Below are 54,517 nucleotides of genomic sequence, written 5' to 3' on the forward strand. Positions count from 1 at the left end.
CTGACCGGCGACGAGGACACGGTCGTCGCGGTGGTGGCCCTCGCAGGTGACGTCCCGGTCAGCGCGGCGCGCATGGAGCTCCTGCCCAGGGCGCGGTTCGCCGGGCTGTGGGGCGGCGGCACCGTCGAGGCCTGGCGCGGACGCGGGATCTACCGCGCCCTGGTCGCCCACCGAGCCCGTGTCGCCGCCGACCGCGGCTACCGCTACGTCCAGGTCGACGCCTCCAGCCAGAGCCGCCCCGTCCTCGCCCGCCTCGGCTTCCAGCCGCTGACCACGACGACGCCGTACCTCTACGAACTGGAGGGGACCGGGGTCGCGTAGGGCCGCTGTCCGGCCTGTGCGGCGGCGACCGCGTCGGGGCGTGCCCGGTGTACCTCGGAGTGGACGCGGAACGCGGTGTTGTTGACCGGGCGCTTGCCTTCCAGCAGCGTTCCGTCGTGGTCGACGAGGATGAGGTCCGAAACCCGTATCTGGCTGAACGACATCCCGAAGGGGTTGACCCAGGAGGCCCAGGGGGTCTCCGGGGCGCGGGCCGTGATGTGGCCGGCCACGCCCTCGGAGAAGCCGAAGCGGCCGAACAGCCGGAAAGCCGCCGCGAGTTCCTGCTTGCGGACCTGACGCTCCTCCTCGATGCTCAGGGCACTGTCCCCGGCATCGGGCATCGGGCATCGGTCCGGGACAGTGCCTACATCGCCGTGCATTTGCACCAAGGCGCGCCCTGTCAGGGGTACTTCACGGCGGCGGAGCGGATCTTCACCCCGCACGACCGGCGCCCGCACTGGGGCAAGCTGCACACCCGCGGTGCCGAGTACTTCGCCGAGGCGACCCACGCTTCGCCGAGTTCACCGCCCTGCGCGACCGCCTGGACCCGGACCGGCGCTTCGGCAACGACTGTCTGCGGCGAGTGCTGGGGGACTGACACCTACGCGGGGGCGGGCCGCGTCGAGGCGCGTGCGCCGCAGGCCGTGCCGCCGAACTCGCCCGACAGCGGCGGTCGTCCGCCGGACGCCGGTCACAGCGTGAGCTGGTACTCCACCGCCTTGTGCGTCGGCAGATAGCCGAGCGCGTCGTTGATGCGGAGCATGGGCGCGTTGCTGTCGGCGGTGTCGGTGAGCAGGCCGCCGAGTTCGGGGTGCCGCATGCGGGCCTGACGGATCGACTCCGCCTTCATCCACAGCCCGAGACCGTGCCCGCGATGCTCGGGCAGCACGCCGGTGCCGTAGTGCTGACCGTCACCGCGCCCGTCGCCCGGCACGACCAGCTCGGAGAACCCGGCGATCGAGCCGTCAGTGAGGTCCACCGCGGCGACCGTGTGGAGCAACTCCCCGCGCTTTGCGACGGCTTCGGCCGCCGACAGGACCCGCTCCACGTCCCACACGACCGTCCCGTAGTCGGTCTCCTCCATCGGCATGTCGTCCATGGCCCGCCGCGAGTCGGCGAAGGTCCGCGCCAGCGCGGGCGCCACGGCGCCGTCCCAGTGCGTCAACTCGTAGCCAGGGTGCGGGTGTTGGACGATTCCGTCGATCAGGGCGAGGTCCACGTCGGAGAGCGGCAGCCTCGCGTACGTCAGCGCCAGTACCTGGCGGAAGCCGCGCGCGGCGAGGAAACGGTCGCAGGGGGAGCCGTCCCCGGCCTGCGCGACGAGCGACCGCCGCCCCTCGCTCCGCGCCGCGGCGACGGCTGCGTCCAGCAGAAGACCGCCCACACCCTGCCGTCGCTCACTCGGATGTACGGCGATCTCGATCTCCGCGAGATGTTCCTGCCCCGCCTTCGTGAACAGCCGCAGGAAGGCGGAGCCCAGCGGGACACCGTCGGCGTCGGACGCCAGCCACGCCAGACGTCGGCTCGACGGGGTGATCTCGGGATCGGTCAGCGGCGTGATACGCGGGGGCAAGTGCTCTCCGTGGCGGCAGGGTGGGGGGCAGGGTCGGGAAACCCGCAGAACCCAGCTGCCACGGCGCGTGACCCGCAAGAGAAATACTGCGCGGTACGACCCGCAGGAGTAACACTGCGCGGTGCGCGACCCGCAGGAGAAGTACCGCACGACGCGCCACGCGAAAGAGAAGCACCGCACGACGCGCCACGCGAAAGAGAAGCACCGCACGACGCGCAACGCGAAAGAGAAGCACCGCACGACGCGCTACGCGAAAGAGAAGAACTCCACGGCCCGTGACCCGCAAGGGAATTACGCCTCGGCGCGCGCCCCGCAGCACAACTGGCGACGGCACGACGAGCCGGGGCCGCCGCCAACCTCAGCGGCGAACCCTTCGCCCGACCCGCGCCCGCCCGGCCTCAGCGGCGAACCCGTCCCCTGCTACGCCCGCTGGACCGGTCGAGTGCCGCCACGCCCAGCGCGGCCAGACCGATCTGGATGAGCCACTCGATCCAGTCGATGCCGTTGGTGTCGGACACATCGAGCGCGTTCGCGATCGCGGCGCCGACCAACGCGGCGATGATGCCGACGACGATCGTCAGCAGGATGCCGATGCGCTGGCGCCCCGGAACGACCAGCCGGCCCAGTATGCCGATGATGATGCCGATGATGATGGCACTGATAATTCCTGAGATCTCCATCTCCGCCCCTCTTTGTCGTTGCCCTCGTAGTTATGCGTGTGCCCGCTGGATGCGCAGGCAGTCCGCCTGGCTTTCGAACGGCTTTCGACAGGCCTAAGTCGGGCTCTCGTCCGGGTCTAGTCCGGCTCAGGACCGGCTCAGGGCCGGCTGAGGACCAGCTGAGGACCGGCTCAGGTCCGGCTCAAGTCCGGGCTCTCGCCCCGCTTTCGATCGTCCCTCGTCCGGCTTTCGCGTGACCGAGGCGCGTGTTCCGGAGGCCTCCTGTTCGGCCCCTTGTTCGTCATGTACCGTTCAATAATCTGTCGCCCGGAGGACGGCCAAGTCCCGTTCTACGCGCGCAGACTTGGCGCCCGCACCGCCTCTCCCACCCCCCCCACGGAGGTTTGCCGCGATGCTCGGATTCAGAAGATCCCGCCACACACTCACCACGGCGCTGGCCGCGTTCGGGCTGCTCCTGACGGGCGCCGCCGTCCAGACGGCCACCGCGGGCCCGGCCGCCGCGGCGACCCCGCACCGCATCCTGTTCGACAACACCAAGTCCGAGACCGCCGGCAACGCCGACTGGATCATCGGCACCAGCCAGCCGGACCCGCTGGGCCAGGACTCCACACCGTCGGCCGAGACCGACTGGACCGGAGCGATCTCCGCGTGGGGCGTCGCCCTGCAGAAGACCGGCAACTACTCGCTGAAGACGCTGCCTTCGGGCAGCACCATCACGTACGGCACCACGGCCGCGAACGACCTGCAGAACTTCGACACGTTCGTCCTGCCGGAGCCGAACGTCCTGCTGAGCACCGCCGAGAAGACCGCGGTCATGAACTTCGTGCAGAACGGCGGCGGTCTCTTCCTCATCTCCGACCACACCGGATCCGACCGCAACAACGACGGTGAGGACTCGGTCGAGATCATCAACGACCTCATGTCCAACAACAGCGTCGACAGCACCAATCCGTTCGGCTTCACCGTCGACACGCTCAACGTCGGCACCGAGAACCCGAGGGCGATCTCCAGCACGACCGACCCGGTCCTGAACGGTTCCTTCGGCAAGGTCACCGGCAGCATCATCCGCAACGGCACGACGGTCACCCTGAGCCCCACCGCCAACTCCGGGGTCAAGGGCCTCCTCTACCGCTCCGGTTACTCCGGAAACACCGGTGCCTTCTTCGCGACCAGCACCTTCGGCAGCGGCCGGGTCGCGTTCTGGGGTGACAGCTCGCCCATCGACGACGGCACCGGCCAGTCGGGCAACACGCTGTACGACGGGTGGAACGACACCGCCGGCACGAACGCCGCACTCGCTCTGAACGCCACCGAGTGGCTCGCGGGAACCAGCGACAGTGGCGGCGGAGGCGGCACCTGCACCGCCGCGCAGCTCCTCGCCAACCCCGGTTTCGAGTCCGGCAGTTCGTCCTGGACCGCCAGCACCGGAGTGATCACCGCCGCCACCGGCCAGGCCGCCCGCACCGGCTCCTACAAGGCCTGGCTGAACGGCAGCGGCGCGGCCAACACCGAAACCCTCGCCCAGTCGGTGACCATCCCCGCCGGCTGCGCGGCCACCCTGAGCTTCTACCTCCACGTGGACACGGCGGAGACGACCACCAGCACGGCGTACGACACCCTCAAGGCCCAGGTTCTCAACAGCAGCGGCACGGTCCTGGCGACGCTGGCCACGTACTCGAACCTGAACGCCGCGACGGGGTACACCCAGCGCACGTTCAACCTAGGCAGCTATGCCGGTCAGACGGTCACCGTCAAGTTCACCGGCGTCGAAGGCTCCATTCTCCAGACGTCGTTCGTCATCGACGACACGGCCCTGAACGTGAGCTGACCGACGAGCGAAGGGGCGCGGCCGGCCCCGGGCCCGGCTCCGGGCCCGCCCGTATCACCCGGTGTGCACCCACCCGGTGGCGGCCACGACCTCACGCGCGATGTCCACCACCGTGCGGTCGTCGGTCGCCACCCGCACGGTGTCCGCGGGCACCCGCTCGTCCAGCAACCGTGCCTTGTGGGCGCTGTTCGCCAGCTCGCGCTCCAGCTCGGAGCCGATCTCCCGACCCTTGAGCCGTCGTGCCGTGGTGTCGTCGGTGGCGGTCAGCAGCACGCGGATGATCCGTACGTCTCGCCCCATGGCCTGCTCGAACAGGCTCGCCGACTCGGCAAGCACGCTCACGGTGTTGGTGTAGACGAGGCGCCGGTAGCCGAGCTCGGCGAAGTTCCCCCATACCGCCCGGAGATTGCGCTCGGTGATCCCGGCGCGGTGCGGATCGCCGTCCGGCGCCGGATGCACGTACCCCATGAAGTCGCCCTCGATCACCGCGTGAGCGACCTCCGCAAACTTCAGCCGCGCCGAGACCTCCCAGCCCACGGTGGACTTGCCGACTCCCGCGCGCCCGCCGATGAGCAGTACCTCCGGTTGATCCATGCCAGAAGCGTGCCAGCCCGGGGTGTGCCGGGCGATCGGAATACGCCCGGTCGCGCTCGCCCGCCGATGGGCACTGCTTGACATGCAGGTAATTGCCTGCATAACTTTGAGTGTGCAATCAGAGGGTGAGCCCGGGATGGACCAGGTCTTCAAGGCGCTGGCCGACGAGACGCGGAGACGGCTGCTGGACCGGCTGCACGCGCACAGCGGCCAGACGCTGGGCGAGCTGTGCGAGCACATCGACATGACACGTCAGTCGGTGACGCAGCATCTGGCGGTTCTGGAGGCCGCCAACCTGGTCAGCACGGTGCGGCGGGGGCGGGAGAAGCTGCACTACCTCAATCCGGTGCCGCTCCACGAGATCCAGGAGCGATGGATCGACAAGTTCGAGCGCCCGCGTCTGCGCGCGCTCGGTGCACTCAAACGACGAGCCGAGGAAGCCATGACCGACAAGCCGACCTACGTGTACGTCATCTACATCCGGAGCACACCCGAGAAGGTCTGGGATGCCCTCACCGACGCGGACCTGACCGCCGTGTACTGGGGCCACAGCAATGTCTCGGACTGGCAGCCCGGCTCCCGCTGGGAACACCGCCGTACGGACGGATCGGGCATCGCCGACGTGGTGGGCACCGTCGTGGAGAGTGAGCGACCGACCCGGCTCGTGGCCACCTGGGCCGCACCCGAGGACGAGGGGAAGGCCGACAGGTACTCGCGGGTCACCTACGACATCCGGCCGCACGCCGACATCGTCCGGCTCACCGTGACCCACGAGGACCTGGTCGACGAGGGCGCGCTGAGCGATGTGAGCTCCGGTTGGCCGGCGGTGCTGTCCAACCTGAAGTCCCTGCTGGAGACCGGCAGCCCGCTGCCGCAGGAGCCGTGGCTGGTGCCGGGCAACTGAGGCCTCGACGCGGCATCGCAGAGGCCGGCCCGCTCAGAGCGGGCCGGCCTCTGGTCGGCTTCCCTTCCGTGCTTGCTGCCGCTTCCTGTCGGCTACGCCCGAGGTGTGCTGCCCCTGGCCGTGACCGCGCAGAGCGCCCCCAGCACCACGGCCAGTGCGCCGATGATGATGTTGTTGAGGACGACCCCGGTGTCCGGACTGCTGCCGACGACCCACGGCGAGATGATCATCCACGCGCCCATCGCGCAGATCGCCCAGCTCAGGCCGTACATCCTCTCCGGCGTGATGGTGAATCCGAGGGCCAGCAGGCCTATCGCGATGCCCATGATGAGGTTGTGCGTCACGAGGGCGGGCTGGCTTGTCGTGTAGTGGAGTATCCACGGGGACACTGCGCAGTACAGGCCGAGCAGGAACACCGGCCCGTCCACGAGCGCCACATCGCGGGCGCCGACCACGCGGGCATACCGGTCCCGCATTTCGTCGGCGTCGGGGTGGCTGCTGATGTCGCTCCTGGGGTGCGAGACGTTGGCCATGACTCGTCTCCTTCGAGCTCTCTCGATTTCCGGGGCCCTACCGCCTTTGGTCCGGTACGCGGTAAGTGCCAGGCTCATCCCATTGTGCTCTTATTTCTTCCTTATGTGTAGCCGGGGCTCAGGTGCCGGAGATGAGCAGGTAGTCGAGGTTGAAGCCACCGGTTTCGCAGTAGACGGTGACCGTCTGTTCTCCGGCCCGCAGGTCGACGGGCACGTGAACCGACTGGTAGGTCCCCCAGCCGCCCGTGGCGGGCACCGAGGCCGTTGCCAGCGTGGTGCCGTTGTCGTCGCGGAGCGACACGGCGTTCGCCGCGGTGGTGTCCGTGCCGTTGGCGACACGCAGCTCAAGATCGTAGGAGCCTGCCTGTGGCACATCGACCGCGTACGTGAGCCAGTTGCCGGCGGCTGTCCAGCCCACGTTCTTGCCGCCACTGGCCGCGGGGTTGTTCTCGATGAGGTTGCTGCCGTCGGCGGGCCAGCCCTGCTGACCGGTGTAGGACTCGGCCTCGATCTTCTGGCCCACCGGGGCCGCGTGCGGCCGCACGGTGAGATGGACGGTCACCTCGTCGTGCGCCCTGCCGTCGGTGGCGTAGAAGGTCAGGTCCTGCTCGCCGGCGACGGTCGGACGGATCGTGACCACGCCGGTGGCCGCGTCGAGAGTGACGCCGCCCGGCAGTTCGGTGGCGTAGTAGGACAGCCGGTCACGGTCACGGTCGGCCGCCTTCAACTGCACGCTCGTGGTGCCGTACTGGTCGGCGACGACATCGGCGGCAGGCTCGAACACCGGGGCGTGGTTGCGGGAGCCCGTCGGCACCTTGCCCTTCCAGCGGTAGGTGGCGAAGGAGCCCGCAGGGACGGTCACGACGAAGGTCTGGTCGGCGACGACGACGCGGACCTTGCTGTCGGTGCCGGCGCTGTTGCCGAGGACGGCGGTGAACGTGCCGTTCCCGGAGCGGTAGACCACGTTGCTCACGCCGTGCTCCGCGGCGCTGGACTCCAGGCGCACGTCACCCGGGGAGAGATACTTGGAGAACTGGCCGAGCGCGTACAGCTCGTCGCGGACGATGAAGTCCTTCGTGAGCGTGTTCACCTTCACCAGCCGGTCCGGCCACTTGGTGGTGGCAGCGACCTCGTCCCAGTCGATGTTGTTGTCGCGGGACGGCGTCCAGTGCAGCGTCCCGCCGTCCTGGTCGGTGGCCTGGGCCCACAGGATGTAGGAACCGGCGTCGAGGCGGAAGTCGTTGAGGACGGTCGAGGGTGCCAGATCGCTCGTCTCCGTGAGATGGACCGGCTTGCCCGTCTCCTCATAGGCGTCACGCATGACGCTCGGGTCCCCCCAATAGGGGTGGAAGGCGATGGCGTCCGACGCGTCGCGGACCTCCTCACCGGTCACCGAGCCGTCCGGGGCGTCCTCGAAGATGCGGTAGTAGTTCTTGGTCGCCGTGCTGTTGGGGTCGCGCCAGTCCCAGAAGTTGAAGTCGTGCACATACAGCTCGGTGCTCAGCCGGGCCTTCTTGAACTCACGCTTGATGGCCAGGGTCAGCTTCTGCTGCTGCTCGACACTGATGTCCATGGCCGGGTAGACGACGTCCATGCCCGGCTCGTTCAGCAGAGTGAGCGCGTCGACAGGGATGCCCTTCTTGGCGTACGCCTGCACGAACTTGACGTAGTACCGCGCGAAGACGTCGATGCAGTCGTCACGCAACTTGCCGGCCTGGTAGTAGTCCGTGGTGCTCCCGGGCTTGAGCGCGACCTCGCCGGTGAACTGGTTGTTCGTCTTCATCCACGCCGGCGCGCTCCACGCCGACGCGAAGAACGTAGCCTTGGGGTTGTAGCGCTGAATGAGCTTGATGGTGTCGATGATGTGCAGGTCGATGTCCCGCTGGATGGAGAAGTACTTCAGCCCGAAGTCCTCGGTGACACCGGCGGGCAGGTCGTCCTCCGACCAGAACGGGAGGTGCTCGATGAGGTCGGGGCTGCCGATGGTCAGCCGGAACCGGTCAAGTCCCGCGCCGGTCTTGGGATCGACAAGGAGCCGGACGGCTTCCTCGCGCTTCGCCGGGGTGAGCTTCCACAGGTTGGACACGCTGGTCTCGTCCAGGGAGAAGCCGATACCCGAGTATTCCTGCCGTGCGGCGCTGGGGTCGACGACCACGGTGGCATCGACGGCGCCGCCGGAACCAGTGCCCGTCCGGACACTCGGCAGCGGCTGCCAGGCCTGCTCACCGCCGGTCGAGTAGGTGCCGGTCACGACCTGGCCGTTCCCGGCCGACCCGTCGGCGGCCCGTTCCGCATGCGCGGCCGGACCCGTGCCGGCCAGCGTGGACAGTGTCGTGACAGCGATGGCCGCGATCGCGGTGAGAGTACGTCTCACAGCTGCTCCTGGGCTCGGTGGATGAGGGGGGTGGCGCTGCGCCGAACGAGAGACGTGCGCCCGTTACGCCGCCAACGGCGCGAGCTGAACGGGCGGTTGAAGAGTGAACGCCGCGACGTCGGACATGTCCCGGCGACCCGGTTCGCCTCCACGGCGTATCCGGAGCCGGTGGGCCCGCCGGTGCCGTCGGGCAGTCGGCAGAGGGGGTACGGATGCGTCCTGACGCGGCGACAGCCACCACAGCAACTCCCTCCCGCCCCACCGATGCGGCAGATCCAAGCAATATCCTTGGTGTTAAGTCAAGGCTTGAAAAAAGTCTTCCTGGTAAACCGGGCACCGGTGCGACGGACTTAAGACATGCGGAGGCGGACTTGCGGGAGCCGAGTGAGGACGAGCTGCTGGCGCGGTTGCCCGCAGGGATCTGGGAGACGACGCACGTCGGCAGGCGCTTTCCCGGCTCCCGGGCGGTCGCCGGGAAACCGGGCCTCGCCGAGGGCGCCAACTGCCAGCTCTTCGCCTACGAGGTACTCCGGCACTGCTCCCTGACCGTCCCCGACTGGCGGTCGAGCGACCTGTGGGACGACACCGGACTCACCGAACGCGTCGCGCTCGCCCGGCCGTTGGACCTGGCGCTCTTCAACGCCACCGACGAGGCCTGGGGCGCGCATGTCGGCGTGGTCGTGGGGGAGGACCGGGTCCTGCACCTCTGCGCCGAGGTGGGGCGTCCCGTCGTATGGGACCTGGCGGACTTCGCCGCACGGGACCGGTACCGCACGCTCATCGGTTTCAAGCGGGTCCTGCGGCGGGAGTGAGCCGCCCGCCCAGCTCCCGGGCCCTGCGGACGAACGCCTCGTGCAGGTCGTCGGCCGCGCGGGGCACGGACTCCGCCCTGCGGCGCTGCAGCATCAGCACCACCTGCGTGGAGTCGTCCTCCAGCGGCCGGTAGGTGATCGCGCCGCGCCGCTCCAGCGGATCGTCGATCACGCTGAAGTCGGGCAGGACCGTGGCGCCCAGGCCTTCGGCGACCATCAGCTTGCCCATCTCGGCGCCGTCCGTGGAGTACGAGAAGGACGGGGCGTGACCCTCCAGGAGCCGGTGCAGATAGCGGTGCATGACGTATCCGGTACGCATGGCGATCAGCGGCTCGTGCCCGTCGAGGAGGTCGGCCGCCGAGACCGTGTCCCGTGCGGCGAGCGGGCTGTCCGGGCGTACGCACAGCACCGGTCGTCCACGCAGCAGTTCGGTGGTCTCGAAGTCGGCGGGCAGGTCGTCGCCGTCGAGGTGGTTCACCAGGCCCAGGTCGAAGCCGCCCTCCGAGAGGGCTCGGTGGATGTCCGACTGCTGGGCGCCGACCACCTCCACCTGCGTCAGCGGATGCGTCGCACGGAACTCCCGGACGGTGGGGATGAGCAACGGCACGGTCGCCGCGTTCACCGTGCCGACGCGGACCATACGGCTGATGCGGTGCTGTTCGCCGGCTGCACCTCGCAGCCGGTCGACCGCGTCCAGCACGTTGATGATGTGCGGCAGCAGGTCCCGCCCCTCGGCGCTCATCTTCGCGCCGGTCCGCTTGCGTTCCAGCAGGTCGACGCCGAGTTCGCGTTCCAGGTTCCGTACGGTCTCGCTGAGCGCGGGCTGGGAGAGGTGGAGTTCCTCGGCGGCCCGGCGCAAGGATCCGAGCCGGGTGACCGCCGCGATGTATTCCAGCTGCTCTATTCGCACCCCAGCAGAATGTGGTCGCAGGACTGCCACGTTCAAGGGTTTCCCTGTCACACCTTCGTGAAATTCACCGGTCCGGGATGCGAGACCGGTCGGCTATTCCTTGACGGTCCGGACGGGGGGCTGCGACCATCGACGACATGAAGATGCGACCGGACCTCACGCGGCGACGCCACGTCGACCTCGCGCGTGTCTCCAGTTCCTTCTGTTGTAGCGAAGCCTGACGATCCCGACGGTAGGGTCCCCTTCGCACAGACCAGCCCGCCCACGGTGAATTTTCCCGCACGGCACCTCTCTGTGTTCTCCGGCACCCGCCGCCCCCCTTTCACCGCCCGCATTCCCACGGAAAAGCCGGGCCCGTAATTCGTCATGCCCTCGTATCGAACACCGGGAGTTCTCCGTGCCCGAAACGGATTCCGCAACCGACACCCCCACAGACACCGCCACCGAACCCGTCCGCTTCGCCTACTGGGTCCCCAACGTCAGCGGCGGCCTGGTCACCAGCAAGATCGAGCAGCGCACCGACTGGGGTTACGACTACAACCGCGAACTCGCCGTGCTCGCCGAGAACAACGGCTTCGACTACGCGCTCAGCCAGGTCCGCTACATGGCCAGCTACGGCGCCGAGTTCCAGCACGAGTCGACCAGCTTCAGTCTCGCCCTCCTCCTGGCCACCGAACGCCTGAAGGTCATCGCCGCCGTCCACCCGGGCCTGTGGCACCCGGGCGTCCTCGCCAAACTCGGCGCCACCGCCGACCACCTCTCCAAGGGCCGCTTCGCGGTCAACGTCGTCAGCGGCTGGTTCAAGGGCGAGTTCACCGCCCTCGGCGAGCCGTGGCTGGAGCACGACGAGCGCTACCGCCGCTCCGAGGAGTTCATCCGCGCCCTGCGGCAGATCTGGACCGAGGACCACACCGAACTCGCCGGTGACTTCTACCGGCTGAGGGACTTCTCGCTGAAGCCCAAGCCGCTCAACACCCCCGAACGCCCGCACCCGGAGATCTTCCAGGGCGGCAACTCCACCGCCGCCCGCGCCATGGCGGGGCGGGTCTCCGACTGGTACTTCTCCAACGGCAAGGACTTCGACGGCGTCACCGAGCAGATCGCGGACGTCCAGAAGGCCGCGTCCGAAGTCGGCCGCAAGGCACCGAAGTTCGGCCTAAACGCCTTCCTGATCGCCCGCGACACCGAGGCCGAGGCCCGCGACACCCTCCGCGAGATCGTCGCGCAGGCCGACAGCGAGGCCGTCGAGGGCTTCGGCGCCGCCGTGAAGCAGGCCGGCCAGTCCACCGCCGACGGCAAGGGCATGTGGCAGGACTCCAGCTTCGAGGACCTCGTCCAGTACAACGACGGCTTCCGTACGGGACTGATCGGCACCCCGGAGCAGATCGCCGAGCGGATCGTCGCCTATAAGCGCCTCGGCGTCGACCTCCTTCTCCTCGGCTTCCTGCACTACCACGAGGAGGTCGAGTACTTCGGCCGCCGGGTGCTGCCCCTCGTGCGCGAACTGGAAGCCCAACTGCCGCAGTCCGAGGCCGAGTCCGTGTCCGTCCGCGCGTGACCATCTCTGTCCGCTCCCCCCGCTCCTTCCGCACCGCTCTGCGAAAGAGGTCGACAAGCATGAGTACCGTCACCCCCACCGACTGGCAGACCCGCCCCGCCCCGGAGACCGCTCAGGACTGGATCGCCCGCGCCGCCGCGGTCGCCGCAGTCCTCGCCACCGACGCCGCCGAGCGCGACCGGGCCGGCGCGACCCCGCACGCGGAGATCCAGCTCCTCAAGGACTCCGGCCTCGTCACCCTGCTCGGACCCACCGAGCACGGCGGCGCGGGCCAGGACTGGCCCACCGCCTACCGCGTCATCCGCGAGGTCGCCAAGGCCGACGGCTCCATCGGCCAGCTCCTCGGCTACCACTACCTGTGGAACTGGGCTGCCCGTCTGGTCGGCACCCGCGAGCAGTGGGAGCACGTCGAGGCCGAAGCCGCCAAGGGCCGCTGGTTCTTCGGCGGCGCCGTCAACCCGCGGGACAAGGACGTCGTGGTCACCGAGGACGGCGACGACCTCCTCTTCACCGGCCACAAGTCCTTCTCCACCGGCAGCAAGGTCTCCGACGTCACCGTCCTCGAAGGTGTCTTCGAGGGCACCGACCGGCACGTCTTCGCGATCGTGCCCTCCGACACCGAGGGCCTGACCTTCCACGACGACTGGGACAACATCGGCCAGCGCCTCACCGAGAGCGGCAGCGTCACCCTCGACCGGGTCCGCACTCCCTGGGCGAGCGCCGCCGGATACGTCGACAAGGAGTTCCAGCCCCGGATCTACAACACCCTCAACGTCCCCACCATCCAGCTGGTCTTCGTCAGCTTCTATCTCGGCATCGCCGCGGGGGCCCTGGAGACCGCGGCCACCTATACCCGCACCAAGGCCCGGTCCTGGCTGCACGGCGGCTTTGAGCGCGCGGTCGACGAGCCGTACGTCATCGACACCTACGGCGACCTCACCGCGAAGCTCTGGGCGGTCGAGGCCCTCGCCGACGCTGTGGCCGCCGAGGGACAGAAGCTGCACGAGGACCCCGACGCCGTCACCGAGCAGACGCGCGGCGACTTCGAGGTCAGGGTCGCCGCCGTCAAGGCCCGCGCCACGGACGTCGCCCTGGAGATCGGCAACCGGATCTTCGAGGTGACCGGCGCCCGCTCCACCGCAGCCGCCGAGGGCCTCGACCGGTTCTGGCGCAACATCCGCACGCACTCCCTCCACGACCCGGTCGCCTACAAGCGGCGCGAGGTCGGCCGCTGGGTACTCGAGGGCGAACTGCCCGAACCCACCTGGTACTCCTGACCGCTCGCCCGGGGCGCCTCCGTCGGGAGGCGCCCCGCTCCGCAGAAAGTGGGCCCATGGCCACCGTCCTGTCCGTCTCCGGCAGCCCCTCCGTCTCCTCCCGCACCGCCAAACTCCTGCGTCACCTGGACACCCGGCTGGCCGCGCAGGGGCACAAGGTGATTCCGCTCGACGTCCGCACGATTCCGGCGGAGGCCCTGCTCGGCGCCGACTTCAAGCACCCCGCCATCGTGGAGGCGACCGAACTCTTCGCCCTCGCCGACGGCGTCGTCATCGGCACGCCCGTCTACAAGGCCGCCTACTCGGGAGTCCTCAAAGCCCTGCTCGACCTGCTTCCGCAGTACGCGCTCACCGGAAAGACCGTGCTGCCGCTGGTCACCGGAGGCAGTACCGCGCATGTCCTCGCCCTCGACTACGCGCTCCGCCCCGTCCTCAACTCCATGGGTGCCGCGCACATAGTCCAGGGCTGGTTCACCCTCGACAAGGACATCACGACGGGTGAGGACGGCAGCATCACCGTGGCGCCGGGCACCGCCGAGGCCCTGGCCCAGGTGGTCGACCAGTTCTCGGCCGCTCTCGGCCGCTCACCCCTGCTGGCCGCGGCAGGCTGACCCCATGACCGCCAAAGTGATCGCCGACGACGTCGAGGCACTGGCCGTCGCCGCCGCGCTCGCCGACGAGTTCCGCGCCGGCGCCTCGGCGCGGGATGCGACACGAAGGCTCCCGCGAGAGGAGTTGGAGCGGCTCTCCGCCTCCGGACTGCTCGCCGTCACCGTGCCCGCCGAGCACGGTGGCGCCGACGTGAGCCAGGAGACCCTCGCGGAGATCTTCCGGCTGCTGGCCTCCGCCGACGCCAGTCTCGCGCAGATCCCGCAGAACCACTTCGTGTACGTGAACGTGATACGCCGTCAGGGCACCCGGGAGCAGCGGGAGTTCTTCTTCGCCGAAGTGCTGGCCGGGCGCCGCTTCGGCAACGCCCAGTCGGAAGCGGGCACCAAGCACGTCCAGGACATCCGCACCCGCCTGGAACCCCGCCCGGACGGCTCCTACCTGCTCACCGGCGTCAAGCACTACTCCACGGGCGCGCTCTTCGCCGACTGGATCCCCGTCCTCGCCCGAGCCGAGGACGACAACCTGCACGTCGCGTACGTCCCACAGGACGCCGCCGGGGTGACGGTCGTCGACGACTGGGACGGCATGGGGCAGCGTACGACGGCCAGCGGCACTGTCCGCCTGGACGGTGTGGCCGTTCCCGCGAACCGGGTCGTCCCGCACCACCTCACCTTCCAGGGTCCCCAACTCCACGGGGCCGTCGCACAGTTGCTGCACGCCGCCATCGATGCCGGGATCGCCGCGGGCGCGCTCGCCGAGGCCGTCGAGTTCGTCCGTACCAAGAGCCGGCCCTGGTTCGAGAGCGGTCTCGACACCGCCGCCGAGGATCCGCTGCTCATCCAGCGCTTCGGTGAACTCGCCATCCAGGTACGGGCGTCCGAGGCGCTGCTCGGCGCGGCGGCCCGCGCGGTCGACGCGGCCCGCGAGGACCTCGACGAGGATTCGGCGGCCGAGGCGTCGATCGCGGTGGCCGCCGCGAAGGTGCACACCGCCGCCACCGCCCTGGAGGTGGCGGGCGCGCTCTTCGAGGTCTCCGGCACCCGCTCGGCCCTCAACTCCCTCAACCTGCACCGGCATTGGCGCGACGCCCGGACCCACACCCTGCACGACCCGGCACGCTGGAAGATCCAGCACATCGGCCGCTACGTACTCAACGGGACGAAGCCCCCTCGGCACGGCCTGCTCTGAACGGAGACCTCACGTGTCCCTCACCTTCCACTGGTTCCTGCCCACCAACGGTGACAGCCGGCATGTCGTCGGCGGCGGCCACGGCACCCCGGCCACCGTGTCGGGACGGGACCGGCCGCCGACGGTCGCGTATCTGAGCCAGATCGCCCGTGCCGCCGAGGACCTGGGCTTCGTCGGCGCGCTCACGCCCACCGGCGCCTGGTGCGAGGACGCCTGGCTGACCACCGCGATGGTCAGCCAGAACACCGATCGGCTCAAGTTCCTGGTTGCCTTCCGGCCGGGCTTCGTCTCACCCACCCTCGCCGCGCAGATGGCGTCCACCTTCCAGCGGCAGACCGGCGGACGCCTGCTGCTGAACGTGGTGACCGGCGGCGAGAGCCACGAGCAGCGGGCCTACGGCGACTTCCTCGACAAGGACGCCCGCTACCGCCGTACCGGCGAATTCCTCCAGATCGTCCGGGACCTGTGGGACGGCAAGACCGTGGATCTGGCCGGCGAACACCTCAGGGTCGAGGACGCCAAGCTGGCCCGCGTACCCGACCCGGTCCCCGAGATCTACTTCGGCGGCTCCTCACCCATCGCCGGTGAGATCGCCGCCCGTCACGTGGACGTCTACCTCACCTGGGGCGAGCCGCCCGCGCAGGTCGCCGAGAAGATCGCGTGGGTACGCGGCCTCGCCGAGAAGGAGGGCCGGAGCGTCCGGTTCGGGATCAGGCTGCACGTCATCACCCGCGACACCTCCGAGCAGGCCTGGGCCGAGGCCCACAAGCTCCTCGACGGCTTCGACCCGGAGACCGTGAAGTCCGTACAGGCCGGGCTCGGACGCAGCGAGTCCGAGGGCCAGCAGCGGATGCTCGCGCTGCACGGCGGCAGCCGCGACGGCCTGGAGATCCACCCCAACCTGTGGGCCGGGATCGGGCTGGTCCGCGGCGGCGCGGGCACGGCCCTGGTCGGCAGCCACGACGAGGTTGCCCAGCGGATCGCCGAGTACCACCGGCTCGGCATCGACGAGTTCGTGTTCTCCGGCTATCCGCACCTGGAGGAGGCGTACTGGTTCGGTGAGGGCGTCCTGCCGCGGCTGGCCGCACAGGGCCTGTGGCAGCACCCCTTCGCGAAGCCGGCCGCTCCGGCGGCACAGGTGCCTTTCGCGAGCTGAGTCAGCCGGGCGAGCCGAGCGAACCGAGGTGCGCCGTGCGCACCTCGGCCGTCTGCCCCTGCACCAGCAGGAACATCCCCTCGCGCGCCAGTCGCTGCGCCGGACTGCCCAGGTCGATGGAGCGCCCGCCACCGGCCACGACCGCCGCGGTCGTGGCCGCGCGCATGAGGTCGTACGACCGCGTCTTCACCGCCAGCCGCTCGTCGACGCGCTCGGTCGGCACCGGGTGGTCGGCCAGCTCGTACGCCTGCCGCCTGACCTCTTCCAGGCGGCTGCGCAGCGCACGGGCGGTCTCCTTCGCGGCGGGGTCGTCGGACGACTCCAGCAGGTCGAGCGCGGACGCGGTGACGCCGAAGACCGCCGGTGAGGCGTTGGTGTTCCTCGGACGGTCGGTGACGGCCCAGGCCTCGTACGGGGTACGCAACGCCACCGCGTCGTCCGGCAGCCACAGGCCGGCCAACTCCAGGGAGACCGTCCGGGAGGCGGTGAGCGCGGCGAGCCGCATCGGGGGAGAGGGCCGCAGACCGGGCTGCTCACGCGCCTCGGTGAACGCGAACAGCGCCTCGTCCGTCTCCGTCACGCCGGCCAGCAGCATCACGTCGTTGAGTCCCCAGCCCGTGTACCAGGGCACCGTCCCGTCGAAGCGTCAGCCGCCGCGCTCACGGGTGACCCGGACGGGGACGCGCGGATGGGCGCGCAACTGGGCGTATGCCACCCCGGACAACAGCTCCCCACGCGCCAGCGGTCCCAACAGCCGCTCCCGCAGCAGGAGTTGAGCCTTGGTGAGCATCTGTACCGGCGTGTGGTGCTGGGTCTGCACGAACCAGGTCGAGCCACATGCCCCGGCCAGGATCTCGGCGGTCTCCCGGGCCACCGCGGCGGGCGCCGCCGACCCGCCGTACTCCACCGGGGCGCTCACTCCCAGCAGCCCGGACCGTTTGACCGCCTCGATACTGCTCGCGGGTACCCCTTCCTGGTCCACGCGCTGCGCCTGCGGCGCCAGTACCTCGGCGGCGAGGCGGCGCGCGCGGGTGACGAGAGGATGCGGTGCGGTGCTCATCGGAGGAATCTCCCGGTGTCGAGGTGTCCGGTGCCGATTCAACCTTCCACGCGGGGAGCATCTGGAACCGGGCCGTCGACCAGAGGGGTGCGGGCGTGCACGCGCAGGGGCCGGCCGTCGACCGGTTGAGTGCGCGCGTACGCCCCCGACGGCGCACGCGCGTCCCTCACACGCTGAGCGCCTCCCGCACCGACCGCTCCGCCTCCTGTCCGCCCTCGCCCGAGGACGTGACCCGCCCCGCCTCCAGGACGTAGTACCGCTGCGCCGCCCGCATCGCGAAGCCGACGTGCTGCTCGACCAGGAGGACGGAGAGCCCGCCGCGCGCGGCGAGGGCGAGGATCGTCTCCTCGATCTCGGCCACCACGGAGGGCTGGATGCCCTCGGTGGGCTCGTCGAGGAGGAGCAGCCGTGGCCCCGTCACCAGGGCGCGGGCGATGGCGAGTTGCTGCCGCTGGCCACCGGAGAGCAGCCCGGCCCGCCGGCCCGAGAGGGTCCGCAGCGCCGGGAACAGATCCAGCGCCTCGGCGACCGCCTCCTTGCCGCGCGCTCGCCCGTCGGCGACCAGTTGGAGGTTCTCGGCGGTCGTGAGATGCGGGAAGGCCTGCTGCCCCTGGGGGACGTACGCCATGCCGCGGGCCACCCGCTCATGGGGCTTGCGGCGGGTGATGTCCTCACCGTCGAGCCGGACGGTGCCGCTCTGCGGGGTGAGCAGTCCGACCGCGGTGCGCAGCAGGGTGCTCTTGCCGGCGCCGTTGTGCCCGAGGACGGCCGCCACACCGTCGTGCGGGACCTCGACGGAGACCCCGTGCAGGACGGAACTGCGGTGGTAGCCGACGCGTACGTCATCGATCTCCAGCATCATGTCCGCTCACGCCTCCTGCATGCCGACGCCCGCGGCGGCTTCGGTGACCGGACCCTCGCCGATCGGAGGCTCGGCGGTCGGCGTATCGGCCGCGTGCCCGAGATACACCTCCTGCACCTTCGGATCCGCCTGCACCTCGGCCACCGTCCCCTCGCTCAGCACCTTGCCCGCGTGCAGCACGCTGACGCTGCGGGCGAAGGAGCGCATGAAGTCCATGTCGTGCTCGATGACCACGACGGTCCGCTCCTGGCTGATGAGCTCCAACAGCTCACCGGTGGCCTGCCGTTCGTCGTGGCTCATGCCCGCCACCGGCTCGTCGAGCAGCAGCAGCCGTACGTCCTGGACGAGCAGCATCCCGATCTCCAGCCACTGCTTCTGACCGTGCGCGAGCGTCCCGGCCGGACTGTCGGCGAGCTCGGTGAGGCCCACCGTGTCCAGCGCGCGGGCGACGGGCTCCGGCACGCCCTTGCGGCGGCGCAGCATCGTCAGCATGCCCCGGCCCGCGCCCGCCGCGATGTCCAGGTTCTGAAGGACCGTCAACTCGTCGAAGACGGTGGCGGTCTGGAAGGTCCGGCCGATCCCCGAGCGGGCGATCCGGTGCACGCTGCGCCCGAGGATGTCCTCGCCCCCGAAGCGCACCGATCCCTGCGCCCTCACCAGTCCGGTGACGGCGTCGACCAGGGTCGTCTTTCCCGCGCCGTTCGGCCCGATGAGGAAACGCAGGTCGCCCGGGCGCACGTCGAGGTCGACTCCGTCCACGGCGGTGAAACCGTCGAAGGACACCCGCAGTTGGCGTATCTCAAGACCTGAGAGCTCAGTCATACCGGTTCTCCCACTGGAACGGGGGGCGCCTTCTCGTCGGTTCCCTGCTCGTCGGCGGCCGATCGGGAGGACCCGCGGCGGCGCCGTACGATCCCCACCAGCGAGGCGAGACCGCCGGGCAGGAAGGCCAGGGCGACGATGAACAGCAGCCCCTGGAAGTAGGTCCAGGCCGCGGGGAACTCCTCCGACAGTGCCGTCTTCGCCCAGGCGACACCGACCGCGCCGAGCACCGCGCCCACCAGGCTCGCCCGGCCGCCGACCGCGGCGCCGATGACCAGCTCGATGGACGGCACGATCCCGATCAGCGCGGGGGAGACGATCCCGACCGCGGGCACGAACAGCGCGCCCGCGAGCCCGGCCATGCCCGCTGCCACGACGTAGGCGACGAGCTTCACGTTCGCCGGGTTGTAGCCGAGGAAGCGCACCCGCTCCTCGGAGTCCCTTACGGCGATGAGGAGTTCGCCGTACCGGCTGTGGATGAGCTGGCGGGCCAGCGCGATCAGAAGGAGCAGGACCGCGGAGATGATGAAGTACACCATCCGCTGGTTGACCGGGTCGTCGAGGTCGTAGCCGAAGAAGCCCTGGATGTCGGTGAGTCCGTTGGTGCCGCCGGTCGTGGCCTGCTGGCCGATCAGCCAGATGGCGAAGGCGGCGGCCAGGGCCTGGCTGAGGATCGCGAAGTACGCGCCCTTCACCCGGCGCCGGAAGATGAACGAGCCGAGGATCGCAGCGACGGCCATCGGCAGCAGTACGGTCGCTGCCAGCGCGAAGAGCGGATTGGCGAACGGACGCCACCACCAGGGGAGTTCGGTGGCGGTGCCGTACAACTGCATGAAGTCGGGGAGGTTGCCGGGCCCCGCGTCCGCGATCTTCAGATGCATGGCCATGGCGTAACCGCCGAGCCCGAAGAAGACGCCCTGCCCGAGCGTCAGCAGTCCGCCGCGGCCCCAGGCCAGGCAGATGCCCACAGCGACGATCGCGGTGCACAGGTACTTGGCGAGCAGTCCGAGGCGGAAATCGGACAGCGCGAGCGGAGCCACGGCGAAGAGCACGACGGCGCCCACGGCGAAGCCGGCCGCGGGGCGCAGGGCGGTGAACCGGCCCCTGACGCCGGTGAGTTGTTTCGAGGCGGGGGGAGTGGTGGTCATACGAGACTCCTCGTACGCAGCGTGTACAGCCCCTGGGGCCGCCACTGGAGGAACGCGACGATGGCCACCAGGACCAGTACCTTCGCGACGCTGACGGTGGTGGAGTACTCCAGTACCGACTGCAGGACGCCCAGCACGAAGGCGACGATCACGGTGCCCTTGAGCTGTCCGATGCCGCCGACCACGATCACCAGGAAGGCGTCGATGATGACGTTGGTGCCCATCGTCGGCCCGATCGGACCGACCAGGGTCAGGGCCACCCCGGCGACACCGGCGAGACCGGACCCGATGAAGAACGCGGTGCGGTCGACGCGGCCGGTGGAGATGCCGGACACCTCGGCCAGGTCCCGGTTCTGCACGACGGCGCGGATCCGGCGGCCGAGCGGAGTGAGCCGCAGCGTCAGCGCCAGCGCGAGGACCGCCGCGAGCGCAAGGCCGAGGATGAACAGGCGGCTGTTGGCGAATGTGAGCGGGTCGTCGCCGCCGATGACGGTGATGTTCCCGGTGAGAACGTCGGGGGCGCGAGTCTGCACATTGGGCGCGCCGAAAATGTCACGGGCGAGTTGCTGGAGCATCAGGGAGACGCCCCATGTGACGAGAAGCGTGTCCAGTGGCCGGAGGTAAAGGCGCCGAATGAGCAGCCATTCCAGGAGCGCGCCGAGCGCCCCCGACACGAGAAAGGCGACGGGCAGCGCGGCGATCAGTGAAATGCCTGCACTGGAAATGGACTTCTGGAGGACATAGGTGGTGTAGGCGCCGGCCATGATGAACTCGCCGTGGGCCATGTTGATGACATTCATCTGGCCGAAGGTGAGCGAGAGGCCGAGCGCGATGAGCAGCAGAACGGCACCGATGCTGACACCGGTGAACATCTGCCCGAGGATCACGGTCATGCGGCGACTCCGGGGAGGCGGGACGCGGGGGCCGCTTCGCGAAGGGCCCCCGCGCACGGGTGATCAGGAGAGGCCGGCGGCCCAGTCGTAGCCCTTGAGGTAGGGGTCCGGCTTGATCGGCTTGCCGGAGTCCCAGACCTGCTCGATCAGCCCGTCGTCGCCGATTTTGCCGATGCGGGCGGTCTTGTAGATGTGCTGGCTGGCGCCGTCCACGGTGACCTTGCCCTCGGGCGCGTCGAAGGTGATGCCGTCCGAGGCGGCCTTGACCTTCTCGGGGTCGAACGACTTCGCCTTCTCGACCATGGCCTTCCACAGGTAGACCGAGGTGTACGCGGCCTCCATCGGGTCACTGGTCGGCTTGTCCTGGCCGTACTTGTCCTTGTACGCCTTCACGAACTTGGTGTTCGCCGCGCCCGGAGTCGTCTGGTAGTAGTTCCAGGCCGTCAACTGGCCCTCCAGGTACTGCGCTCCGATCGACTTGACCTCTTCCTCGGCGATCGACACGGAGACGACCGGCATGCCCTTGGCGGTCAGGCCCGCGGACTTGTACTCCTTGAAGAAGGCCACGTTCGAGTCGCCGTTGAGGGTGTTGAAGACCGCGTCCGCCTTCGACGCCTTCACCTTGTTGGCGATCGTGCTGAACTCCGTGGAGCCCAGCGGCGCGTAGTCCTCGCCCAGCACCGTCATGCCGTTGGCCTTGGCGTACGCCTTGATCTCCTTGTTGGCGGTGCGCGGGAAGACGTAGTCGCTGCCGACCAGGTAGATCTTCTTCTTGCCCTGGCTCTTGAGGTAGTCGAGCGCGGGGATGATCTGCTGGTTGGTGGTCGCGCCCGTGTAGAAGATGTACGGGGACTCCTCAAGTCCCTCGTACTGCACGGGGTAGAACAGCAGCGACTTGTTCTTCTCGAAGACCGGCTTGACGGCCTTGCGGCTCGCGGAGGTCCAGCAGCCGAAGGTGGCCGCGACCCGGTCCTCCGAGATCAGCTTCTGTGCCTTCTCGGCGAACGTCGGCCAGTCGGAGGCGCCGTCCTCGCTGATCGGCTTGATCTGCTTGCCTAGCACTCCGCCCGAGGCGTTGATCTCGTCGATCGCCAGCTTCAGCGAGTCCCGTACGGTCACCTCGCTGATCGCCATCGTGCCGGACAGCGAGTTGAGCAGTCCGACCTTGACGGTGTCGCCGCTCACGTCCGCCTGCGCGGCCTTGTCGGACGTACCGCCCGCGTCGGTCTTGGCGCCGCACGCGGAGAGCGCGACGACGGCCGCGAGTGCGGCGGCGCCGGCCACCACCCGGCGTCGGAGACGAATGGAACTGCTGGAACCGCCTGAACCGACTGAATCGCTGGAACCGCTTGAACCGCGTGAACCGCTGGACAAAAGAACCCCCTCGGGCTGTGGAGGAGACGACCTCCTGAAGTGCGGTCCACAGCCTCAAGTGACCCTGTTTCCAAGGTGTTTCGCGATACTTTCCCGGCGGTATATTCCCGCTCTCATGGAGCCGTCGCAGGGAAATCCTGGGGCAACAAAAAATGCCCGGGGCGGAATCCATCAACTGAATTCACAATTCGCCCGAGGCATTCTAGTTACTTCCTGTGGGAAGTATCTTGGCGGGCATGCGGCTCTGTCAAGGGTGGGAACCGTGAAGGTCGAGCTGGGCGACCACGTCGAAGCAGACTCCGTCCGCGCGTGCCAGATAGATGCGTTGGCGGACATGGCCGCCCCGCAGATGGAGCAGCCCACGCGGGCCCTCGTACGACACCGTCTCGGCCGCCGCCCCGATCGCCGACACATCGAGGGTCCTGGCCCGCCCGATCAGCGCGGCCAGCAACAGCACGCCCTCGTAACAGGATTCGCCGAGGCTCCCCAGGGCCGGTGCCTCGATACCGAACCGTCCGGCGTACTGGCCGTGGAAGTCCAGGGTGTCCTGGTTCGCCAGCGAGGCGAAGAATCCGGCGGTGCTGTACAGGTCGACGGTGGCCGTCGGCCCGCTCGCCATCAGCATGTTCTCGTCCATCAGGGTGCTCAGCCGCAGACAGCGCGCGTCGAGGCCGGCTGCCGCGAAAGCCCGGTTGAAGCGGACCGCGTCGCTGCCGACGAGCAGCATGAGCACTCCGTCCGCGTCGGACCGCTCGATGCGGCGCAGTACCGTGCCGAAGTCATGTGTGCCCAAGGGGAGATAGACCTCTCCCTGGATCTTGCCGCCGGCCTCCCGTGCGTAGCTGTGTGCGGCCCGGGCCGTACGGCGGGGCCACACATAGTCGTTGCCCACCACGAACCAGCGCCGCACCCCGCGCTCATGCGCCAACAGGCCCATCGCGGGCCGTAGTTGATCCCGAGGTGTCTCACTGGTGAGGAATACACCCGTGGTGTTCTCGCCACCCTCGTACAGCGCGGTGTAGACGTACGGCACGCGATGGGCGATCCTCGGCGCCAAGGCCTGCCGCACCGAGGAGATGTGCCAGCCCGTGACACCCTGCACGACTCCCAGGTCCACCAACGCCTCGACGTGGTCGGCGACTTCGCGCGGTCCGCTGCCGCCGTCGACGGGCAGCAGCCGCAGCTCCCTGCCCAGGACGCCGCCCGCACGGTTGATCTCCTCGGCGGCGAGCTGCGCGCACAGTTCACAGGTCGGTCCGAAGATCCCCGCCGATCCCTGCATGGGGAACACGAGTGCCACCCGGAACACGGAGTCGTCTGCCGTGAACCAGTCGGGCGGAGGCGGATCGTGCCGGAACATGGCGTCATGATTTCGGGTCCGCCCGGTGAACTCCAGTCCGTCTCATAGCATGTACAGCCCCGGGATCGAGGAGCAGGATGCCCACCCCAACTCCGCGTCAGCCCCAGGATCTGGCGCACCTCCTGACGCGTGCCGAGCGGCTGGCGGCGCGCCGGCTGCAGAGCGTGCTGGACGAGGACGGCTGCTCGCTCGACGCGTGGCGGGTGCTCGTCCTGCTCGGTGACGGCCAGGGGCATCACATGACGTCGATCGCCGAGGCCGCCTTTCTGCCGCCCCCGACGCTGACCAAGCTCGTCGACCACCTCGTCGACCAGAACCTCGTCCATCGCCGGGTCGACCCGCTCGACCGGCGTCGCATCCTCGCGTACCTCACCCCGCGCGGTCAGTCGTACTGGCGACGTCTCGACCGCGAGGTCCGCTCCCGGTGGCCGGTGCTGAGCGACGGTGACGACGAGCTGCTGCGGGCTCTGCTGGGGCGCCTGGTGGACACGCTCGACAGGGCGGGCGCAGAGACCACTCTCTGAGACTCTCCGGATCGCTATGGTCGCGGAGAGTGCTTTTCGTGTGCCCGGAATTTATTTGGGCACATGAAAGGTTGGTATATACATCGAGCTGTTCATCCGGCTCCAAGTCCAGCTCTGCGCGTCGAGTGCTCTACGCCGAGCTCTCTACGTTCAGCGATCTAGTACGTCGCGCGGTGGCCCCACCCGTCCGCGCCAGACCAGCGAGGCATCGTGAACCAGTCCACCCCCGAGCAGCCCGCCGACGTCGTCTCCCGGCTGCGCTCCACCTTCCGCTCCGGCCGGACCAAGCCCGTCGAATGGCGCAGGACGCAGCTGCGCCGACTGCGCGAGCTGCTCACCACGCACGGTGAGGACATCGCCGCCGCCCTCCACGCGGACCTCGGCAAGAGCTCCACGGAGGCCTTCCGCACCGAGATCAACTTCACCGTGCGCGAGATCGACCACACCCTGGAGCACCTCGACACCTGGCTGCGCCCCGAGCCCGCTCCCGTACCGGCGCACCTCGGCGACGACGCGAGGGCCTGGACGCAGTACGACCCCCTGGGCCTCGTCCTGGTCATCGCGCCCTGGAACTACCCGGTGCAGCTCCTGCTCACCCCGTTGCTCGGCGCCCTCGCCGCGGGCAACGCGGTGGTCGCCAAGCCGAGTGAGCTGGCCCCCGCCACGTCCGCCGTCCTGGCCCGGCTGCTGCCCCAGTACCTCGACACCGACGCTGTCGCCGTCGTCGAGGGCGCCATTCCGGAGACCACGGCGCTGCTTGCCGAGCACTTCGACCAGATCTTCTACACCGGCAACGGCACGGTCGGCCGCATCGTGATGCGGGCCGCCGCCGAGCACCTCACCCCCGTCGCCCTCGAACTGGGCGGCAAGTCGCCGGCGTTCGTCGACCGTGGCACCGACCTGGCTGTCGTCGCCGACCGGCTCGTCCGCGGCAAGTTCCTCAACGCCGGGCAGACCTGCGTCGCACCCGACTACGTGCTGACCGACCCCGAGACCGCCCGCGACCTGGAGCCCGAACTCGTCCGGGCGGTCGAGACGGTCTTCGGTGCCGAGCCGAAGAAGTCCACCGAGTTCGGGCGGATCGTCAACGAACGGCACTTCGACCGGCTCAGCTCGCTGCTCGGCTCAGGCCGCGCGGTCACCGGCGGCGAAAGCGACCGTTCCGTCAAGTACATCGCGCCGACCGTCCTCGCCGACGTCGACCCCAAGTCACCGGTCATGGCGGAGGAGATCTTCGGCCCGATCCTGCCGATCATCACGACGGCGGACCTCGACGAGGCCATCGGCTTCATCAACGACCGTGACAAGCCGCTTGCCCTGTATGTCTTCACCGACTCGGACACCACCCGGCGGCGGCTCGCCGACGAGACCTCGTCCGGCGGTCTCGGCTTCGGCCTGCCGCTCGCCCATCTGACCGTCTCCGACCTGCCGTTCGGCGGGGTCGGCGAGAGCGGCATGGGCAGCTACCACGGGCGCTACTCGATCGAGACGTTCAGTCACCGCAAGGCGGTGCTGGAGAAGCCGCTCGGCTGAGGAGGTCACAGACATGGCGGGCGGTGGCCCGGGCCGGCGGTGAACCGGTCCGGGCCACCGCTCTGTTCGAGTGTCGCGAGTGTCATGTAATGACCCGGTATCAGGCAGGCCGCCCAATTGTCGTCGGATGCCCCGGAGTTCCCCCCGTCAACGCTGTCGGATCCACCTGGTCTATACCTTGACTGGTACAGACCAATACGGTTGAGTGTGCCTCCACACCCCCCACCACGGCCGCTCCCGACGCCGTGTCCGGCCCCACCGGCGCGTGCGCACAAGGCTCTGCTTCGCTTTGCTCTTGGTCGGGTGCGGCCGTGCTCCGAAGAGGAGTTGATCCTGTGTCGAGGCGCCGCATCTCCGCAGTCATGGCCGCTGTCATCATAGGAACCGCCGCACCGGCGCTGTTGCCGGCCACGAGTGCTTCCGCCGCGGCTTGTTCGAGCTACGCGAGCTGGGTAGCCGGCAAGGCGTACGTCACCGGCAACATCGTCCGCTACACCGACGGCAAGGCCTACATCGCCGAGCACGACAACCCGGGCTACGACCCCACCGTCAGCACCTGGTACTGGGAGCCCTACGCCTGCGACAGCGGCACCGGGACCCCCGCCGCCAGCTTCGTCGTCACCGAGGCGCAGTTCAACCAGATGTTCCCGAGCCGGAACTCCTTCTACACCTACAGCGGTCTGGTCGCCGCGCTCAGCGCCTACCCGGCCTTCGCCAACACCGGCAGCGACACGGTGAAGAAGCAGGAGGCCGCGGCCTTCCTCGCCAACGTCAACCACGAGACCGGCGGCCTCGTCTACATCGTCGAGCAGAACACGGCCAACTACCCGCACTACTGCGACTACGGCCAGTCCTACGGCTGCCCGGCCGGCCAGTCCGCGTACTACGGCCGCGGTCCGATCCAGCTCAGCTGGAACTTCAACTACAAGGCCGCGGGTGATGCACTCGGCATCGACCTGCTGAACAACCCGTGGCTGGTGCAGAACGACGCCGCCGTGGCCTGGAAGACCGGCCTCTGGTACTGGAACACCCAGAGCGGCCCCGGCACCATGACCCCCCACAACGCCATGGTCAACGGCGCCGGCTTCGGCCAGACCATCCGCAGCATCAACGGCTCGCTGGAGTGCGACGGGAAGAACCCCGCGCAGGTCCAGAGCCGCGTCGACGCCTACAACCGCTTCGTCGGCATCCTCGGCACCACCGCCGGCGCCAACCTCTACTGCTGACATCGTCATCTCCCTGACGGTGTCCGGGTGAGCGGTGCCCTGGGTGCGTACACGTAGGTCGTGTGCGAAGCTGCCGCGATGACCTCAGCGAAGATCACCGCGGCAGCCGCGGGCACCTGGAAGCTCGGAGATCTGCCCGTCAACCGCATCGGATTCGGCGCGATGCGGCTGACGGGCAGTGCCGCTTTCCACCTGGGCGCACCGAGCGACCGCGCACGCTCGATCGCCGTGCTGCGGCGCGCTGTCGAGCTGGGCGTCGACCACATCGACACCGCCGCCTTCTACTTCTCGTCGCTGCGCTCGGCGAACGAACTGATCAACAGCGCGCTCGCCCCGTACCCGGACGGCCTGGTCATCGCCACGAAGGTCGGGCCGCACCGCGAGTACTCGGGGGAGTGGGGCACCGCCGCGAGGCCGGACCAGCTGCGCGGTCAGGTCGAGGAGAACCTGCGGCAGCTCGGCCGCGACCATCTCGACGTGGTGTATCTCCGCCGGATGCGGCAGGACTCGATCGCCGAGCACTTCGGGGCGCTGGCGGAACTGCGCGACGCGGGCCTGATCCGGCACCTCGCCATCTCCGACGTCGAGTCGAAGCACCTCGCCGAAGCGCAGGCCGTCGCACCGGTGGTGAGCGTGCAGAACAAGTACGGCCTCGACTTCCCGGACCCCGAGACGGACACCCTCCTGCGAGTGTGCGGCGAGCAGGGCATCGCGTTCGTGCCCTTCTTCGCGATCGCCGGCAAGGGCGGCGCGCAGGGAGCGAGCGGCGTCGACGACGAGGAGGTCCTCGCCGTGGCGAATGCGCACGGTGCGACCCCCGCGCAGGTCCGGCTCGCCTGGACACTGCGGCAGGGCCCGCACGTACTCGCCATCCCCGGCACCGGCAACCCGGACCACCTCGCGGAGAACGTGGCCGCGGGGGCGCTCCGGTTCACCGACGACGAAGCGGCCCGCCTCGACGCGCGCCATACGCGAGGGGAGTGAGAGCGAAGCCGTCCTTGGCGCACGGGTTCTTCGGGTGCGCGAGCGAAGCCGGTATTGAGGAGCGGGTTCCTCGGGGATCCGCCACACGTAAGGGAATGAGAGCGAAGCCGGTCTTCAGGAGCCCGTTTCCCGGTGACCCGCCGCCGCCGTGCCAGGTGAACCGAACCGCAGGCCGTCGATGACCAGGTCGAGGAGGCGCGCCACCCGTGCCTGACCCTCCTCGCCGGGGCCGGTCCGCCACAGGAATCCCAGCGTCAGCAGTACGTCGTCGGGGTCGACGCCGGGACGGATGCTGCCGGATCGGTTTCGAGGTCGTCGATGTCCGCGGCCACGCCGATCTCCACGTACGCGCCATGACCTCACCGGAAGCTGCGGGCCGGCGTTTCATCGCGGCCGGGGAGTTCCTCTGGATGGCGGACATCGCACAGGAGCTGCGCGCCGCGCTCGGCGACGCGGCGGCGAAGGTGCCCACGCGGAAACTTCCCGACGTCGCGGTCCGCCTGCCGGCGCGCTTCGATCCCGGCGTCCGTGCGGTAGCGCCCTACCTGGGACGCCGGCATCCGCACACCGCCGACAAGGCCCGGCGGACGCTGGCATGGCAGCCGCGCCCCGCGGCCGAGACCGTCACCGACTGCGCGCGGACTCCCGCCGCCCATCAGGTGGTGTAGGTCCCTGCCGGGTGGTGGGCGGCCTGCGGAGACTCAGCCCAACTGCTTGTGCAGGAAGGCCACCGTGCGCTGCCAGGCCAGCGCGGCTGACTCGGCGTCGTACACGCTGGGCCGTCCGTCATTGAAGAAGGCGTGCTGGGCGGGGTACAGGCGCATGTCCGGAGTGATGCCGGACTGCCGCTCGATCTCCGCGCTCATGTGCTCCAGGCTCTCCTTGGGGATACTCCCGTCGAACTCGCCGTGGTGACCGAGGATCTGTGCCTTGAGGCCGGAGTAGTCGTGCTGCGGGTCGGGGATCCCGCCGTAGAACGGCACCGCGGCGGTGACGCGCCGGTCCGCACTGGCCTGGTAGAGGACGAAGCCGCCGCCCATGCAGAAGCCGACCGAGCCCACCGTGGCGGAGGTCACCTCGGGTAGCCCGAGCAGGTGGTCGACCGCGCCGGAGAGCAGCTCGACGCCGCGCGACACCGGCAGCTCCTTCATCATCCGCAGCGCTTCGTCCTTCTCGTGGGCGACATTGCCGCCGTACAGGTCAGGTGCGAGAGCCACGAATCCCTCCGCCGCCAGCCGGTCGACGACGTTCGCGATGTGATCGGTGAGGCCCCACCACTCCTGGATGACGATGACGCCGGGCCCCCGGCCGGAGGGCGGCAACGCGAGATAGCCGTGCGCGGTGGCACCGGCGCTGGGGAACGTCACATTCTGATGGGCGGGGGCTCCGGTCGACTTCGGCAGCTCGGACATGGCACTCAACTCCTGTGGGGGCAGCGTCAGGTGGGGGCGCGGCGGGACCGGCCCCGAGTCGATCTCCACCATGCCACGCGTGTCTGTGGTGTTTCCTCCCGGCCCGGCACCCGGACTCCGGTCACGCGGGCCGCCTCCACCGCTCGTACGAGAGGGGCGCGGTCCGGGGTGAACGGGGACCTCGCGGTGCTGGGCGGCTGCATGGCGGCCGTCCCCCGCCGTCGGGTCCGGGCGCGGTGGCGGCGCCGATATCGCGGAGTAGGCGCCGGGAGCGAGCCGTGCGACGGCGTACGCGGTGAGGCTCAGCCAGCAGAGGCTGAAGAGCCAGCCGCCCAGGACGTCGGAGAACCAGTGAACGCCCAGATAGACACGGGACAGTCCGACCAGCGCGGTCCAGCAGCCGGTGAGCAGGGCGAGCGACCTGCTGCCACGCCCGGCCCGTGCGAGCACCGCGATGATGAGCAGGCCGCCGGTGACGGCGGACGTGGTGGTGTGGCCGGAGGGAAAGGACCAGCGGGTGGCGTGCGCGGCCCAGTCGACTGTCGCTGGGCGGGGCCGGGCTACCCAGGACATCACCCCGAACCGCACGGACTGCGCGGCGGCCAGGCAGCCGAGACAACCCACGACGGCGACGATCCGCTGCCTGGTGGTGCGGCCGAGGATGATCCCGGCCACGCCGGCCAGGACGAACGGGATGATCCCCGTGCCGCTGTTCGTCACCAGACGCGCCAGGGCGACCGCGACAGCGGGACGGTGTGCCACGGACCAGGAGGTGAGGTCCTCGTCGCCGAACAGAGCCGCGCCGCCCCGGCCGGTTATGGTCAGGGCCAGCAGCACGAACGCGACCAGGCTCCCCACCGCGATGGAGCCGGCGAGGTCCCGAGCGTCCTTGAGCGGCGGCGCGGTACGCGGCGCTGCGGGCATCGGAGTGGACCCTTCCGTAACGGCGCGCGGGCGCGACGGACGACCGCATCCGCGCTGACTACAATCCTGTAGACAGTCGACATAACTGTAGACGATCGCGGACCCGGGATCGTTCCCGCACCATGAGTCCCTCGATGAGCGACGGTCCGCCGATTCCTCGGTCGGGGATGCCGTACCCTACGTGTTACGTATAACCCACGAGCATGCGGAGAGGTCCCGATGAGACGCGTCGCCCTGGTCACCCTCGTCGTCGACGACTACGACGAGGCGATCCGCTTCTACACCGAAGCCCTCGGATTCCGGCTGGTCGAGGACACGCCGCGGCCCGACGGCTCCCGCTGGGTCGTGGTCGAACCGGGCGTGGACGGGCAGGGAGGCCAGGGCACCGGTCTTGTACTGGGCCGCGCCAAGGACGAGGCACAGCGCGCGCGGGTCGGTGACCAGACCGGCGGACGCGTGGGCTTCTTCCTGCACACCGACGACTTCGCCCGCGACTACGCGCGGATGCGCTCGGCGGGTGTCACCTTCCTGGAGGAGCCGCGCCACGAACCGTACGGCTCGGTCGTCGTCTTCCAGGACCTGTACGGAAACCGCTGGGACCTGCTCCAGCCCGCCCCCACCGCATAATCCACCGAACGAACCTGCCGAGGAAACACACGCATGACCGCGCCCCGCATCGACATCGACACCATCCGCCGGCTCCCCAAGGCCGTCCTGCACGACCACCTCGACGGCGGCCTGCGCCCCGCCACCCTCGTGGAGCTCGCCGAGTCGGTCGGCCACGCCCTGCCCACCACCGACCCCGACGCCCTGGCCGCCTGGTACTACGAGGCCGCCAACTCCGGTGACCTGGTGCGCTACATAGCCACCTTCGAGCACACCCTCGCGGTAATGCAGAGCCGAGAGGGCCTGCTGCGCACCGCCGAGGAGTACGTCCTCGACCTGGCCGCCGACGGCGTCGTCTACGGCGAGGTGCGGTACGCACCCGAGCTGATGCTGAACGGCGGGCTGAACCTGCCCGAGGTCGTGGAGACCGTGCAGGAGGGCCTGGCGGCGGGCATGGCCAAGGCGGCCGCCGCGGGCACCCCGGTGCGCGTCGGCACGCTGCTGTGCGGGATGCGGATGTTCGACCGCACCCGGGAGATCGCGGACCTCGCGGTGGCGTTCCGGGACGGTGGCGTCGTCGGCTTCGACATCGCGGGCGCCGAGGACGGCTTCCCGCCCGCCGACCACCTGGCCGCCTTCGAGCACCTGCGCCGCGAGAACGTGCCGTTCACCATCCACGCCGGTGAGGCGCACGGTCTGCCCAGCATCCACCAGGCTCTCCAGGTCTGTGGCGCCCAGCGCATCGGCCACGGCGTCCGCATCACGGACGACATCGTCGACGGCAAGCTCGGCCGGCTCGCGGGCTGGGTCCGCGACCGCCGTATCGCCCTGGAGATGTGCCCGACGTCCAACCTGCAGACCGGGGCGGCGACCTCCATCGCCGAGCATCCCATCACCGCCCTGCGCGACCTCGGCTTCCGGGTCACCCTCAACACCGACAACCGTCTGGTGTCGGGCACCACGATGACCCGCGAGATGTCACTCCTCGTCGAGGAGGCGGGCTGGACCGTCGAGGACCTGCGCACGGTCACCGTGAACACGGTCAAGAGCGCGTTCCTCCCCTTCGACGAGCGGGGCGCCCTCATCCGCGACGTGATCCTGCCCGGCTACGAGGCCGCGTTCTAGAGCAGTCCGCGCACGTATGCGGCCTGGCCGACATGCTGGAGATCGTCGGAAAGGACGCTCACCAGGCGCACGCCCAGGGTGACCGGGGGCTCCCAGTGCTCGTCCACGACGCGCTCGAAGTCCTTCGCGCCCAGTTCGCGGACGAACCCCAGCGTCTGTTCGTGCACGGCGTCGTAATAACCCAACAGCAGGTCGCCCGACTCCACCCGGACCTGGGCGACCTGCTTGGACGCATGCCCGTACCCGGTGTCCCGGTCGGGGAGACCCAGCGCGAAGCGGTCGGCCCAGCCCTGCGCGAGCCAGACCTGTTCGAAATCGGCCGCGTCGGCGACATGGTCGTCCTGGACCCGCGTGAGATGCCAGACCAGCCAGGAGATCGAGTTGGCGCCGACGGCAGGAGGGGTGTTGAGGCGGTCCGGGGACAGCCCGTCGACCACGGCATGGACCTCTTCCTGGATGCGGCTGAACGCGTCGATGAGGATGTCCTTTGCATGCATGTGTCCACCATCGCGCATCGCGGTCCCCCGCGCGCGCCACTCCCCAGGGTCGCCGGGTGGGCTACTCCGGGGCGTCGAGCAGGACCATCAGCGCCCGCGCCGCCGGACTGGTGGCGTCCGTCGGCGGCAGCATGGCGACCGTCTCGTATGACGCCTCGGACACGCCCTTGAAGGGGAGGGCGGTGAGATCGCCCGCCTCGCGCTTGAAGCCGAAGTGCCTTGGTACGACGGCGATTCCGAGGCCTTCGTGGACGAGCTCCAGGAGGCTGTGCACGTCGTTGACCTCAAGGGTCACCCTCCGCTGGACGCCCGCGGCGGCGAAGGCCGCGTCCGTGGTGCGGCGCGGCCCCCAGTCGGGGTGGAAGTCGACGAAGTCCTCGCCGCCCAGCTCCTCGGGCGTGAGCACCGCGGCGCTCGCGAGCCGGTGCTTCGGGTGGCAGAGCACGGTCATCGGCTCGCTGGTCAGCGGCACCGATCGGAGCTGGTCGGTGTCCGCCTGGGTCCGCACGGCGAAGGCGAGGTCGAGCCGCCCGGCAGCCACCTCCTCGGCCAGGGCCCCGGATCCCGCCTGTCGCAGGCAGATCTCGACGTCGGGATGGCGGCGGCGGAACGCGGCGAGGAGCGTGGCCACGTGCACCCCGGCGATGCACTGTTCGGCGCCGAGGGTGAGCGAGCCGCGCAGGACGCCCTGTACGGCGGCCACGGCGTCGTGGGCCGAGCGGACCTGCGCCAGGATCCGTTCCGCCTCACCCAGCAGGGCTCGGCCGGCCGCCGTGAGGGTGACGCGGCGGGTGGTACGGACGAACAGCGGAGCCTGCAGTTCTCGTTCCAGGGCGCGGATCGAGGACGACAGCCCCGACTGCGACACCATCAGCCGCTCGGCCGCCCGGGTGAAGTGCTGGTCCTCGGCTACCGCGACGAAATGCTGGAGATGGCGCAGTTCCATGAGGCGCAAGGGTAGTCGCCGACCGGGAGGCCGTCACCGCCGATTGAGAAGCGCCGACGCTCAATCCCATCCGATTCTCCCGTTGGACCGCTGGCCCGGCCACGCGCGAGAGTGGAGACCTGACTTTCCCGGCATCCCAGGAGTCCACGTTGTACACCGCACGCACCGACCGTTACGCGGACATGCCCTACCGGCGCACCGGACGCAGCGGCCTGAAGCTTCCCGCGCTGTCGCTCGGCCTGTGGCACAACTTCGGCCCCGAGCGGCCGGCGGAGACCCAGCGCGCGATCCTGCGCCGCGCCTTCGACCTCGGCGTCACCCACTTCGACCTGGCGAACAACTACGGCCCGCCGCCCGGCGCCGCCGAGTCCGCCCTCGGCGACGCCCTGAAGGCGGACTTCACGCCCTACCGCGACGAGCTGGTCATCTCCACCAAGGCGGGCTACCTGATGTGGCCGGGCCCGTACGGCGAATGGGGTTCGCGCAAGTATCTGCTGTCCTCGCTCGACCAGAGCCTGGGCCGGATGGGCCTCGAATACGTGGACATCTTCTACTCGCACCGCCCCGACCCGGAGACTCCCCTGGAGGAGACGATGGGCGCCCTGCACTCGGCGGTCCAGCAGGGCAAGGCGCTGTACGTCGGCGTCTCCAACTACTCGCCGGAGCAGACCCGCGAGGCCGCCCGCATTCTGGGTGACCTCGGCACCCCGCTCCTCATCCACCAGCCGCGCTACTCGATGCTCGACCGCCGCGCCGAGGAAGGGCTCCTGGACGCCCTGGACGAGCTGCAGGTCGGCTCGATCGCCTACTCGCCGCTCGACCAGGGCCTGCTGACCAGCCGGTACCTCGACGGCATCCCGGAGGGCTCGCGCGCGGCCAGTGACAGCCCGTTCCTGACCGCGGACACTCTCACCGAGGATCTCGTACGACAGCTGCGCGCCCTCGACGAGATCGCCAAGTCCCGTGGCCAGTCCCTGGCCCAGCTGGCGCTGGCCTGGGTGTTGCGCGGCGGCCGGGTGACCTCTGCGCTCATCGGCGCGAGCAGCACCCAGCAGCTCGAGGACAGCGTGACGGCCACCCGTGCCCTGGACTTCGACCCGGAGGAGCTGGCCCGGATCGACGCGATCATCAAGCCGGCCGGTCGATGAGGCGCTCGCTGAGCTCCCAGAGCCGGTCAGCCGCCTCGGGGTCGACGGCGTAGGGCAGCACGCCGGCGTTCCAGGACCTGTTCATGAGGGTCCACTCGTGGCCCTCCTCCAGCGACATCGGGGGAGCGACGTCGCTGTTCTCGCAGTAGAGGCCGCCCAGGGAGTCGAGCAGGGGGCTGGTGGCGCACCACACGCTGGTGGCCGCTCCCTGCTCGACGGTCTTGAGCTGCCGCTCGGGGTCAAGCACCGGCTGCCCCTCCTCGTCGAGTACGCCGACGGCCTTGAGGTCCTCCTCCGCGAGGTACTTCTTCAGACCCGTGTCGACGATGCTTCCCGGGTGGAGGGAGAACGCCCGCACCCCGTCGGCCTTCGCGCGGGTGTCCAGCCCGACCGCGAACAGGATGTTGGCCGTCTTGGACTGGCCGTAGGCCGCCCAGCGGTCGTACTCACGGCGCTCGAAGTGCGGGTCGTCGAACACGACCGGCGAGAAGCGGTGCCCCCAGGACGACACCGAGACGACCCGCGCCCCGCCCGCCCGGCGCAGTGCGGGCCGCAGTCGGGCGACCAACTGGAAGTGGCCGAGGTGGTTGGTGGCGAACTGTGTCTCGTAGCCCCGTGCGTCGCGCGTCAGCGGAGTCGCCATGATGCCCGCGCTGTCTACGAGGATGTGCAGCGGTCGGCCGGAGGCGAGGAAACGCTCCGCGAAGGCGTCGATGGAGGCGGGATCGAGCAGATCCATCCTCTCGACCTCGACGCCGTCCACCCCCTTCAGCGCGGCCCGCGCCCTGTCGGTGTCGCGCGCCGGTACGACGACCTCGGCGCCCGCGGAACGCAGCACGCGCGCGGTCTCCAGGCCGATGCCGGAATAGCCCCCGGTGACGACGGCGACCTTGCCGGTCAGGTCGATGCCCTTGATGACGTCCTCGGCGGTGGACGCGGCGTCGAACCCGGAGTGGAGGGGCTCTTGGACGGTGGTCATGGCTCGGTTCTCCTTCAGTGGGCTGTCCTGCCACCGTATGACCGGAGATCCGTACGCTGAATGCTTGAGAGTCCGCATTACTTGCGCGATAGTACGGATATGCCTGCTGATCCCCTCTCCGACACCCTCGCCCTGACGGACGCCCGATGCGTCATCTCCGGTGGATTCACGGCCGGCGGCAAGTGGGCGCTGCGCTTTCCCCGTCCCGGTCGGCTCAAGATCACCGCTGTGGTGCGGGGGAGCATCTGGGTGGCCCTCGACGACATGCGGGAGGCCGTGCTGCTGGAGACCGGAGACGTGGCCGTCTTCGACGGCAGCCGCTCCTTCGTGGTCTCCAGTGATCCGGCACTGGAGCCTGCGGATGCGTCGAAGCTGTTCGCCGATGCGCCCGGCCCAATGGTCCGGTTCGGCGCGGGCACGGACGTCGTCTCCATCGGCGGCCATGTCGAACTGGGCCGAAACGGCGAGGAGTTGCTGCTGCATGCCCTGCCGCCGCTGCTGCACGTCCGCGCGACCGCCGACGAGGCGCCCGTGCTGGGCTGGCTGCTCGACCAGCTCGTCCATGAACTGAGCGCCGGCCGTGCCGGTGCCGACTTCGCGTCGGACCAGCTCGCCCAGCTGATGTTCGTCCAGGTCCTGCGCGCCTATCTCGCCGATGCCGACGCCCTTCCGGCCGGACGGCTGCGGGCCCTCGCCGACGACCGCATCGCTCCCGCCCTGCGCCTGATGCACGCCGAGCCGGGCCGCCCCTGGCAGCTGGAGGAACTCGCCCAGGCGGCGGCGATGTCGCGGACCACCTTCGCCCAGCGCTTCCGTGCCGTGGCCGGCGTGCCACCCCTGACCTACCTGCTCGACTGGCGCATGAGTCTCGCCCGGCGTGCCCTGCGCGACGGCGAGGCCTCGTTGTCGGCGCTCGCTCAGCGGGTCGGCTACACCTCGGAGAGCGCGTTCAGCAATGCCTTCAAGCGCACGACCGGAATGGCCCCGAAGCGCTACCGGGACGCGGCCCGGACCGTGATCACTACCTGAGCCGCGGCCGGCCTCGAGCGTCGAGCCGCTCGGACCGTGCTCACGACCTGAACCGCGGCCGCGGCCCGCGTCGAGCCCCTCGGACCGTCGTCACGACCCGAACCGCGGCCGGCCCTACGCGTTGAGCCGCTCCTCCAGTCGCACGGTCACCGTGTCGCCCGCCGCCTTGCCGAGCGCTTTGCGCACCTCGGCCTTGACCGGCAGCATGTGGGTGCCGTCCCCCAGGGCCATGAAGGAACTGCGGAAAGGGTGGCCGTCGATCGTTCCGCTGACCTTGACCAGTCCGCGGGTCCCGAAGAACGCGACGGACTCCGGCCATTTGACGTAGGTCCAGCTTCCGGCCTCGGGACTTTTCCTCAGTACAGCGGTGAAGTGCGCGTCCACCTTGCTCACGGTGCTCATGGGGTGCTCCCTTTCCGTAAGTGCCCACTTCAAGAGACCACCGTGAGCCGTAAAACTCATCGCGGGGGCACCGCGACAACCTACGCGGGTACGCGGTCCAGGAATCCGTACACGCTGCGGATCCGGTCCTCGCCGTCGAGGGTGATCACGTCGAACCCGGCGACGGGCGCAGAGCCGTCTGCCTCGTGGACCAGTTCCCAGCCGAAGCGGGCGGTGTCGTGGTGTCCGTCGACCGTTCCCGTGAGGCGGAAGGCGAAGCCCGGGAACTGCTCATGCGCCGCGGCGATCACGGCGGCGATCTGCTCGTGGCCGCGGACCTCGGCCAGTGGGTCGGTGTAGCCGCCGTCCCCGGCCCACGCGGCGGCGACCGTCTTCGCGAGCGCGTCCGGCCCGGCGGCGTTCCAGGCCTCGAAATAGCGGGCGACGGCACTGTCATAACGGTCGTTGCTTGCGGACATGGTGGATCAGCCTCCATCAAATCGGGGTTCCTACAGGTCGGAGACCGGATTCCGGTGGGTGCTGCTTTGCTCGGATCCGATAACGCAACCATGCCCGGAGGCCCTTGGGGGCGTCGATTACTTCTGAGGTAAGGGCGGCCTGCTGCGTTTCGGCCAAACCTGGTGACGAATATGCCAGGAGACTGGCTGGAATGGCATGGTGACAGAGTGTCAGGAGTGGCGATACTCGAATACAAGGGCAATTCAGCCAGGCCCGTACATCGTCATCATGCACAACAGCGCCATCATGCACAGCAGACGAGCCGCAGGGAAAGCGAGGAAGTTCCGGCAGCGAGCGACGCGATGGGGGAGCGATCGTGCACGACGAATTCCTGTGCTATGTCACCGCGTACGGAGTATGCGGCGGTCAGCGGGTAGGCGTGCCGCTGGGAAGTTATCGCGCGCCCACGCTGGCGCTCGCCCTGTGGTGGATGCGGGACCGTGCCGCGTGGATGGCCGAGCGGCTCGACCCGCAGCCCGAGGATCCGACCTTCCCGCCGAACTCCATCGCCCCCGTGGGGTCGTCCGTCCCGGACGTGCCCGGCGTCCTGCGTGCCTGGTGCGGCGATTCGACACAACAGGAGCTGGTCGCCGACGAGTTGGCCGCCGGAAGGCTTGTCCGCATCGCCACCAATGACGACACCACCGAGTACGAGCTGATGGCCGAATCCGTGGACGCCCGGCGCATGCAGCGGACCGCCGCCGTACTCGGCAGCTCGGCGGCCTGACCGCCGGATCAGCTCCGCAACCGTGATGGGCCCCTCGGCGGTGCCGTTCTGAAGCCACCCGCCAGGCGAATATATGGACGAATAGCTAGAATTCAGGCATGGCAGAGCGGCCAGTCGCGCCCATCGCGCCCGAACTCGTGCTCGAAACCGAGACGGGTTCCATGGTGATGAGTCCCAGCCGCGACTATCACGTCGGACGCGACCCCTTGAGTGATGTCGTCATCGACGACGCCCGGGTCTCCTGGCACCACGCGGTACTTCGCCCCGAGGCCGACCACTGGACGGTCGAGGACGAGAACAGCACGAACGGCACCTACGCCGACGGCCGGCGCGTCCACGAGTGGGGCGTCGGACCGGGCAGCGTCCTCCACTTCGGCAACCCCTCCGACGGTCCCCGCGCGGTACTCGCCGACCGGCCCCCGGAACGCCCCTCGGCCGTCTCCCTGCCGTCCGCCACCGGCACCTTCCGGCGGCCCACCTCCGTACGGCCGCTGCCCGCCCGCACCGTCCGCATCGGCCGCGGCGGCGACAACGACCTGGTCATCGACGACCTGGTCGTCTCGCGACGGCACGCCGAGCTGCGCACGCTGCCGGACGGGTCGTACGAGATCGTCGACCTCGGAAGCCACAACGGCACGTTCCTCAACGGCCAGCCCGTGAGCCGCGCGCCGGTCACGTCCGGTGACATCGTCGGCATCGGCCACTCCGCGTTCTGTCTCGTCGGCGATCAGCTGCAGGAGTACGTCGACACGGGCGAGGTCTCCCTCGACGTCCAGGACCTCACGGTCGCCGTCGACCACGGGCGCAAAACCCTGCTGGACCAGGTGTCCTTCCCCGTCGGAGAGAAGTGCCTGCTCGCCGTCGTGGGCCCGAGCGGCGCCGGAAAGTCCACGCTCCTGAACGCGCTGACCGGTCAGCGCCCCGCCGACCACGGCACGGTCCTCTACGACGGACGCGACCTCTACCGCGACTACGCCGAGCTGCGCCAGCGGATCGGCCTGGTCCCGCAGGACGACATCCTGCACACCCAGCTCACCGTGCGCAAAGCCCTCACGTACGCCGCCCAGCTCCGGTTCCCGCAGGACACCGCGAAGGCGGAGCGCCGGGCCCGAGTCGACGAGGTGATCGGCGAGCTGGGCCTTGAGCAGCGCGCCGACCAGCCCATTCACAGTCTCTCGGGCGGCCAGCGTAAACGGGTCAGCGTGGCCCTGGAACTGCTGACCAAGCCGTCGCTGCTGTTCCTCGACGAACCGACGTCCGGCCTCGACCCCGGCATGGACCGCTCGGTGATGCACATGCTTCGCGGTCTCGCCGACGACGGCCGCACCGTCATCGTGGTCACCCACAGTGTGCTCAGCCTCGACGTATGCGACCGGCTCCTCGTGCTCGCGCCCGGCGGAAAGGTCGCCTACTACGGACCGCCCGAGGACGCTCTGGCCTTCTTCGGCTACGAGCAGTGGCCGGAGGCCTTCGAGGACTTCGAGCGGGACCACGACCGGGACTGGGCGGGCGACTACCGAGTGTCACCCTTCCACCGCCAATACATCGACAACTCCACCTCGCAGCCGTATCAGGCCCAGGCCGCTCCGGTCGCCGCCGTCGGACCACCGCCCAAGCCCCAGAGCTGGGGCGCCCAGCTCAGCACCCTGATCCGCCGCTACGCCGCCGCCCTCAGCGCCGACCGGACCTTCCTCATCATCATGATCGCGCTGCCGTTCGTGATGGGCGCGATGGCCCGCGCACTGGCCGGAAGCCGTCTGACGCAGGAGACGGCGATGAACGCACTGCTCATTCTGTGCGTGGGGGGTGTCCTGACCGGCGCGGCCAATGCCGTGCGCGAACTGGTCAAGGAACGGGTCATCTACCAGCGCGAGCGGGCTGTGGGCCTGTCCAGATCGGCGTACCTGATGTCCAAGGTCGTGGTTCTGGGCACCATCACCGTGCTCCAGGCCGTCGTGCTGACCCTCGTCGGTCTGTTCGGCGTCGACCTCAACGCACCCGGCGGCGAAGGCGTCCTGATGCCGCCGCTCGTCGAGATCACGGTGGCCGTGGCCCTGCTCGCCTTCACCGCGATGATGCTGGGCCTCCTCGTCTCCGCCCTGGTGCGCAAGGAGGAGGTCACCATGCCGCTGCTCGTGCTGCTGGCCATCGTCCAAGTGGTCTTCTGCGGCGCGCTGTTGAAACTGAACGGCGTGCCCGGCATCGAACAGCTTGCCTGGCTGGTGCCCTCGCGCTGGGCGCTTGGCGCGATGGCCGGGACCATCGGGCTGGCCCGGATCGTCCCCGGGAAACTGACCGGCGACCCGCTGTTCCGGCACGAGACCGGCGTCTGGCTCCTCAACATGGGGATGCTGGTCGTCCTCTCGGTCGTCTTCGGGTACGCGGTGATCCGCCTGCTGCGGCGGCACGAACCCGCTGTCATGCGGAAGTAGGTGCGATGACGACAGCCGAATTCCGCCCCACCCACGTGATCCCCCAGGACGGCCTGCCCGCCTGGGAGACCCCGGATCCGTCCCGGCCCACCGTGCGGCTCGACGCGCTGCTGCCGGTCCAGCTGATCGACCGGCTCGGCGACTGGGGCCGGGTCCTCTGCGCCAACGGCTGGTCGGCCTGGGTCGACGGCCGACTGCTCGTCGCCGTACCGCAGGCGCCGCCCGCCGCGGGCAGCCCCCTCACCCGGACAGCCGACCCGCGCCCACTCCTGGCCCGCGTCGAGGAGGCACTCTCCCGCTACCGGGGCGCCGCCGAGGACCTCGCCGCCGGACGACTCGACGGGCAGTCCTTCCGCGGCCGTACGCAGGGACAGCGGATCGGGGTGATCGTCGACGGCGAGTCTCTCTGGCTGTACGACGGCGAGCACGAGCGGTGGGTGTACTGCGACGGCACGCGGCTGAGCACCTTCGCGGCGGGGCGGGGCCCGGCGGCAGCGGCCGAGGAGCCCGTACGGGCAGAAGCTCCGGTGGGCCGCGAACCCACGCGGGTCGTCACCTATGACGCGGACGACCGGGGTGACCTCTGATGGGCGACGAAGACGATCGGGGTGACCTCTGATGGGCGACACGGACGACCGGGGTGACCTCTGATGGGTGACGAGAACGACCGGAGTGACCTCTGATGGCCGACGGCGGGCGCCACGACACCAGCCTCTTCTCCGGGCGTCCGTCCGACCTGATCGGACGGCAGATCGCCGGCTACCGGATCGAGCAGGAGATCGGCCGCGGTGGCATGGCCGTCGTCTACCGCGCCAAGGACCTGCGGCTCGACCGGACCGTCGCCCTCAAGCTGCTCGCCCCTGAGCTGGCCCGCAACGACACCTTCCGAGGCCGCTTCACCCACGAGTCGCGGGTGGCCGCCGCCATCGACCACCCCAACATCGTGCCGGTCTTCGAGGCCGGTGAGACGGACGGCGTCCTGTACATCGCCATGCGGTACGTCGCCGGACGGGACCTGCGCCATCTGCTGGACCGCGCGGGCCCGTTGCCGGTCAAGGTGGCCGCCCGGATCGCCGTCCAGGTCGCCTCCGCGCTCGACGCGGCCCACGACCACGGTCTGGTGCACCGGGATGTGAAACCCGGCAACATCCTGGTCGCCCAGGGCACCGACAGCGACCATCCCGAGCACGTGTACCTCACGGACTTCGGCCTGACGAAGAAGTCGCTGTCCCTCACCGGGTTCACGAGCGTGGGCCAGTTCGTCGGAACGCTCGACTACGTGGCTCCCGAGCAGATCTCGGGGAAGCCGGTGGACGGCCGGTGCGACGTCTACAGCCTCGCCTGCGTCGTCTACGAGACGATGGCCGGGAAGCCGCCCTTCCAACGCGAGGACGACATGGCGCTGCTCTGGGCCCACCAGTACGACGAGCCGTCGCCACTGACCGGCAAACGCCCCGACATCGCCGCCGCCGTGGACGACGTCCTCGCCCAGGCGCTGGCTAAGAGCCCCGACGACCGGTACGACTCCTGCCTCGCCTTCGTGGCAGCGCTGCGGGTCGCCGCGACCGGCGCCATGGACGCGGGCCACGCGCCGACCCAGGTGGACGGGCGGGTGGTCGGAGCCCCCGAATACGGTCCGCCGCCGGAGCCGCCGGGCTGGGCCGGGCCGGTGTTTCCGGGCGCCTAAGTGCGGGGGCAAACCCCCCTGAACACAGGCCGGTTGGCGGGATGGGACGGCCGGTGAGGACCGGCGAAGCTCTTCTGCATGACGAAGATCCAGCGAAACGCCGCCCTGCTCGCCGCCTCCGCCTTCGTGCTCAGCCTCACCGCACCGCTCACCGCGACGGCCTCGACCGCCGCCGTGCCCGAAGCCCTCCAATGGACGAAGTGCGAGGGAAGCGGGCTGGACCCGCGGCAACAGTGCGCGACCATCGAGGTGCCGATGGACTACGCCCACCCCGGCGGCCGGAAGATCAGCATCGCCGTCTCCCGGATCCCCAGTGAGAACCCGCAGGCGCGTCGCGGTGCTCTGCTGCTGATCCCTGGTGGGCCCGGCGGCTCCAGTCTCAACAACCCTTCGGGCAAGGGGCAGCGGCTACCGCAGGAGGTGCGGGACGCCTACGACCTGATCGGGTTCGATCCCCGTGGCCTCGGTCGCTCCACCCCCGTCACCTGCGACCTCGAACACAGTGACCTCGCCACGTCGAAACTGCGCCCCTGGCCCGCCCCCGACGGGTCCATCACCGAGAACATGGCCACCGCACAGCGCCTGTCCGACGCCTGCGAGCGCAACGGCGGCGAACTCATCAAGCACATCAGCACCGCTAACGAAGCCCGCGACATCGACCGCATCCGGGCGGCCCTCGGCGAGCGCAAGCTGTCCGCGTGGGGTGTCTCGTACGGGACGTATGTCGGCGCCGTCTACGGCCAGTTGTTCCCGCACCGCACCGACCGCATCGTGCTGGACAGCAACGACGACCCCGACCACACCCGGGTCTCCCGCGCCTGGCTCGCCGGTCACGAGGCCGGTGTCGAGGACACCTTCCCCGAGTTCGCCAAGTGGGCCTCCGCACCCGGCAACCCGGACCGGCTGGCCGAGACGGCGGACGAGGTCCGGCCGCTGTTCCTGGAGCTCGCCGCGAAGCTGGACCGCGAACCGATCCCCTGGCCCGGCGCCAACCCGGAGGAGCTGAACGGCAATGTGCTGCGCCAGACCATGCTGGACAGCCTCTACGCGCCCAGCGGCTTCCCCGACCTGGCTCAGTTGATGCTTGCCGCGCAGAAGGGCACCCTGCCGCCGGCGCCCCCCGCGCCGCCCGAGTCCGTGCTGCAGAACGCCGCCGCGGTCGGGGCCGGAACCCTCTGCAACGACATCGCATGGCCCAAGTCGGCCGCCGCGTACGAGAGGGACGTTGCCTGGAGCCGCGCCGAGTACCCGCTGACCGCAGGAATGACCAGGAACGCGATGGTCTGCGCCGCCTGGCCGTTCACGCCCGAGGAGCCCCCGGTACGGATCACCGACCGCGGCCCCTCCAACATCCTGCTCATCCAGAACGAGCGCGACGTGGCCACCCCGCTCAGCGGTGCTTCGAAGCTCCGCGAGGCCCTGGGCAAGCGCGCCACCATGGTCACAGTGAACTCCACCGGTCACGACGCCTACTTGGCCAACGGCAACGAGTGCGGCGACCGGACCGTCTCGCGCTATCTGGCGACGGGGGAGCGCCCCGGCCGGGACACCTACTGCAGTTAGCCGACCCGGGCCCCGGGTCCCTCGGCGCCGATCTCGCCCCGCCGGCGGACTCCCTTCGCCAGCAGACCGCCGAGGAACCCGGTGACCAGCCCCCACAGCACGGCGAATCCGAGCGCGGTCCACACCTCGGGCCGCAGGAAGAGCTCCCCGCCCAGACCGCCGCCGATGTCACCGATGCCGAGGATCGACAGACCGTAGTGCGCGGAGATCCGGCCGACGAGACAGATCATGAGCACAGTGAGCGCGAGCGCGATCGCCATGTGCACGGCGTGCTGCCACAGCCGTATCCGGGCCGGTGAGCGGGCTGCCATCAGGAACGCGGCCGCGAGGAGCAGCAGCGCGTCGACGACCAGCAGCCACCACACCTTGCCGTCGAACTCGGCGAGGGTGCGCAGATTGAGCGTGGAGATGTCCGGGGTGCGCAGTACCTGGTCGAGGAGATGCGGCATCGGCAGCCCGAACGGCCCGTCCACGCGCCCGTTCCACGTGACGCCGAGCCCGAGAGTGAAGGCCAGCCAGACGAGGTTCGGGAGACCGAGGAGGAGTACGGCGAACGTCTCCGCCGTGTGCCCGCGACTCGCCGCGACCACCAGGGCGATGACGACGCCCAGCACGACGTACGCGAGGAGCAGCGCGACCATGGCGAACGCGGCCGGACGCACCGACTCCTGGAAGCGCAGCAGCCGGGGCGGGAGCGGGGCCCCGCGCGAGACCAGCAGCGCGAGGACGAGGACGCCCACGAGCCACAGCACACCGAAGACCAGCGTCAGCGGCACATCGGTCTTGAAGCCGACCTTGGGAGCGGCACCGAACAGGTCGCCGATGTCGCCGATCGTTCCGTCCCCGAGGGAGATGCTGAAGTTCTGCCGGGCGAAGAGCGCGAGGGCGACGAGGGCCAGCAGCCACAGGACGGCGATCCGGGCGGCCCACCCGGCCAGTTCGCTGGCTCCGGCGACGGCCCGGTGCCGCAGCGGCCGCAGGAACCCGGCGGCCATCACCAGCGCTCCGGCCAGGGTGACCGACAGGGGAATCACCGTCAGGCCCGCTTTGGTGTCGGCGATCATTCCGGCGTCGCCCGAGAGCACGATGGTGCCGCCGACGGCCGTGACGACGGTGGCCGCGACCACCCGGGGGAACGCGTTGTCGGGCAGGTCCGCCGCACCTGCCGCCCACAGCCCGAGCGCGGCGACCACCCCCATGACGATCATCCCGGTCAGCACCGCCAGGACGGCCTGGAGCCAGCCATGGCGGGCGGCAGGTTTGCCACCGGGGCGGACAACTGCCTGGTCGGATGGTGTCTGGGGGCTCACGCTGCCACGCTAAGCAGGGCTGACGCCGTCCGCCCGCCGGGAGGGTCCGACCGCGTCGGCTTGCGGGCGGTACGGGACCGGAGCACACAATGGGCTCGTTGTGTAAGAAAGCGATGCCAAACGTAAGAAAGCTGTGCGAAGCGTTTGAAGCATCGCAAAACTTCAGTCTGAAGCAGCACAAAGCTTCTGAAGTGCCGCGGGATCCCTACACCGGGAAGAAGAGCTCGTGAGCGTCGAACCGCCGTCCTCAGGCCGCCCCACCGGACCGCCTTCGGGCCCCCTGTCGGGCCCGTCCCAGCCGGGTCCGTCCGAGCCGAGTCCGACCCAGCCCAGTGGCCGCGTGCCCTCGGGCCCGCCGAGCGGTGCGGGCGGAGGCGACGCGGGTGGACCCTCCGGGCCCGGTGGACCGGGCGGACCGGGTGGACCGAGTCAGCCGGGCAAGGGCCCGGACCGCCCCTGGTGGAAGTCGGCGCCCCGCGTCGCACTGATCACCGGCGTTCTCGTGGCCGCCGTGATCCTCGGCCTGGTCTTCACCCGCGACAACGGCGACAGTGACACGTCCGCAGCCGGCGGCGAGGTCTTCCTCCAGGCGGCGGGCAAGTCGGGACCCGACCCGTTCACGGAGTCGACGGCCAACGACAGCTCCACCCCGCCCGAGACACCCTCGGCGTCCACCGCCTCGGAATCCGCCAACGTGACCCGGGGCGTGGACGGTTCGGCGCCCGGCCTCTACGGCGGCACCCGCAACGTCTCCAGCTGTGACGTCGAGAAGCAGATCAAGTTCCTCCAGGCGGACCCGGCGAAGAACAACGCGTTCGCCTCGGTGGTGGGCCTGCGGACCTCCCAGGTCCCCGGCTATCTGCGCGCGCTCACCCCGGTGCAACTGGGCTACGACACCCGGGTCACCAACCACGGCTACCGCGACGGCGCCGCCACCAGCTATCAGGCGGTGCTCCAGGCGGGCACCGCTGTTCTCGTCGACGATCACGGCGTCCCCCGGGTGCGCTGCGCCTGCGGCAACCCGCTGGGAGAGCCGGTCGCGCAGAAGACCACGCCCAAGCGGACCGGCGACTCGTGGCCGTCGTACCGGACGCAGAACGTGGTGGTCGTCGCGCCCTCGACGACGATCATCAACGTCTTCGTCATCTTCGACCCGGACAACGACGAGTGGATTGCCCGGCACAAGGGCGACACGGGCCACCACGACGAGAAGACCGAGCCGCCGGCGCAGCTGCCCTTCCCGTCGGCGAGCGTCTCGTCCCCGACGCCGAACTCCCAGTCCCCGTGCGCCTCTTCACCCGGTACGACGCCGAGCGGCTCGCCAAGTCCGAGCGTGTGCGCGTCGACCTCCACATCACCGTCCTCGCCCTCCTCGTCCTCGTCCGCCCCGTCGGAGTCCGAGTCGGACTCGCAGTCCCCGCCCTCCGAGCCTCCGACGACGGCATCGGAGTCGTCCGCGTCACCCGACCTGGCGTCCTCGGCCACGACGACGGAGACGGCGACCTCATCGATGACGGCGGCGTCATCGGCTTCCAGCGCCCCGGTATCGTCCGCCACCTCCCCGGGCCTCTGACAGCAAGTCACCCAGAAGCTGGGGGAGTTGGACCTCACCGGTGACGCTCGCGTGCCCGAAATGTGGTGGCGGATTCCCGGCAGGCGTCCGATGCTCTTGGGCATGGCCGACATCGCGGAGTCAGAGCCCGGCAGTCCCCGGCCCGAGCGGAGCTTCGGACGGTGGGACATGTTCGTGCGTCCGGACGGCGATCCGCGGTCCGACCGGGGATTCGTGGGGGAGCGGGACACGCTCGTCGGACATCTGCGGGACCAGCGGCTCACCCTGCGGATGAAGTGCGCCGGGCTCGACGCGGAGGCGATGGCCCGGCGTGCGGTGGAGCCCTCGAACCTGTCCCTGCTCGGGCTTGTGCGGCACCTGGCCGGGGTCGAACAGCTCTGGTTCCGGCGAGTGATGGCCGGACAGGAGGTTTCCCGGCACTACCGAACCGACGCCGATCCCGACGGGGACTTCAACCGCGCGGTGGGCGACCCCGAGGTCGTCGCGGAGGCCTGGGACACCTGGCGCTCCGAGGTCGCCTTCGCGGAACGCTTCGTCGCAGGCGCCCCCAATCTCGACATCAGCGGCATGAACGGCGACGAGCCCATCGAGCTCCGCTCGGTACTGGTGCACATGATCGAGGAGTACGCCCGGCACAACGGCCACGCCGACTTCCTGCGCGAGCGGATCGACGGGAGGGTGGGGCAGTAACCGTCCGCCGGGGCGCGGAAATCACACCTCGTTGTTCCACATGCGGAACATGGCGCACTTCCCGTGGCCGTCGAAGGTCACGGTCCAGAGGTTGGCGAAGGTGCCGAGTTCCTTGTAGCGGCCGGTGCCCTCGATGGCCGCCGTGTCCCCGTTCACGGTAAGGACCGACCACTCGAACTCCCAGCCGCCCTCCTGCCACGCCGCCCGGCCGAGCCATCCCTCGACGATCTCATCACGGCCGGTCCAGTCCGTCGCGTACGGCCACTCGTGGTACTCCGCGTGCGCCGAGAAGAGCGCCTCGATGTCCTTGCGGCTGTTGCTCCTCCAGGCCCGCACATACTCCTCGACCCAGGCCTCCACCCGCTGCTTCGTCACCACCGCACTCACCCCTGCGCCGTCGGCCTGATGACGAGTTCGTTGACGTCGACATCGAGGGGCTGGCTGATGGCGTACAGGATCGCCTCACCGATCGCCGAGGCGGGGATCGCGATCCCCATCTGATCCTGGACCGCCTCGCGCACGCCGGCGTCGCTGATGCCCTCGGTGAGCTCGCTACGGGTCAGGCCGGGGCTGATGACGGTGACACGCAGGTCGCGGCTTTCCTGCCGCAGGCCTTCGGAGAGGGCACGGACCGCGAACTTGGTGGCGCTGTAGACGGCCGCGGTGGGGTCGACGCGGAGCCCCGAGACGGAGGCGATGTTCACCACGTGACCGGCGCCCTGGGCGCGCATCAGCGGGAGCACGGCCGCGATGCCGTGCAGGACGCCCCGGATGTTGACGTCGATCATGCGGTTCCACTCGTCGACCTTCAGAGCGTCGAGGGGCGACAGCGGCATCACGCCCGCGTTGTTGACCAGGACGTCGACCCGTCCGTACTGCTCCTGCGCGGCTCCGACGAAGGCGCGCACGCTGTCCAGGCTGGTCACGTCCAGCTCGTGGTGGAGTGCGCTTCCCCCGTCGGCCCGGATCTCCTTGGCGAGAGCGGCGACGCGGTCCGTGCGGCGGGCCCCGAGTACCACTCGGTGGCCGGCCGCGGCCAGTCGCCCGGCCGTGGCCTCGCCGATCCCGCTGCTTGCCCCGGTGATCAGCACGACCTTGCCCGGGGATGTGTCGGTGGTGGATGGGACGGTCATGGGAACCCCTTCGGACGTGTCCGCGACCTGCGGCTCTGTTTCCGGTCAGGGTCCGATCATGTGCCGGATCCCGCCGCGTGGGCAGGACGTGTCTTCCTGGGTGCGCCACACCCAGGAAGGGGTGACGCGGGAAACACCGACGTACGATTTCTGCATGAGCGGAAACGAGCTGGGCGAGTTCCTGCGGGTCCGGCGCTCCCGCCTGAACCCCGCCGATGTGGGCTTCCCGGGCTCCGGTGCACGCCGGGTCGCGGGGCTGCGGCGTGAGGAGGTCGCCGTGCTGGCAGGCGTCAGTGCCGACTACTACGCGCGCCTGGAGCAGGGCCGGGAACGCCACCCCTCCGGGCAGGTCATCGACGCGATCGCGGGGGCGCTGCGGCTGGACACGGACGCCCGCTGGCACGCGTACCGGCTGGCCGGACTCGTGCCGAAGGCATCCCCCGTCGGCCGCCGCCAGGAGCGGGTGGCTCCCGCCCTGCTGCGGCTGATGGACGGCTTCCCCGCCGCCGTCGCCTACATCACCAACCGCCGCCTCGACATCCTCGCCTCGAACGCTCCCGCCCGAGCGCTGCTCTCTCCTCTCGCGAACCCCCGGGACATGGTCCACTCCCTCTTCCACGACCCCGCCGCCCGGCAGCTGTTCGCCGACTGGCCGGCCGTCGCACGCGACACGGTGGCAGCGCTGCGACTGGCGTACGGACACCAGCGGAGCGACCCCGAGACCGGCGCGCTGGTCGAGGAACTCCTCGACAGCAGCGAGGAGTTCGCGGCGCTGTGGCGCGAGCACGGTGTCGGCCGGCTGGGCAGCAAGACCAAGGTCTTCAACCACCCGGACGTGGGCCGGCTCACGCTCACCTACCAGTCCTTCGACGTGCAGGACGCCCCCGGGCAGTGCCTGCTCGTCGGCAGCGCCGAACCGGGCACGGCGGACGCCGACTCGCTCGCCCTGCTCGGCGCCCTGCACGCCGACGCGCCGTGACCGTACGGCACTTGATCCGCAGACTTCACCGCGGGCGCCGTACCGCCGACGGACGATTCCACCGAGAGCGGAACGCCGGTCCCTTCCGCTGGGGCTCACCGCTTCTAGGCTGAAGGGGTGAGCAACCAAGCGCCGAACGAAGCCCGCGTCATCCCTCTGCGCCCGGCGGCAGCGCCGGCTCCGGCCGCCGCTCCGGCGCGAGTGCCGCAGCGGCCCCGCCCGGTTCTCGCGCCACGCCGGACGCCCCCGGCCCCTGCTCCCGCGACCAAGCAGCCGCTGTGGCGCGACCTCGTGGGTGACGTCCTGCGGCGTGAGCGACTCGCCCAGGAGCGCACGCTCAAGGACGTGGCCGACGCGGCCCGGATCTCCATGCCCTACCTCTCGGAGCTGGAGCGCGGTCGCAAGGAGGCTTCGTCCGAAGTCCTCGCGGCCGCCGCTCGCGCCCTGGGCCTCGGCCTGGGCGACCTGCTCTCGCTGGCCCAGGACGAACTCACCCGCCTCGCTCAGGCCAGGCCCGGGCAGAGCCGCTCCACCACGAGCTCGCGGTACGACGGCATGTGCCTGGCCGCCTGACCGTCCTGCCCGGGTTCTCAGTTCACCGGGAGCCGCCGGCTCACCACCTCGTCGGCGATCCCGTACGCCACGGCCTCCTGCGCGGTGAAGACCTTGTCGCGGTCCATGTCCGCGCGGAGGGTGGCGACATCATGGTGTGTGTGCCGGGAGAGGACCTCCTCGACCTGTGAGCGGATGCGGAGCATTTCCTTGGCCTGGAGGGTGAGGTCGGAGACCGTCCCCTGCCGTCCGCCGCTCGCGGGCTGACCCAGCAGCACCCGCGCGTGCTCCAGGATGAACCGCCGTCCGGGATCACCCCCGGCCAGCAGCACCGCCGCGGTCGAGGCCGCCTGTCCTACGCAGAACGTCGAGATCGGCGCCTGCACATACGTCATCGTGTCGTAGATCGCCATCAGTGAAGTGAACGATCCCCCGGGCGAGTTGATGTAGATCGCGATCTCGCTGTCCGGGCTCGACGACTCCAGATGGAGGAGCTGCGCGATGACGACGTTGGCGACCCCGTCGTCGATCTCCGTGCCGAGAAAGATGATCCGCTCGGACAGCAGCCTGCTGAACACGTCGTACGAGCGCTCGCCCTGCGGAGTCCGCTCGACCACGTTCGGAATCGTGTAGCTACCCATGTCAGAGCCCCATCCGTCGCCGTGACGCGGCCGGGCGGACGTCGTCGAGCGACTCCACGACCCGGTCGACCATGCCGTAGTCCTTCGCCTGCTCCGCCGTGAACCAGCGGTCGCGGTCGCCGTCGCGGGAGATCGTCTCCTCGCTCTGGCCGGTGTGCTCCGCGGTGATCCGCTCGATGGCCTTCTTCGTGAACTCCAGGTTCTGCGCCTGGATCTCGATGTCCGCGGTGGTTCCGCCGATACCGGCCGACGGCTGGTGCATCATGATCCGCGCGTTCGGCAGCGCGAAGCGCTTGCCGTGGGCGCCGACGCTGAGCAGGAACTGCCCCATGCTCGCCGCGAATCCCATGGCGAGCGTCGAGACGTCGTTCGGGATCAGTGTCATCGTGTCGTAGATCGCCAGGCCCGCGGTCACCGATCCGCCCGGGCTGTTGATGTACAGGCTGATGTCGGTCCGCGAGTCCTCCGCGGAGAGCAGGAGCAACTGGGCGCAGACCCGGTTCGCGGAGACCTCGTCGACCTGCGTACCGAGCAGGACGATGCGCTGCGCGAGCAGTTGCGCGGCCAGATGGTCGTCGAAGCGCGTCGCGGGGGTGTCGCCCTCGTCGGCCCGCGGTGCGCGGGCCGGGTCCCAGCCGGTGATGAGTGCAGTCATCGGTCCTCCGTGAGGTGTCGGCGCGGCGCGGTTCTCGTCGCCGCGATCTCCACTCTCGGACCGACTGCGCTCGGGATTCAGGTTTCTCGGCCGGCAGCAGATTCGCTACGGGCAGAGGCGGACGGAGGCGAGCGGGTGCGGGTCCCGCCGAAACCGCCGGCCGGGGCTTCCCGCGTCGGACCGGAGCGCCGGAACCCGGGAACGCTCGGCACCACGGCGGAACCCGTGCCCGTGCCGCCGATGAGTTCTCGGGCGAGGACCAGTCGACAGAAGTGACGACGTTTTCCCCACCCGAGGAGGTACTCATGCCCGCCAATGGATTCACCACTTGTCTGTGGTTCGACGGTCAGGCCGAGGAGGCCGTGGACCACTACATCTCGATCTTCAAGAACTCCGAGCTCGGCAGGATCACCCGGTACACGGAGGCCGGGCCCGGCCCCGTCGGTTCCGTGGTGACCGTCGAGTTCGTGGCCAACGGCCAGAAGTTCATCGCACTCAACGGCGGCCCGCAGTTCACCTTCAACGAGGCCATCTCCTTCCAGATCGACTGCGACGACCAGGAGGAGGTGGACTACTACTGGAACAAGCTCACCGAGGGCGGCGGCGAGGGCGGTCCCTGCGGCTGGCTCAAGGACAAGTACGGCGTCTCCTGGCAGGTCGTCCCGGTGAGGCTCGTCGAGATGGTCGTCGACCCGGACCCGCAGAAGGCGGCCCGCGCGACCGCGGCGATGCTCAAGATGGGCAAGCTGGACATCGCGGCCCTGGAGAAGGCGTACGCGGGCGAGTAGCGGACCGGCTCGGTCCGCAGCCCACCCCGGGTGCACAGCGGCCGGCCCGCCTCCCTCCCCGTGAGGCACAGGCGGGCCGAGCGCTGTGCAGAGCCCCTACGACTCGGTCAGCCGGCGTGGGCGGCGATCACCCGGGAGATCTCCCGGGTGATGCGCACGATCCCCGGGGAGCGGACCGGGCACGGCTTCGGGGTGGATGTGGTCGGCGCCAGGCAGAAGTGCAGGTAGTCGTCCGCGCGGTGCAGGGCGGTGCGGTCGCGGTCCGGCTGGGTGCAGTACACGGGGTTCTCGTGCTCGTACGAGGTGCACGGCAGATACTGGACCCAGGTGTTGCGTGCCGACGCCGGGCTCACGGTCTTTCCGGCGTCGGCGAGCAGTTCGCCGGTGGCGCGGGCCCGCTCCTCGTACAGCGCGTTGACGTCCCGGACCCGGCCAGGGGTGATCGGGTCCGGGCCCTGGAGCACCCAGACGATCTTGGGTTGCCGCGCGCCGCCCGCATTGGTGATCTGCTCGGCCAGCCGTTCCATGTCGGCTTCGTACCGCTCGAAGTACGTCTTCTTCGCCTTGTCGTACGTGATGCCGTCCATGCACGGCGTATAGCCCCAGGCGTTGCCCCAGAACTGCAGGACCACGAAGTCCGGCCGCTTGGAGCGCACCAGGGCGGCCGCCTTGTCGGCGGGCGGTACGAGGGACTGGTCCGCGGCGCCTTCCAGGTAGTCGCACAGGGTGGTGCCCGAGTACGGGGCACTGGTGTACCGCGCGTCCAGTTGGTTCCGCAGCAGATCGCCGAGCACCTTCTGGTTCTCCATGGCGAGAGAGTCCCCGAGGTAGAGCACCGTGGGTGCCTTCGCGGGGGCGTCCGGCGCGTCGGGGGAGGCTGAGGCGGCGGGCCGCTGTCGCGTCGTAGAGGTCGGTGGCGTGGAGGTGTCGGGTGTCGCGCGGGCGGGCGGTGCCGCCTCGGGGCCCGACGCCGGGTCGCCGCACGCGCCGAGCAGCAGCCCGGCCAGCAGCGCCCCCACGATCCACCGTCCGCGCATACGGCAACTCCCGCCCCGCCCACCGAAAGGGTCCCCAGGCAAGCACAGCCGGGCCCGAGACGGAAGACACCCCGGTCACAACTCTCGCCGCGGCCGGTCGAGTTGAAGCAGGACCAGGCGCCGCCGTCAGCTCTCGACAGTTCCCGATAGAAGCTCCAGCAGGTCCGCGAGCGGCAGCGGCTTCGCCATGTGGGCGTCGAATCCGGCCGCCCGGGACTCGCCGCGGTCGGAGCCCCGGCTGAACCCGGAGACCGCGATGAGCCGCAGCTTGTCGCCGTGCGGGCGTGAGCGGACCTCGCGGGCGACCGTGTAGCCGTCGATGTCCGGCAGGCCGAGGTCGCACAGGACGACGTCGAAGAGGCTGGACTCGGTGGCGAGCAGTGCGTCCGTACCGGTGTGCACGGCCGTGACGTGGTGCCCCTGCCGCTCCAGCAGGGCGCGGTAGGTCGTGGCGAGGTCCGTGTTGTCCTCGACGATCAGGATGGCCAACTGCCGTGGGGCGGAGCGGGCTTGCGTGATGGGGCGGGGTTGCGGGGTGCCGTCGGGGGCGAGGGGGAGCAGGGTGTCGAACGAGGCGCCGGTTCCGGGGCCCTCGCTCCGCGCGGTGATCCGTCCGCCGTGGAGCTCGACGATCGTCCGGACGACCGCGAGCCCGAGACCCAGCCCCTCCGGGGTGTTGGGGCCCGCGGGAGCCGCCCGCATGAAGACCCCGAACAGTTCCTCGGCCTGGGCCGGCTCGAAGCCGATTCCGTCGTCCCCGACGGTGAGCCGCGCCTGTCCGTCCGCCGTCGACAGCCGTACTCGCGTACAGCCGCCCGGGAGCGTGTACTTGAGCGCGTTGGACAGCAGGTTGGTCAGCACCTGGGCCAGCCGCAGCCGGTCCCCGTCGATGGGCACCGGATCGGCGGGCAGCTTCACGTCGAGCGTGCGGTCCTCGTGGCCGAACAGGCCGCGCATGTCCGCGCAGGCGCTCTCGACGACCGAGCGCAGATCCGTCCGCCCGCGCACCAGCTCCATGCGGCCGGTCACGGCGCGCGTTCCGTCGAGCAGGTCGTTGCTCATCCGCACCAGCGTGGCG

The 54,517-nt window shown here is 69.8% G+C and carries 55 protein-coding genes and 3 pseudogenes (2 of these 58 cut by a window edge); 30 read left to right on the plus strand and 28 right to left on the minus strand.

The window, feature by feature from the left end:
* On the plus strand, window positions 1-321 hold the 3' portion of the coding sequence (locus tag ACFVKT_RS09270; RefSeq protein WP_385729227.1) for a GNAT family N-acetyltransferase. Its footprint begins 474 nt before the window's first position; 321 of the gene's 795 nt are visible here — the last part of the coding sequence; its start codon lies off the left edge, out of view; it ends in the stop codon at window positions 319-321.
* Here the strand turns inward: ACFVKT_RS09270 and ACFVKT_RS09275 are convergent.
* Window positions 291-662: a class II aldolase/adducin family protein gene (locus ACFVKT_RS09275; RefSeq protein WP_385729229.1), complete on the minus strand. Its 372-nt coding sequence runs from the start codon at window positions 660-662 to the stop codon at window positions 291-293. The two genes, ACFVKT_RS09270 and ACFVKT_RS09275, sit on opposite strands and share 31 nt — an antisense overlap.
* A 3-nt stretch (window positions 663-665) precedes the next feature.
* Between ACFVKT_RS09275 and ACFVKT_RS09280 the strand changes: the two are divergent.
* Window positions 666-919, plus strand: a pseudogene (locus ACFVKT_RS09280) (D-arabinono-1,4-lactone oxidase); the annotation flags it as partial.
* Window positions 920-1,012: 93 nt separating this feature from the next.
* Here ACFVKT_RS09280 and ACFVKT_RS09285 read toward each other — a convergent pair.
* Window positions 1,013-1,894, minus strand: coding sequence for a GNAT family N-acetyltransferase (locus ACFVKT_RS09285; protein ID WP_385729231.1), 882 nt, complete (start codon window positions 1,892-1,894; stop codon window positions 1,013-1,015).
* A 398-nt stretch (window positions 1,895-2,292) separates the two neighbouring features.
* Window positions 2,293-2,574 (minus strand): GlsB/YeaQ/YmgE family stress response membrane protein, encoded by a 282-nt coding sequence (locus ACFVKT_RS09290; protein WP_385729233.1) that lies wholly within the window; start codon window positions 2,572-2,574, stop codon window positions 2,293-2,295.
* A gap of 391 nt (window positions 2,575-2,965) precedes the next feature.
* Here ACFVKT_RS09290 and ACFVKT_RS09295 point away from each other — a divergent pair, with 391 nt between their 5' ends.
* Window positions 2,966-4,402, plus strand: coding sequence for a hydrolase (locus ACFVKT_RS09295; RefSeq protein ID WP_385729234.1), 1,437 nt, complete (start codon window positions 2,966-2,968; stop codon window positions 4,400-4,402).
* 54 nt (window positions 4,403-4,456) lie between these two features.
* Here ACFVKT_RS09295 and ACFVKT_RS09300 read toward each other — a convergent pair whose 3' ends face one another.
* A complete protein-coding gene (locus ACFVKT_RS09300) occupies window positions 4,457-4,996 on the minus strand; it encodes a hypothetical protein (protein WP_385729236.1) in 540 nt (179 codons plus the stop codon).
* 136 nt (window positions 4,997-5,132) lie between these two features.
* On the opposite strand from ACFVKT_RS09300, the gene ACFVKT_RS09305 reads away from it, so the two are divergent.
* On the plus strand, window positions 5,133-5,900 hold the full coding sequence (locus ACFVKT_RS09305; RefSeq protein ID WP_385729238.1) for an ArsR/SmtB family transcription factor: 768 nt from the start codon (window positions 5,133-5,135) through the stop codon (window positions 5,898-5,900).
* A 92-nt stretch (window positions 5,901-5,992) separates the two neighbouring features.
* Here ACFVKT_RS09305 and ACFVKT_RS09310 read toward each other — a convergent pair whose 3' ends face one another.
* Window positions 5,993-6,433 carry an SPW repeat protein gene (locus ACFVKT_RS09310; protein ID WP_385729240.1) on the minus strand — a complete coding sequence of 147 codons (441 nt, stop codon included), beginning with the start codon at window positions 6,431-6,433 and terminating at the stop codon, window positions 5,993-5,995.
* 118 nt (window positions 6,434-6,551) lie between these two features.
* Window positions 6,552-8,807, minus strand: a complete 2,256-nt coding sequence (locus ACFVKT_RS09315; protein WP_385729242.1) for a carbohydrate-binding protein — start codon at window positions 8,805-8,807, stop codon at window positions 6,552-6,554.
* A 371-nt stretch (window positions 8,808-9,178) separates the two neighbouring features.
* On the opposite strand from ACFVKT_RS09315, the gene ACFVKT_RS09320 reads away from it, so the two are divergent.
* Window positions 9,179-9,619, plus strand: coding sequence for a hydrolase (locus tag ACFVKT_RS09320; protein WP_385729245.1), 441 nt, complete (start codon window positions 9,179-9,181; stop codon window positions 9,617-9,619).
* Here ACFVKT_RS09320 and ACFVKT_RS09325 read toward each other — a convergent pair.
* Window positions 9,594-10,529 (minus strand): LysR family transcriptional regulator, encoded by a 936-nt coding sequence (locus tag ACFVKT_RS09325; RefSeq protein ID WP_385729247.1) that lies wholly within the window; start codon window positions 10,527-10,529, stop codon window positions 9,594-9,596. The genes ACFVKT_RS09320 and ACFVKT_RS09325 overlap by 26 nt on opposite strands.
* Before the next feature lie 143 nt (window positions 10,530-10,672).
* Here ACFVKT_RS09325 and ACFVKT_RS09330 point away from each other — a divergent pair, with 143 nt between their 5' ends.
* From ACFVKT_RS09330 to ACFVKT_RS09355, 6 genes are all read left to right on the plus strand, one after another.
* Window positions 10,673-10,750: a putative leader peptide gene (locus ACFVKT_RS09330; protein WP_365446020.1), complete on the plus strand. Its 78-nt coding sequence runs from the start codon at window positions 10,673-10,675 to the stop codon at window positions 10,748-10,750.
* 176 nt (window positions 10,751-10,926) lie between these two features.
* Entirely contained in the window at window positions 10,927-12,087 is a 1,161-nt protein-coding gene (sfnG, locus tag ACFVKT_RS09335) for a dimethylsulfone monooxygenase SfnG (protein WP_385729249.1), read from the plus strand.
* 59 nt (window positions 12,088-12,146) lie between these two features.
* Window positions 12,147-13,364, plus strand: a complete 1,218-nt coding sequence (locus tag ACFVKT_RS09340) for an acyl-CoA dehydrogenase family protein (RefSeq protein ID WP_385729251.1) — start codon at window positions 12,147-12,149, stop codon at window positions 13,362-13,364.
* Window positions 13,365-13,420: 56 nt separating this feature from the next.
* Entirely contained in the window at window positions 13,421-13,975 is a 555-nt protein-coding gene (gene ssuE / locus ACFVKT_RS09345) for an NADPH-dependent FMN reductase (RefSeq protein ID WP_385729253.1), read from the plus strand.
* Between the two features lie 4 nt (window positions 13,976-13,979).
* Entirely contained in the window at window positions 13,980-15,164 is a 1,185-nt protein-coding gene (locus ACFVKT_RS09350) for an SfnB family sulfur acquisition oxidoreductase (RefSeq protein WP_385729255.1), read from the plus strand.
* Window positions 15,165-15,177: 13 nt separating this feature from the next.
* Window positions 15,178-16,320, plus strand: a complete 1,143-nt coding sequence (locus ACFVKT_RS09355; RefSeq protein ID WP_385729257.1) for an LLM class flavin-dependent oxidoreductase — start codon at window positions 15,178-15,180, stop codon at window positions 16,318-16,320.
* A 1-nt stretch (window position 16,321) separates the two neighbouring features.
* Here ACFVKT_RS09355 and ACFVKT_RS09360 read toward each other — a convergent pair.
* The 7 genes and pseudogenes from ACFVKT_RS09360 to ACFVKT_RS09390 all read right to left on the minus strand — a co-directional run bounded on the left by ACFVKT_RS09360 (window position 16,322) and on the right by ACFVKT_RS09390 (window position 23,839).
* Window positions 16,322-17,380: pseudogene (locus ACFVKT_RS09360) on the minus strand (acyl-CoA dehydrogenase family protein).
* Between the two features lie 166 nt (window positions 17,381-17,546).
* Complete coding sequence (gene urtE / locus ACFVKT_RS09365) at window positions 17,547-18,239, minus strand: urea ABC transporter ATP-binding subunit UrtE (protein WP_384377172.1); 693 nt, start codon at window positions 18,237-18,239, stop codon at window positions 17,547-17,549.
* A 9-nt stretch (window positions 18,240-18,248) separates the two neighbouring features.
* Window positions 18,249-19,064 carry an urea ABC transporter ATP-binding protein UrtD gene (gene urtD, locus ACFVKT_RS09370; protein WP_385729259.1) on the minus strand — a complete coding sequence of 272 codons (816 nt, stop codon included), beginning with the start codon at window positions 19,062-19,064 and terminating at the stop codon, window positions 18,249-18,251.
* Window positions 19,061-20,212 carry an urea ABC transporter permease subunit UrtC gene (urtC, locus tag ACFVKT_RS09375; RefSeq protein ID WP_385729261.1) on the minus strand — a complete coding sequence of 384 codons (1,152 nt, stop codon included), beginning with the start codon at window positions 20,210-20,212 and terminating at the stop codon, window positions 19,061-19,063. Before urtC ends, urtD begins: the two co-directional genes overlap by 4 nt.
* Window positions 20,209-21,105 carry an urea ABC transporter permease subunit UrtB gene (gene urtB, locus ACFVKT_RS09380; protein WP_385729264.1) on the minus strand — a complete coding sequence of 299 codons (897 nt, stop codon included), beginning with the start codon at window positions 21,103-21,105 and terminating at the stop codon, window positions 20,209-20,211. The genes urtC and urtB overlap by 4 nt, the downstream gene beginning before the upstream one ends.
* Before the next feature lie 63 nt (window positions 21,106-21,168).
* Complete coding sequence (urtA, locus tag ACFVKT_RS09385; protein ID WP_385729266.1) at window positions 21,169-22,392, minus strand: urea ABC transporter substrate-binding protein; 1,224 nt, start codon at window positions 22,390-22,392, stop codon at window positions 21,169-21,171.
* Between the two features lie 334 nt (window positions 22,393-22,726).
* On the minus strand, window positions 22,727-23,839 hold the full coding sequence (locus tag ACFVKT_RS09390) for a substrate-binding domain-containing protein (RefSeq protein WP_385729268.1): 1,113 nt from the start codon (window positions 23,837-23,839) through the stop codon (window positions 22,727-22,729).
* Between the two features lie 77 nt (window positions 23,840-23,916).
* Here ACFVKT_RS09390 and ACFVKT_RS09395 point away from each other — a divergent pair, with 77 nt between their 5' ends.
* From ACFVKT_RS09395 to ACFVKT_RS09415, 5 genes are all read left to right on the plus strand, one after another.
* On the plus strand, window positions 23,917-24,363 hold the full coding sequence (locus ACFVKT_RS09395) for a MarR family winged helix-turn-helix transcriptional regulator (protein WP_385729270.1): 447 nt from the start codon (window positions 23,917-23,919) through the stop codon (window positions 24,361-24,363).
* Between the two features lie 210 nt (window positions 24,364-24,573).
* Complete coding sequence (locus tag ACFVKT_RS09400; RefSeq protein ID WP_385729272.1) at window positions 24,574-25,896, plus strand: aldehyde dehydrogenase family protein; 1,323 nt, start codon at window positions 24,574-24,576, stop codon at window positions 25,894-25,896.
* Between the two features lie 335 nt (window positions 25,897-26,231).
* The gene (locus ACFVKT_RS09405) at window positions 26,232-27,122 is read left to right on the plus strand and encodes a glycoside hydrolase family 19 protein (protein ID WP_385729274.1); all 891 of its coding nucleotides are present in this window, start codon (window positions 26,232-26,234) and stop codon (window positions 27,120-27,122) included.
* Between the two features lie 78 nt (window positions 27,123-27,200).
* Window positions 27,201-28,106 (plus strand): aldo/keto reductase, encoded by a 906-nt coding sequence (locus tag ACFVKT_RS09410; protein ID WP_385729277.1) that lies wholly within the window; start codon window positions 27,201-27,203, stop codon window positions 28,104-28,106.
* Between the two features lie 353 nt (window positions 28,107-28,459).
* Complete coding sequence (locus ACFVKT_RS09415; protein ID WP_385729279.1) at window positions 28,460-28,774, plus strand: hypothetical protein; 315 nt, start codon at window positions 28,460-28,462, stop codon at window positions 28,772-28,774.
* Window positions 28,775-28,807: 33 nt separating this feature from the next.
* Here the strand turns inward: ACFVKT_RS09415 and ACFVKT_RS09420 are convergent, their stop codons facing one another.
* Window positions 28,808-29,518, minus strand: coding sequence for a dienelactone hydrolase family protein (locus ACFVKT_RS09420; RefSeq protein WP_385729936.1), 711 nt, complete (start codon window positions 29,516-29,518; stop codon window positions 28,808-28,810).
* 339 nt (window positions 29,519-29,857) lie between these two features.
* Window positions 29,858-30,442: pseudogene (locus ACFVKT_RS09425) on the minus strand (phosphatase PAP2 family protein); the annotation flags it as partial.
* 219 nt (window positions 30,443-30,661) lie between these two features.
* Between ACFVKT_RS09425 and ACFVKT_RS09430 the strand changes: the two are divergent.
* Window positions 30,662-31,069, plus strand: coding sequence for a VOC family protein (locus ACFVKT_RS09430; RefSeq protein WP_385729281.1), 408 nt, complete (start codon window positions 30,662-30,664; stop codon window positions 31,067-31,069).
* A 33-nt stretch (window positions 31,070-31,102) separates the two neighbouring features.
* Window positions 31,103-32,173 carry an adenosine deaminase gene (locus tag ACFVKT_RS09435; RefSeq protein ID WP_385729283.1) on the plus strand — a complete coding sequence of 357 codons (1,071 nt, stop codon included), beginning with the start codon at window positions 31,103-31,105 and terminating at the stop codon, window positions 32,171-32,173.
* Here ACFVKT_RS09435 and ACFVKT_RS09440 read toward each other — a convergent pair.
* Together ACFVKT_RS09440 and ACFVKT_RS09445 are read right to left on the minus strand one after the other, a co-directional pair.
* Window positions 32,170-32,670: a DinB family protein gene (locus ACFVKT_RS09440; protein WP_385729285.1), complete on the minus strand. Its 501-nt coding sequence runs from the start codon at window positions 32,668-32,670 to the stop codon at window positions 32,170-32,172. The two genes, ACFVKT_RS09435 and ACFVKT_RS09440, sit on opposite strands and share 4 nt — an antisense overlap.
* A 61-nt stretch (window positions 32,671-32,731) precedes the next feature.
* Entirely contained in the window at window positions 32,732-33,616 is an 885-nt protein-coding gene (locus ACFVKT_RS09445; RefSeq protein ID WP_385729287.1) for a LysR family transcriptional regulator, read from the minus strand.
* Window positions 33,617-33,765: 149 nt separating this feature from the next.
* Here ACFVKT_RS09445 and mgrA point away from each other — a divergent pair, with 149 nt between their 5' ends.
* A complete protein-coding gene (gene mgrA, locus ACFVKT_RS09450; protein ID WP_385729289.1) occupies window positions 33,766-34,764 on the plus strand; it encodes an L-glyceraldehyde 3-phosphate reductase in 999 nt (332 codons plus the stop codon).
* On the opposite strand, the gene ACFVKT_RS09455 is transcribed toward mgrA, so the two are convergent.
* Entirely contained in the window at window positions 34,745-35,743 is a 999-nt protein-coding gene (locus ACFVKT_RS09455) for an oxidoreductase (RefSeq protein ID WP_385729291.1), read from the minus strand. The genes mgrA and ACFVKT_RS09455 overlap by 20 nt on opposite strands.
* A gap of 99 nt (window positions 35,744-35,842) precedes the next feature.
* On the opposite strand from ACFVKT_RS09455, the gene ACFVKT_RS09460 reads away from it, so the two are divergent.
* Window positions 35,843-36,772, plus strand: coding sequence for an AraC family transcriptional regulator (locus ACFVKT_RS09460; protein WP_385729293.1), 930 nt, complete (start codon window positions 35,843-35,845; stop codon window positions 36,770-36,772).
* A 114-nt stretch (window positions 36,773-36,886) separates the two neighbouring features.
* On the opposite strand, the gene ACFVKT_RS09465 is transcribed toward ACFVKT_RS09460, so the two are convergent.
* Both ACFVKT_RS09465 and ACFVKT_RS09470 read right to left on the minus strand, forming a co-directional pair.
* The gene (locus tag ACFVKT_RS09465; protein WP_385729295.1) at window positions 36,887-37,174 is read right to left on the minus strand and encodes a DUF1905 domain-containing protein; all 288 of its coding nucleotides are present in this window, start codon (window positions 37,172-37,174) and stop codon (window positions 36,887-36,889) included.
* An 80-nt stretch (window positions 37,175-37,254) separates the two neighbouring features.
* The gene (locus ACFVKT_RS09470; RefSeq protein ID WP_385729297.1) at window positions 37,255-37,632 is read right to left on the minus strand and encodes a nuclear transport factor 2 family protein; all 378 of its coding nucleotides are present in this window, start codon (window positions 37,630-37,632) and stop codon (window positions 37,255-37,257) included.
* A 356-nt stretch (window positions 37,633-37,988) separates the two neighbouring features.
* On the opposite strand from ACFVKT_RS09470, the gene ACFVKT_RS09475 reads away from it, so the two are divergent.
* From ACFVKT_RS09475 to ACFVKT_RS09495, 5 genes are all read left to right on the plus strand, one after another.
* A complete protein-coding gene (locus ACFVKT_RS09475) occupies window positions 37,989-38,399 on the plus strand; it encodes a hypothetical protein (RefSeq protein WP_385729299.1) in 411 nt (136 codons plus the stop codon).
* A 98-nt stretch (window positions 38,400-38,497) separates the two neighbouring features.
* Window positions 38,498-40,831 (plus strand): FHA domain-containing protein, encoded by a 2,334-nt coding sequence (locus tag ACFVKT_RS09480; protein ID WP_385729301.1) that lies wholly within the window; start codon window positions 38,498-38,500, stop codon window positions 40,829-40,831.
* A 5-nt stretch (window positions 40,832-40,836) separates the two neighbouring features.
* Window positions 40,837-41,418: a hypothetical protein gene (locus ACFVKT_RS09485; RefSeq protein ID WP_385729303.1), complete on the plus strand. Its 582-nt coding sequence runs from the start codon at window positions 40,837-40,839 to the stop codon at window positions 41,416-41,418.
* A 95-nt stretch (window positions 41,419-41,513) separates the two neighbouring features.
* Complete coding sequence (locus tag ACFVKT_RS09490) at window positions 41,514-42,518, plus strand: serine/threonine-protein kinase (protein WP_385729305.1); 1,005 nt, start codon at window positions 41,514-41,516, stop codon at window positions 42,516-42,518.
* Window positions 42,519-42,596: 78 nt separating this feature from the next.
* Window positions 42,597-44,081, plus strand: a complete 1,485-nt coding sequence (locus tag ACFVKT_RS09495; protein ID WP_385729307.1) for an alpha/beta hydrolase — start codon at window positions 42,597-42,599, stop codon at window positions 44,079-44,081.
* Here the strand turns inward: ACFVKT_RS09495 and ACFVKT_RS09500 are convergent.
* Entirely contained in the window at window positions 44,078-45,391 is a 1,314-nt protein-coding gene (locus ACFVKT_RS09500; protein WP_385729309.1) for a streptophobe family protein, read from the minus strand. The genes ACFVKT_RS09495 and ACFVKT_RS09500 overlap by 4 nt on opposite strands.
* Before the next feature lie 226 nt (window positions 45,392-45,617).
* Between ACFVKT_RS09500 and ACFVKT_RS09505 the strand changes: the two genes are divergently transcribed.
* Together ACFVKT_RS09505 and ACFVKT_RS09510 are read left to right on the plus strand one after the other, a co-directional pair.
* Complete coding sequence (locus tag ACFVKT_RS09505) at window positions 45,618-46,964, plus strand: DUF6777 domain-containing protein (RefSeq protein WP_385729311.1); 1,347 nt, start codon at window positions 45,618-45,620, stop codon at window positions 46,962-46,964.
* Between the two features lie 102 nt (window positions 46,965-47,066).
* Window positions 47,067-47,654, plus strand: a complete 588-nt coding sequence (locus tag ACFVKT_RS09510; protein ID WP_385729313.1) for a DinB family protein — start codon at window positions 47,067-47,069, stop codon at window positions 47,652-47,654.
* Between the two features lie 21 nt (window positions 47,655-47,675).
* Here the strand turns inward: ACFVKT_RS09510 and ACFVKT_RS09515 are convergent, their stop codons facing one another.
* A complete protein-coding gene (locus ACFVKT_RS09515; RefSeq protein ID WP_385729315.1) occupies window positions 47,676-48,032 on the minus strand; it encodes a nuclear transport factor 2 family protein in 357 nt (118 codons plus the stop codon).
* 5 nt (window positions 48,033-48,037) lie between these two features.
* Window positions 48,038-48,787: an SDR family oxidoreductase gene (locus ACFVKT_RS09520; RefSeq protein ID WP_385729317.1), complete on the minus strand. Its 750-nt coding sequence runs from the start codon at window positions 48,785-48,787 to the stop codon at window positions 48,038-48,040.
* A 154-nt stretch (window positions 48,788-48,941) separates the two neighbouring features.
* Between ACFVKT_RS09520 and ACFVKT_RS09525 the strand changes: the two genes are divergently transcribed.
* Together ACFVKT_RS09525 and ACFVKT_RS09530 are read left to right on the plus strand one after the other, a co-directional pair.
* Entirely contained in the window at window positions 48,942-49,766 is an 825-nt protein-coding gene (locus ACFVKT_RS09525) for a helix-turn-helix domain-containing protein (protein WP_385729319.1), read from the plus strand.
* Between the two features lie 117 nt (window positions 49,767-49,883).
* Complete coding sequence (locus ACFVKT_RS09530) at window positions 49,884-50,339, plus strand: helix-turn-helix domain-containing protein (protein ID WP_385729321.1); 456 nt, start codon at window positions 49,884-49,886, stop codon at window positions 50,337-50,339.
* A 17-nt stretch (window positions 50,340-50,356) separates the two neighbouring features.
* On the opposite strand, the gene ACFVKT_RS09535 is transcribed toward ACFVKT_RS09530, so the two are convergent.
* Together ACFVKT_RS09535 and ACFVKT_RS09540 are read right to left on the minus strand one after the other, a co-directional pair.
* Complete coding sequence (locus ACFVKT_RS09535; RefSeq protein WP_385729324.1) at window positions 50,357-50,959, minus strand: ClpP family protease; 603 nt, start codon at window positions 50,957-50,959, stop codon at window positions 50,357-50,359.
* A gap of 1 nt (window position 50,960) precedes the next feature.
* Complete coding sequence (locus ACFVKT_RS09540) at window positions 50,961-51,614, minus strand: ATP-dependent Clp protease proteolytic subunit (RefSeq protein ID WP_385729326.1); 654 nt, start codon at window positions 51,612-51,614, stop codon at window positions 50,961-50,963.
* 305 nt (window positions 51,615-51,919) lie between these two features.
* Between ACFVKT_RS09540 and ACFVKT_RS09545 the strand changes: the two genes are divergently transcribed.
* Window positions 51,920-52,402, plus strand: coding sequence for a VOC family protein (locus ACFVKT_RS09545; protein WP_385729328.1), 483 nt, complete (start codon window positions 51,920-51,922; stop codon window positions 52,400-52,402).
* A 107-nt stretch (window positions 52,403-52,509) separates the two neighbouring features.
* On the opposite strand, the gene ACFVKT_RS09550 is transcribed toward ACFVKT_RS09545, so the two are convergent.
* Window positions 52,510-53,439 carry an SGNH/GDSL hydrolase family protein gene (locus ACFVKT_RS09550; protein ID WP_385729330.1) on the minus strand — a complete coding sequence of 310 codons (930 nt, stop codon included), beginning with the start codon at window positions 53,437-53,439 and terminating at the stop codon, window positions 52,510-52,512.
* 126 nt (window positions 53,440-53,565) lie between these two features.
* Window positions 53,566-54,517, minus strand: partial view of an ATP-binding protein gene (locus ACFVKT_RS09555; RefSeq protein ID WP_385729332.1) — the 3' portion only. Its footprint extends 725 nt past the window's final position; 952 of the gene's 1,677 nt are visible here — the last part of the coding sequence; the start codon falls outside the window, past its right edge; it ends in the stop codon at window positions 53,566-53,568.

Source organism: Streptomyces sp. NPDC127595 (assembly GCF_042671685.1).
Classification (GTDB): Bacteria; Actinomycetota; Actinomycetes; order Streptomycetales; family Streptomycetaceae; genus Streptomyces.

What these genes read in the sequence shown, in the direction of transcription:
- ACFVKT_RS09275 (WP_385729229.1), bottom strand. Translation starts at nt 662, where the DNA reads ATGCCCGATGCCGGGGACAGTGCCCTGAGCATCGAGGAGGAGCGTCAG.
- ACFVKT_RS09290 (WP_385729233.1), bottom strand. Translation starts at nt 2,574, where the DNA reads ATGGAGATCTCAGGAATTATCAGTGCCATCATCATCGGCATCATCATC.
- ACFVKT_RS09295 (WP_385729234.1), top strand. Translation starts at nt 2,966, where the DNA reads ATGCTCGGATTCAGAAGATCCCGCCACACACTCACCACGGCGCTGGCC.
- ACFVKT_RS09300 (WP_385729236.1), bottom strand. Translation starts at nt 4,996, where the DNA reads ATGGATCAACCGGAGGTACTGCTCATCGGCGGGCGCGCGGGAGTCGGC.
- ACFVKT_RS09305 (WP_385729238.1), top strand. Translation starts at nt 5,133, where the DNA reads ATGGACCAGGTCTTCAAGGCGCTGGCCGACGAGACGCGGAGACGGCTG.
- ACFVKT_RS09310 (WP_385729240.1), bottom strand. Translation starts at nt 6,433, where the DNA reads ATGGCCAACGTCTCGCACCCCAGGAGCGACATCAGCAGCCACCCCGAC.
- ACFVKT_RS09330 (WP_365446020.1), top strand. Translation starts at nt 10,673, where the DNA reads ATGCGACCGGACCTCACGCGGCGACGCCACGTCGACCTCGCGCGTGTC.
- ACFVKT_RS09340 (WP_385729251.1), top strand. Translation starts at nt 12,147, where the DNA reads ATGAGTACCGTCACCCCCACCGACTGGCAGACCCGCCCCGCCCCGGAG.
- ssuE (WP_385729253.1), top strand. Translation starts at nt 13,421, where the DNA reads ATGGCCACCGTCCTGTCCGTCTCCGGCAGCCCCTCCGTCTCCTCCCGC.
- ACFVKT_RS09350 (WP_385729255.1), top strand. Translation starts at nt 13,980, where the DNA reads ATGACCGCCAAAGTGATCGCCGACGACGTCGAGGCACTGGCCGTCGCC.
- urtE (WP_384377172.1), bottom strand. Translation starts at nt 18,239, where the DNA reads ATGCTGGAGATCGATGACGTACGCGTCGGCTACCACCGCAGTTCCGTC.
- urtD (WP_385729259.1), bottom strand. Translation starts at nt 19,064, where the DNA reads ATGACTGAGCTCTCAGGTCTTGAGATACGCCAACTGCGGGTGTCCTTC.
- urtC (WP_385729261.1), bottom strand. Translation starts at nt 20,212, where the DNA reads ATGACCACCACTCCCCCCGCCTCGAAACAACTCACCGGCGTCAGGGGC.
- urtB (WP_385729264.1), bottom strand. Translation starts at nt 21,105, where the DNA reads ATGACCGTGATCCTCGGGCAGATGTTCACCGGTGTCAGCATCGGTGCC.
- ACFVKT_RS09390 (WP_385729268.1), bottom strand. Translation starts at nt 23,839, where the DNA reads ATGTTCCGGCACGATCCGCCTCCGCCCGACTGGTTCACGGCAGACGAC.
- ACFVKT_RS09395 (WP_385729270.1), top strand. Translation starts at nt 23,917, where the DNA reads ATGCCCACCCCAACTCCGCGTCAGCCCCAGGATCTGGCGCACCTCCTG.
- ACFVKT_RS09410 (WP_385729277.1), top strand. Translation starts at nt 27,201, where the DNA reads ATGACCTCAGCGAAGATCACCGCGGCAGCCGCGGGCACCTGGAAGCTC.
- ACFVKT_RS09415 (WP_385729279.1), top strand. Translation starts at nt 28,460, where the DNA reads ATGACCTCACCGGAAGCTGCGGGCCGGCGTTTCATCGCGGCCGGGGAG.
- ACFVKT_RS09420 (WP_385729936.1), bottom strand. Translation starts at nt 29,518, where the DNA reads ATGTCCGAGCTGCCGAAGTCGACCGGAGCCCCCGCCCATCAGAATGTG.
- ACFVKT_RS09430 (WP_385729281.1), top strand. Translation starts at nt 30,662, where the DNA reads ATGAGACGCGTCGCCCTGGTCACCCTCGTCGTCGACGACTACGACGAG.
- ACFVKT_RS09435 (WP_385729283.1), top strand. Translation starts at nt 31,103, where the DNA reads ATGACCGCGCCCCGCATCGACATCGACACCATCCGCCGGCTCCCCAAG.
- ACFVKT_RS09440 (WP_385729285.1), bottom strand. Translation starts at nt 32,670, where the DNA reads ATGCATGCAAAGGACATCCTCATCGACGCGTTCAGCCGCATCCAGGAA.
- ACFVKT_RS09445 (WP_385729287.1), bottom strand. Translation starts at nt 33,616, where the DNA reads ATGGAACTGCGCCATCTCCAGCATTTCGTCGCGGTAGCCGAGGACCAG.
- ACFVKT_RS09455 (WP_385729291.1), bottom strand. Translation starts at nt 35,743, where the DNA reads ATGACCACCGTCCAAGAGCCCCTCCACTCCGGGTTCGACGCCGCGTCC.
- ACFVKT_RS09460 (WP_385729293.1), top strand. Translation starts at nt 35,843, where the DNA reads ATGCCTGCTGATCCCCTCTCCGACACCCTCGCCCTGACGGACGCCCGA.
- ACFVKT_RS09465 (WP_385729295.1), bottom strand. Translation starts at nt 37,174, where the DNA reads ATGAGCACCGTGAGCAAGGTGGACGCGCACTTCACCGCTGTACTGAGG.
- ACFVKT_RS09470 (WP_385729297.1), bottom strand. Translation starts at nt 37,632, where the DNA reads ATGTCCGCAAGCAACGACCGTTATGACAGTGCCGTCGCCCGCTATTTC.
- ACFVKT_RS09480 (WP_385729301.1), top strand. Translation starts at nt 38,498, where the DNA reads ATGGCAGAGCGGCCAGTCGCGCCCATCGCGCCCGAACTCGTGCTCGAA.
- ACFVKT_RS09485 (WP_385729303.1), top strand. Translation starts at nt 40,837, where the DNA reads ATGACGACAGCCGAATTCCGCCCCACCCACGTGATCCCCCAGGACGGC.
- ACFVKT_RS09490 (WP_385729305.1), top strand. Translation starts at nt 41,514, where the DNA reads ATGGCCGACGGCGGGCGCCACGACACCAGCCTCTTCTCCGGGCGTCCG.
- ACFVKT_RS09495 (WP_385729307.1), top strand. Translation starts at nt 42,597, where the DNA reads ATGACGAAGATCCAGCGAAACGCCGCCCTGCTCGCCGCCTCCGCCTTC.
- ACFVKT_RS09510 (WP_385729313.1), top strand. Translation starts at nt 47,067, where the DNA reads ATGGCCGACATCGCGGAGTCAGAGCCCGGCAGTCCCCGGCCCGAGCGG.
- ACFVKT_RS09520 (WP_385729317.1), bottom strand. Translation starts at nt 48,787, where the DNA reads ATGACCGTCCCATCCACCACCGACACATCCCCGGGCAAGGTCGTGCTG.
- ACFVKT_RS09525 (WP_385729319.1), top strand. Translation starts at nt 48,942, where the DNA reads ATGAGCGGAAACGAGCTGGGCGAGTTCCTGCGGGTCCGGCGCTCCCGC.
- ACFVKT_RS09535 (WP_385729324.1), bottom strand. Translation starts at nt 50,959, where the DNA reads ATGGGTAGCTACACGATTCCGAACGTGGTCGAGCGGACTCCGCAGGGC.
- ACFVKT_RS09540 (WP_385729326.1), bottom strand. Translation starts at nt 51,614, where the DNA reads ATGACTGCACTCATCACCGGCTGGGACCCGGCCCGCGCACCGCGGGCC.
- ACFVKT_RS09545 (WP_385729328.1), top strand. Translation starts at nt 51,920, where the DNA reads ATGCCCGCCAATGGATTCACCACTTGTCTGTGGTTCGACGGTCAGGCC.
- ACFVKT_RS09550 (WP_385729330.1), bottom strand. Translation starts at nt 53,439, where the DNA reads ATGCGCGGACGGTGGATCGTGGGGGCGCTGCTGGCCGGGCTGCTGCTC.